The organism is Aeromonas sp. FL131 (assembly GCF_049860615.1).
GTDB lineage: Bacteria > Pseudomonadota > Gammaproteobacteria > Enterobacterales > Aeromonadaceae > Aeromonas > Aeromonas hydrophila.
In genome coordinates this window covers 109191-164286 of sequence record NZ_CP187595.1, presented here as the reverse complement: position 1 = coordinate 164286, position 55096 = coordinate 109191, and the positions used below count along the sequence as shown (strand labels likewise).

At 60.5% G+C, this 55096-nt stretch carries 57 protein-coding genes and 2 pseudogenes (2 of these 59 only partly in view); 28 read left to right on the top strand and 31 right to left on the bottom strand.

Annotation, left to right across the window (positions count from 1 at the left end):
- On the top strand, window positions 1-467 hold the 3' portion of the coding sequence (panC, locus tag ACPW75_RS00930; RefSeq protein WP_077096943.1) for a pantoate--beta-alanine ligase. It extends 391 nt beyond the left edge of the window; only the last 467 of its 858 coding nucleotides appear in the window; its start codon lies beyond the left edge, outside the window; its stop codon occupies window positions 465-467.
- A 64-nt stretch (window positions 468-531) separates the two neighbouring features.
- On the opposite strand, the gene ACPW75_RS00925 is transcribed toward panC, so the two are convergent.
- From ACPW75_RS00925 to hpt, 8 genes and pseudogenes are all read right to left on the bottom strand, one after another.
- Window positions 532-1059, bottom strand: coding sequence for a rhodanese-like domain-containing protein (locus tag ACPW75_RS00925; RefSeq protein ID WP_077096941.1), 528 nt, complete (start codon window positions 1057-1059; stop codon window positions 532-534).
- 102 nt (window positions 1060-1161) lie between these two features.
- A pseudogene (locus ACPW75_RS00920) lies at window positions 1162-1482 on the bottom strand (MauE/DoxX family redox-associated membrane protein); the annotation flags it as partial.
- Window positions 1483-1544: 62 nt separating this feature from the next.
- Window positions 1545-1805 (bottom strand): DUF3343 domain-containing protein, encoded by a 261-nt coding sequence (locus tag ACPW75_RS00915; protein WP_077096939.1) that lies wholly within the window; start codon window positions 1803-1805, stop codon window positions 1545-1547.
- Window positions 1802-2584, bottom strand: coding sequence for an acyl-CoA dehydratase activase (locus ACPW75_RS00910; protein ID WP_077096937.1), 783 nt, complete (start codon window positions 2582-2584; stop codon window positions 1802-1804). The genes ACPW75_RS00915 and ACPW75_RS00910 overlap by 4 nt, the downstream gene beginning before the upstream one ends.
- A 9-nt stretch (window positions 2585-2593) precedes the next feature.
- A complete protein-coding gene (locus tag ACPW75_RS00905; protein ID WP_143239010.1) occupies window positions 2594-3745 on the bottom strand; it encodes a double-cubane-cluster-containing anaerobic reductase in 1152 nt (383 codons plus the stop codon).
- 234 nt (window positions 3746-3979) lie between these two features.
- Window positions 3980-4753, bottom strand: coding sequence for an ABC transporter permease (locus tag ACPW75_RS00900; protein ID WP_005304632.1), 774 nt, complete (start codon window positions 4751-4753; stop codon window positions 3980-3982).
- The gene (locus ACPW75_RS00895) at window positions 4750-5667 is read right to left on the bottom strand and encodes an ABC transporter ATP-binding protein (RefSeq protein ID WP_016351893.1); all 918 of its coding nucleotides are present in this window, start codon (window positions 5665-5667) and stop codon (window positions 4750-4752) included. Before ACPW75_RS00895 ends, ACPW75_RS00900 begins: the two co-directional genes overlap by 4 nt.
- A gap of 111 nt (window positions 5668-5778) precedes the next feature.
- Window positions 5779-6309: a hypoxanthine phosphoribosyltransferase gene (gene hpt, locus ACPW75_RS00890; RefSeq protein WP_011707288.1), complete on the bottom strand. Its 531-nt coding sequence runs from the start codon at window positions 6307-6309 to the stop codon at window positions 5779-5781.
- Between the two features lie 200 nt (window positions 6310-6509).
- On the opposite strand from hpt, the gene ACPW75_RS00885 reads away from it, so the two are divergent.
- Window positions 6510-7124, top strand: a complete 615-nt coding sequence (locus ACPW75_RS00885) for a TetR/AcrR family transcriptional regulator (RefSeq protein WP_077096935.1) — start codon at window positions 6510-6512, stop codon at window positions 7122-7124.
- Window positions 7125-7198: 74 nt separating this feature from the next.
- Here the strand turns inward: ACPW75_RS00885 and ACPW75_RS00880 are convergent, their stop codons facing one another.
- Together ACPW75_RS00880 and mpl are read right to left on the bottom strand one after the other, a co-directional pair.
- On the bottom strand, window positions 7199-7810 hold the full coding sequence (locus ACPW75_RS00880; RefSeq protein WP_077096933.1) for a flavin prenyltransferase UbiX: 612 nt from the start codon (window positions 7808-7810) through the stop codon (window positions 7199-7201).
- Window positions 7807-9177 carry a UDP-N-acetylmuramate:L-alanyl-gamma-D-glutamyl-meso-diaminopimelate ligase gene (gene mpl, locus ACPW75_RS00875; RefSeq protein ID WP_077096931.1) on the bottom strand — a complete coding sequence of 457 codons (1371 nt, stop codon included), beginning with the start codon at window positions 9175-9177 and terminating at the stop codon, window positions 7807-7809. Before mpl ends, ACPW75_RS00880 begins: the two co-directional genes overlap by 4 nt.
- A gap of 178 nt (window positions 9178-9355) precedes the next feature.
- On the opposite strand from mpl, the gene ppa reads away from it, so the two are divergent.
- Window positions 9356-9886 (top strand): inorganic diphosphatase, encoded by a 531-nt coding sequence (gene ppa / locus ACPW75_RS00870; RefSeq protein ID WP_011707292.1) that lies wholly within the window; start codon window positions 9356-9358, stop codon window positions 9884-9886.
- Window positions 9887-9911: 25 nt separating this feature from the next.
- On the opposite strand, the gene ACPW75_RS00865 is transcribed toward ppa, so the two are convergent.
- The gene (locus ACPW75_RS00865; RefSeq protein WP_016351897.1) at window positions 9912-10274 is read right to left on the bottom strand and encodes a hypothetical protein; all 363 of its coding nucleotides are present in this window, start codon (window positions 10272-10274) and stop codon (window positions 9912-9914) included.
- Window positions 10275-10398: 124 nt separating this feature from the next.
- Here ACPW75_RS00865 and ACPW75_RS00860 point away from each other — a divergent pair, with 124 nt between their 5' ends.
- From ACPW75_RS00860 to ACPW75_RS00815, 10 genes are all read left to right on the top strand, one after another.
- A complete protein-coding gene (locus ACPW75_RS00860) occupies window positions 10399-11277 on the top strand; it encodes a hypothetical protein (protein ID WP_029302247.1) in 879 nt (292 codons plus the stop codon).
- A gap of 257 nt (window positions 11278-11534) precedes the next feature.
- Window positions 11535-12077 (top strand): YtfJ family protein, encoded by a 543-nt coding sequence (locus tag ACPW75_RS00855; protein ID WP_011707296.1) that lies wholly within the window; start codon window positions 11535-11537, stop codon window positions 12075-12077.
- Window positions 12078-12121: 44 nt separating this feature from the next.
- Window positions 12122-12412, top strand: a complete 291-nt coding sequence (locus ACPW75_RS00850; protein ID WP_077096929.1) for a hypothetical protein — start codon at window positions 12122-12124, stop codon at window positions 12410-12412.
- Window positions 12413-12447: 35 nt separating this feature from the next.
- Entirely contained in the window at window positions 12448-13086 is a 639-nt protein-coding gene (gene zrgA, locus ACPW75_RS00845) for a zinc uptake protein ZrgA (protein ID WP_425904404.1), read from the top strand.
- Window positions 13087-13090: 4 nt separating this feature from the next.
- Complete coding sequence (locus ACPW75_RS00840; protein ID WP_077096578.1) at window positions 13091-13780, top strand: ABC transporter ATP-binding protein; 690 nt, start codon at window positions 13091-13093, stop codon at window positions 13778-13780.
- Window positions 13781-13856: 76 nt separating this feature from the next.
- Window positions 13857-15104 (top strand): ABC transporter permease, encoded by a 1248-nt coding sequence (locus ACPW75_RS00835; protein WP_077096577.1) that lies wholly within the window; start codon window positions 13857-13859, stop codon window positions 15102-15104.
- Window positions 15105-15134: 30 nt separating this feature from the next.
- Complete coding sequence (locus tag ACPW75_RS00830) at window positions 15135-15614, top strand: DUF3299 domain-containing protein (protein ID WP_011707301.1); 480 nt, start codon at window positions 15135-15137, stop codon at window positions 15612-15614.
- 139 nt (window positions 15615-15753) lie between these two features.
- Window positions 15754-16620, top strand: coding sequence for a TIGR03899 family protein (locus ACPW75_RS00825; RefSeq protein ID WP_077096576.1), 867 nt, complete (start codon window positions 15754-15756; stop codon window positions 16618-16620).
- A 263-nt stretch (window positions 16621-16883) separates the two neighbouring features.
- A complete protein-coding gene (locus tag ACPW75_RS00820; RefSeq protein ID WP_077096575.1) occupies window positions 16884-18512 on the top strand; it encodes a methyl-accepting chemotaxis protein in 1629 nt (542 codons plus the stop codon).
- Window positions 18513-19113: 601 nt separating this feature from the next.
- Window positions 19114-20052 carry an alpha/beta hydrolase family protein gene (locus tag ACPW75_RS00815; RefSeq protein ID WP_081398609.1) on the top strand — a complete coding sequence of 313 codons (939 nt, stop codon included), beginning with the start codon at window positions 19114-19116 and terminating at the stop codon, window positions 20050-20052.
- 277 nt (window positions 20053-20329) lie between these two features.
- Here ACPW75_RS00815 and ACPW75_RS00810 read toward each other — a convergent pair whose 3' ends face one another.
- The 6 genes from ACPW75_RS00810 to cysG form a co-directional block, all read right to left on the bottom strand.
- Window positions 20330-21877, bottom strand: a complete 1548-nt coding sequence (locus ACPW75_RS00810; protein ID WP_425904403.1) for a hypothetical protein — start codon at window positions 21875-21877, stop codon at window positions 20330-20332.
- 559 nt (window positions 21878-22436) lie between these two features.
- The gene (gene cysC / locus ACPW75_RS00805) at window positions 22437-23027 is read right to left on the bottom strand and encodes an adenylyl-sulfate kinase (RefSeq protein WP_077096573.1); all 591 of its coding nucleotides are present in this window, start codon (window positions 23025-23027) and stop codon (window positions 22437-22439) included.
- Between the two features lie 148 nt (window positions 23028-23175).
- On the bottom strand, window positions 23176-24900 hold the full coding sequence (locus ACPW75_RS00800) for an SLC13 family permease (protein WP_029304865.1): 1725 nt from the start codon (window positions 24898-24900) through the stop codon (window positions 23176-23178).
- Between the two features lie 4 nt (window positions 24901-24904).
- The gene (gene cysN, locus ACPW75_RS00795; RefSeq protein WP_077096572.1) at window positions 24905-26332 is read right to left on the bottom strand and encodes a sulfate adenylyltransferase subunit CysN; all 1428 of its coding nucleotides are present in this window, start codon (window positions 26330-26332) and stop codon (window positions 24905-24907) included.
- A 24-nt stretch (window positions 26333-26356) separates the two neighbouring features.
- Complete coding sequence (gene cysD / locus ACPW75_RS00790) at window positions 26357-27325, bottom strand: sulfate adenylyltransferase subunit CysD (protein ID WP_077096571.1); 969 nt, start codon at window positions 27323-27325, stop codon at window positions 26357-26359.
- Window positions 27326-27433: 108 nt separating this feature from the next.
- The gene (gene cysG, locus ACPW75_RS00785; RefSeq protein ID WP_077096570.1) at window positions 27434-28846 is read right to left on the bottom strand and encodes a siroheme synthase CysG; all 1413 of its coding nucleotides are present in this window, start codon (window positions 28844-28846) and stop codon (window positions 27434-27436) included.
- Between the two features lie 197 nt (window positions 28847-29043).
- On the opposite strand from cysG, the gene ACPW75_RS00780 reads away from it, so the two are divergent.
- Together ACPW75_RS00780 and ACPW75_RS00775 are read left to right on the top strand one after the other, a co-directional pair.
- Window positions 29044-29964: an SPFH domain-containing protein gene (locus tag ACPW75_RS00780; RefSeq protein ID WP_011707311.1), complete on the top strand. Its 921-nt coding sequence runs from the start codon at window positions 29044-29046 to the stop codon at window positions 29962-29964.
- Window positions 29961-30416, top strand: coding sequence for an NfeD family protein (locus ACPW75_RS00775; RefSeq protein ID WP_041218350.1), 456 nt, complete (start codon window positions 29961-29963; stop codon window positions 30414-30416). The genes ACPW75_RS00780 and ACPW75_RS00775 overlap by 4 nt, the downstream gene beginning before the upstream one ends.
- A gap of 84 nt (window positions 30417-30500) precedes the next feature.
- Here ACPW75_RS00775 and ACPW75_RS00770 read toward each other — a convergent pair whose 3' ends face one another.
- Complete coding sequence (locus ACPW75_RS00770) at window positions 30501-30911, bottom strand: CBS domain-containing protein (protein WP_011707313.1); 411 nt, start codon at window positions 30909-30911, stop codon at window positions 30501-30503.
- A 153-nt stretch (window positions 30912-31064) separates the two neighbouring features.
- On the opposite strand from ACPW75_RS00770, the gene ACPW75_RS00765 reads away from it, so the two are divergent.
- The 3 genes from ACPW75_RS00765 to ACPW75_RS00755 are packed head-to-tail and all read left to right on the top strand — an operon-like array spanning window position 31065 to window position 34277.
- A complete protein-coding gene (locus ACPW75_RS00765) occupies window positions 31065-32975 on the top strand; it encodes an ABC transporter ATP-binding protein (RefSeq protein WP_077096569.1) in 1911 nt (636 codons plus the stop codon).
- Window positions 32968-33429, top strand: a complete 462-nt coding sequence (locus ACPW75_RS00760) for a DUF2390 domain-containing protein (RefSeq protein WP_179101443.1) — start codon at window positions 32968-32970, stop codon at window positions 33427-33429. Before ACPW75_RS00765 ends, ACPW75_RS00760 begins: the two co-directional genes overlap by 8 nt.
- A complete protein-coding gene (locus tag ACPW75_RS00755; protein ID WP_077096568.1) occupies window positions 33423-34277 on the top strand; it encodes a 23S rRNA (adenine(2030)-N(6))-methyltransferase RlmJ in 855 nt (284 codons plus the stop codon). The genes ACPW75_RS00760 and ACPW75_RS00755 overlap by 7 nt, the downstream gene beginning before the upstream one ends.
- Before the next feature lie 50 nt (window positions 34278-34327).
- On the opposite strand, the gene ACPW75_RS00750 is transcribed toward ACPW75_RS00755, so the two are convergent.
- Window positions 34328-35257, bottom strand: coding sequence for a LysR family transcriptional regulator (locus ACPW75_RS00750; RefSeq protein ID WP_077096567.1), 930 nt, complete (start codon window positions 35255-35257; stop codon window positions 34328-34330).
- 109 nt (window positions 35258-35366) lie between these two features.
- Here ACPW75_RS00750 and ACPW75_RS00745 point away from each other — a divergent pair, with 109 nt between their 5' ends.
- Complete coding sequence (locus tag ACPW75_RS00745) at window positions 35367-35966, top strand: FMN-dependent NADH-azoreductase (RefSeq protein ID WP_077096566.1); 600 nt, start codon at window positions 35367-35369, stop codon at window positions 35964-35966.
- A gap of 97 nt (window positions 35967-36063) precedes the next feature.
- On the opposite strand, the gene ACPW75_RS00740 is transcribed toward ACPW75_RS00745, so the two are convergent.
- The gene (locus ACPW75_RS00740) at window positions 36064-36270 is read right to left on the bottom strand and encodes a hypothetical protein (RefSeq protein ID WP_016351920.1); all 207 of its coding nucleotides are present in this window, start codon (window positions 36268-36270) and stop codon (window positions 36064-36066) included.
- Window positions 36271-36456: 186 nt separating this feature from the next.
- Between ACPW75_RS00740 and ACPW75_RS00735 the strand changes: the two genes are divergently transcribed.
- From ACPW75_RS00735 to ACPW75_RS00700, 8 genes and pseudogenes are all read left to right on the top strand, one after another.
- Window positions 36457-36819, top strand: a complete 363-nt coding sequence (locus ACPW75_RS00735) for a DUF2061 domain-containing protein (protein ID WP_045526198.1) — start codon at window positions 36457-36459, stop codon at window positions 36817-36819.
- Window positions 36820-37138: 319 nt separating this feature from the next.
- Entirely contained in the window at window positions 37139-37567 is a 429-nt protein-coding gene (locus tag ACPW75_RS00730) for a VOC family protein (protein WP_077096565.1), read from the top strand.
- Between the two features lie 253 nt (window positions 37568-37820).
- Window positions 37821-38228: a hypothetical protein gene (locus tag ACPW75_RS00725; protein ID WP_077096564.1), complete on the top strand. Its 408-nt coding sequence runs from the start codon at window positions 37821-37823 to the stop codon at window positions 38226-38228.
- Window positions 38229-38535: 307 nt separating this feature from the next.
- Complete coding sequence (locus tag ACPW75_RS00720) at window positions 38536-38994, top strand: hypothetical protein (protein ID WP_139391552.1); 459 nt, start codon at window positions 38536-38538, stop codon at window positions 38992-38994.
- A 90-nt stretch (window positions 38995-39084) separates the two neighbouring features.
- Window positions 39085-39219: pseudogene (locus ACPW75_RS00715) on the top strand (MerR family DNA-binding transcriptional regulator); the annotation flags it as partial.
- Window positions 39220-39255: 36 nt separating this feature from the next.
- Entirely contained in the window at window positions 39256-39438 is a 183-nt protein-coding gene (locus ACPW75_RS00710) for a hypothetical protein (RefSeq protein WP_256822029.1), read from the top strand.
- 54 nt (window positions 39439-39492) lie between these two features.
- Window positions 39493-39783, top strand: a complete 291-nt coding sequence (locus tag ACPW75_RS00705; protein WP_077096562.1) for a putative quinol monooxygenase — start codon at window positions 39493-39495, stop codon at window positions 39781-39783.
- A 248-nt stretch (window positions 39784-40031) separates the two neighbouring features.
- Window positions 40032-40853, top strand: coding sequence for an alpha/beta fold hydrolase (locus ACPW75_RS00700; protein ID WP_077096561.1), 822 nt, complete (start codon window positions 40032-40034; stop codon window positions 40851-40853).
- Between the two features lie 33 nt (window positions 40854-40886).
- Here the strand turns inward: ACPW75_RS00700 and ACPW75_RS00695 are convergent, their stop codons facing one another.
- The 11 genes from ACPW75_RS00695 to ACPW75_RS00645 all read right to left on the bottom strand — a co-directional run bounded on the left by ACPW75_RS00695 (window position 40887) and on the right by ACPW75_RS00645 (window position 53965).
- Window positions 40887-41996, bottom strand: a complete 1110-nt coding sequence (locus ACPW75_RS00695) for a hypothetical protein (RefSeq protein WP_077096560.1) — start codon at window positions 41994-41996, stop codon at window positions 40887-40889.
- Window positions 41997-42295: 299 nt separating this feature from the next.
- Window positions 42296-43813: a sodium/proline symporter PutP gene (putP, locus tag ACPW75_RS00690; protein WP_042066398.1), complete on the bottom strand. Its 1518-nt coding sequence runs from the start codon at window positions 43811-43813 to the stop codon at window positions 42296-42298.
- Between the two features lie 288 nt (window positions 43814-44101).
- On the bottom strand, window positions 44102-45028 hold the full coding sequence (locus ACPW75_RS00685) for a L,D-transpeptidase family protein (protein WP_016351926.1): 927 nt from the start codon (window positions 45026-45028) through the stop codon (window positions 44102-44104).
- Between the two features lie 187 nt (window positions 45029-45215).
- Window positions 45216-46457 (bottom strand): mechanosensitive ion channel family protein, encoded by a 1242-nt coding sequence (locus ACPW75_RS00680; RefSeq protein WP_011707327.1) that lies wholly within the window; start codon window positions 46455-46457, stop codon window positions 45216-45218.
- A 133-nt stretch (window positions 46458-46590) separates the two neighbouring features.
- A complete protein-coding gene (locus tag ACPW75_RS00675) occupies window positions 46591-47790 on the bottom strand; it encodes an acetate kinase (protein WP_043160403.1) in 1200 nt (399 codons plus the stop codon).
- 174 nt (window positions 47791-47964) lie between these two features.
- Window positions 47965-48435 carry a YhcH/YjgK/YiaL family protein gene (locus ACPW75_RS00670; RefSeq protein WP_041216553.1) on the bottom strand — a complete coding sequence of 157 codons (471 nt, stop codon included), beginning with the start codon at window positions 48433-48435 and terminating at the stop codon, window positions 47965-47967.
- A 310-nt stretch (window positions 48436-48745) separates the two neighbouring features.
- Window positions 48746-49852, bottom strand: coding sequence for a 1-acyl-sn-glycerol-3-phosphate acyltransferase (locus tag ACPW75_RS00665; protein WP_011707330.1), 1107 nt, complete (start codon window positions 49850-49852; stop codon window positions 48746-48748).
- Window positions 49853-50012: 160 nt separating this feature from the next.
- Complete coding sequence (gene cueO, locus ACPW75_RS00660; protein ID WP_077096558.1) at window positions 50013-51677, bottom strand: multicopper oxidase CueO; 1665 nt, start codon at window positions 51675-51677, stop codon at window positions 50013-50015.
- Between the two features lie 126 nt (window positions 51678-51803).
- A complete protein-coding gene (locus tag ACPW75_RS00655) occupies window positions 51804-52496 on the bottom strand; it encodes an aspartate/glutamate racemase family protein (protein WP_077096557.1) in 693 nt (230 codons plus the stop codon).
- A gap of 157 nt (window positions 52497-52653) precedes the next feature.
- The gene (locus ACPW75_RS00650) at window positions 52654-53244 is read right to left on the bottom strand and encodes a LysE family translocator (protein WP_017411093.1); all 591 of its coding nucleotides are present in this window, start codon (window positions 53242-53244) and stop codon (window positions 52654-52656) included.
- A 124-nt stretch (window positions 53245-53368) separates the two neighbouring features.
- Window positions 53369-53965: a LysE family translocator gene (locus ACPW75_RS00645; protein ID WP_016351932.1), complete on the bottom strand. Its 597-nt coding sequence runs from the start codon at window positions 53963-53965 to the stop codon at window positions 53369-53371.
- 117 nt (window positions 53966-54082) lie between these two features.
- Here ACPW75_RS00645 and ACPW75_RS00640 point away from each other — a divergent pair, with 117 nt between their 5' ends.
- Window positions 54083-55096, top strand: partial view of a PLP-dependent aminotransferase family protein gene (locus ACPW75_RS00640; RefSeq protein ID WP_077096556.1) — the 5' portion only. The gene runs 363 nt beyond the window's last position; only the first 1014 of its 1377 coding nucleotides appear in the window; the start codon lies at window positions 54083-54085; its stop codon lies beyond the right edge, outside the window.

The window sequence follows — 55096 nt, the reverse complement described above, 5'->3', positions numbered from 1 at the left end:
GCACAGTGGTGACCAAGCTGTTCAATCTGGTGCAACCGGATGTGGCCTGCTTCGGCCAGAAGGATTTCCAGCAGCTGGCACTCATTCGCAAGATGGTGGCCGACATGGCGATGCCCATCCAGATCGTCGGCGTACCCACCGTGCGGGCCGAGGACGGGCTGGCGCTCTCCTCGCGCAACGGCTACCTGACCGCGGCCGAGCGGGCCCTGGCCCCTGAGCTCGCGCGCACCATGAACTGGATCGCCGAGCAGATTGAAGCGGGTGACCATCACCTGCCCTCCCTGGTGGCCCAGGCCAGCCAGCGCCTCGACAAGACCGGTTTTCGGACCGACGCCATCGACATCGTCGATGCCGCCACCCTGGAAGCGGCCACCGACCAGAGCGAGCAGCTGGTGATCCTGATGGCGGCGTATCTCGGCAAGGCCCGCCTCATCGACAACCGGGTGGTGACGCTGGCCCGCTCCTGAGTCGCTGCGCCACTGACAACAAAGCCCGCATGTGCGGGCTTTGTTATTTCTGAGCACTTCCTGCCTACTCGGCGGTGACCGGGTAACCCGCCCCTTTCCAGGCGAAGATGCCGCCCGGCACCCGATAGACCTGCTGATAGCCCTGGGTGACCGCCCAGGCGGCCCCGTTGTGGCTGCGGCCGCACTTGACGAAGCCGCAGTAGAACACCACCGGGCGGGTCTTGTCGTCCCCCAGCAGGGCCAGCAGCTGCTCGGGTGTGCCGCTCCCCTCGACGATCTGGCTCCAGTCATCGCCGGACTTGGCCTCCTTCACGAAGGCAAAATTCTTGGCGCCCTGGATGTGCTCCTTCTTGTAGGAGTCCTCGAACGGCATGGTGTCGATGATCACCAGCGCCTCGCCTTTATCCATCCGGGTCTTCAGCTCCGCCACGGTCAGCAGCTGATAGCCCCCCTGCTGGGTCTCCTGGGAGAGCTGTACTGCCGCCTGCTCCAGCTTGGTCTCCTGCTCGAACTGGTTGTCGCCACAGCCACCGAGGGCAAAGCTGGCCGCAATCAGCGTGGCCATCAGGGGGCGGGATTGCAATCTCATCATGTCACTGCTCCTTTGGAACGGTAAAACGGGGCGGGAATGGTGCAGCAAGGCGCCCGCAAGCGTCAACAGCAGCAGATCCCGCACGAGCGCCTGTGGCAACGAGCTGAGATCCGCCCTGCCAAGACAGCCGCAAGAGATGTCGAGCCCGATGGCGATGCCATAGCCCAACACCGGAATAAACAGGGCGAGCAGCCCGATCACCAGCCAGAGTCCCCAGCGCCGGTTGGCAATCACCGCAAGCCCGGCACAGAGCTCCAGCCCGACAAGGCCCCAGACGGCAAGGGGAATGAACGGCGACCAGAGCAGGCCGAAGGCGCCGATCTGCTCGGCGAACAGATCCGGCGCCGCCAGCTTGAACCCGGCGGAGGCGACGAAGAATCCCCCCAGCGCCAACCTGGCCAACACCCGCAGATAAACGGCCATGGGATAGCTCTTTATCATCCATGCCCCCCACTGCCAACTCCCCGACCAGGAGTCACCATGCCCTAGCCGGCGGCTGGATAGCGGGCCAGCTCGCAATACTCACCGTCTTCGTCACAACGAAAAACGGCGGCGGTTTCGCCGCGTTGGCACCATTGCTGCCACTCCTCGGGCGGGCAGTGCAGGCGGATGGCGAGGCCGCAGCCGGCGCTGAGCCGGCGCGGTACGTCGCAGACCCGAAACGGATGAGGCTGCTGCTCCAGCCGCTTGCGCAGCCTGAGCGTGCCGAGGGTGGAGTGGAACAGGTAGAGGAACTCTGCATTCATGATTTGCCTCCCGAGCGGGCACGCGCACCGAACAGGGCCGCCCCCAGCGCACCGGCAAACTGGGCGTCCGGGTGGGTGGCCACGTCACAGCCCAATCCTTGCGCCAGATAGTGGCGGAAGGTGGCGCAGTGGCTGACGCCGCCAGTGAAGAGCACTGTGGGTCTGGCACCGAGGCGGCCGATGAAGTTGGCACTGCGCCGGGCCATGGAGCGGACGATGCCGGCCAGGATCGACTCGGCGGGAATGCCCGCCGAGCGCAGGCTGATCGCCTCCGACTCGGCAAACACGGTGCACATGCTGCTGATGTCGTGGGGATCGGCTCCTTGCAGCAGCTCGTCAAGCTGCTCGACCCGCGCCCCCAGGGTGCGGGTGATCACCTCGAGAAAGCGGCCGGTGCCGGCGGCGCACTTGTCGTTCATCAGAAAGTCGGTGAGGTTGCCCTCACCATCGAGCTGGATCACCTTGCTGTCCTGGCCGCCGATGTCGATGACGGTGTGTACCGACGGGCAGAGCAGACGCGCCCCCAGCCCATGGCAGGAGATCTCGGTGACCCGCCGATCGGCGAACGACGCCAGATCGCGGCCATAACCGGTCAGGGTCAGATGGGGGCGCTCTGGCAGCGCGGCCGAAAGCGTCTCCCAGCCTTGCTCGATGGCGGCCAGCGGACGAAAGGGGGTCGGCACCAGAAAACGGCGGACGATGCACCCGCCGTCCCTGTGGTCGAACAGGATCCCCTTGGTCGCGGTGGAGCCCGAGTCAATCCCGATGGTGAGTGACACGGCACCTCCTCACAGCATTTCGATAAAGGCGGCCAGCCGGGTAGCCAGCTGTCCCTTGTCGGCGCTGGAGTAGTCGGTCTCCACCGCCATGTAGGGGATGCCGTGGCGATCGCGCACGTGGCGTTTGATGGCGAGCGACTCCACTGCATAGGTGTGACAGGCCTGCAGGATCACGTCGATCACCCCGTCCGCCTGATACTCCTCCACCATCTGGCTCAGCAGCTTCATGCGCTGGTGGTTGGGGGAGATGCAGGAGCAGCCGATGGCCAGATACTTGTCGGTCAGCGCATCGAACAAGTCGCCCTCCTCGCTGACACACTGCTCGGTCGCCTTGGCGCCGGTGCAGTTCTCGTAACCCACCACCCAACCGCCGTGCTCCTCGATGAGACGCACCACCTTGTCTGCCGCGCCACCGATGGGGCAGCCGGTGATGAGGATGCGCGGTCGGGCATCGAGCCGCTTGCCGTCGGCGTACTCGGCCTTGATGCGGCGGGTCATCTCCTGCAGCTCGCTGATGAGCTGCTCCTTGTCGAAGCGGAAGGTGGCGCCATAGACCACCTTGAGGATGTCGGTGCCGCTCAGCGCCGGCGGATTGAGCTGACCCAGCCGGTAGAAGTCGGCCAGCGCGCGGCGCTCGCGGTTCTTCAGCACGATGGCGTCGCGCAGCGCCTGCTCGCCGATGGGCTGGCCAAACTGCTGCTCCAGCAACGCCTTGAAGCGGACGATTTCGCTGCGCCACAGGGTGCGGGAGGCCTCGTCATCGGCGCGGTTGGGCAGCTGCATCACGTGCACCGGTTTGAACTCGGCCATGTACTCGTACATCTTCTTCTTGCCGTCGCAGGTGGTTTCTCCCACCACCAGATCGGAGAAGTAGAAGTAGGGGCACTTGTCGGTCTTGCCGAACCCGTAGCTGCTCTTGATCAGCGGGCAGAGGTTGCGGGGCAGGTCTTTCTCCGCCTCCTCTATGGTCTCGTCACTGGTGGAGCAGAGCGATACCACCACGGCGCCAGCGGCCATCGCCACCTCTTGTGGCATGAAGGTGCAGTAGGTGCCGACCAGGGGGATCTGTCGCTCCTTGAGTGCCATCACGGCCAGAAAGCCCTGCCGGCGGGCATCTGAAAAACTGTCAAAAATGGCTGGCAACTCGGTGATCAGTGACATAGGCGATCCTGCCCTGGTGAGAAAAAGAAGAGACGGAGGGCCCCCATTGTGCAGACCTTCCAACCGCGGGAATTATACCTTTGGGGGTAAGTTGAAAAGTGCGGTGGATCACAAGGTGCCGGATAAAACCTTGATAAGAAGGAGGTTATTAACCCTGTTCGAGAGGGGGTCGGAGCAGGAGAGAAAACAGCGGCAACAAAAAAACGGGCACCCCAGGGTGCCCGTTGCATTGCATCAGTGGCGCAGCCCGGTGCCGCGGGAGATGAGCCACCAGGCCAGACCGTAGAGGGCCACGATGAAGCCAATGATGATGAGGTAGGCGGTGCCGAGCGGCACGTCGGAGATCCCGAGGAAGCCGTAACGGAACGCGTTCACCATGTAGATGATCGGGTTCACCTGGGAGACACCCTGCCAGAAGGGTGGCAGCAGGCTGATGGAGTAGAACACCCCGCCCAGGTAGGTAAGCGGCGTCAGCACGAAGGTGGGGATGATGCTGATGTCGTCGAAGGTCTTGGCAAACACCGCGTTGATGAGACCGCCCAGCGAGAAGAGGATGGCGGTCAGCAGCACGGTGAAGCAGACGCTGAACAGGTGGTGGATCTGCAGCGGCACGAAGAACAGCGACACCAGGGTGACGATGAGACCGACGCAGAGGCCGCGCGCCACGCCGCCGCCCACGTAGCCGGCGATGATGACGTAGTTGGGCACCGGCGCCACCAGCAGCTCCTCCACGTTGCGCTGGAACTTGGCACTGAAGAAGGAGGAGGCGACGTTGGAGTAGGAGTTGGTGATCACCGACATCATGATGAGACCGGGCACGATGAACTCCATGTAGCTGAAGCCCCCCATGTCACCGATGCGGCCGCCGATGAGGTTGCCGAAGATGACGAAGTAGAGGCTCATGGTGATGGCGGGCGGCACCAGGGTCTGGATCCAGATCCGGGTGAAGCGGCTGATCTCCTTGGCCAGAATGCTCTTGAAGGCGATGTAGTAAGTGGTCAGGTTCATGCTTTTCTTCCCTCCTCGACCAGGGTGACAAACAGCTCTTCCAGCCGGTTGGCCTTGTTGCGCATGCTCAGTACCTGCACCTGCTGGCTCGACAGTTGCTCGAACAGGCTGTTGAGGGACTGGCTCTTGTCCAGATCCACCTCCAGGGTGCGTTCGTCCTGCATGCGGCCGTTGAACTCGGGCACGTTCGGCACGGCGGAGCCCGGCGCCAGATCCAGCATGAAGGTCTCGCGGCCCAGCTTGCCCAGCAGATTCTTCATGCTGGTGTTCTCGATCAGGCGGCCCTTGTCGATGATGCCGATGTTGCGGCACAGCATCTCGGCCTCTTCCAGATAGTGGGTGGTGAGGATGATGGTGACCCCCTGCTCGTTGAGATCCTTGAGGAAACTCCACATGGAACGGCGGATCTCGATGTCCACCCCGGCGGTCGGTTCGTCGAGGATCAACAACCTGGGTTCGTGCATCAAGGCGCGGGCTATCATCAGGCGGCGCTTCATGCCACCGGAGAGAGTGCGGGCTGGCATGTCGCGCTTGTCCCACAGGTCGAGCTGGCGCAGGTACTTCTCGGCACGGATCTTGGCCTCGGCGCGCGGCACGCCATAGAAACCGGCCTGATGGGTGACGATCTGGATCACCTTCTCGAACTGGCTGAAGTTGAACTCCTGCGGCACCAGACCGAGCTGGGCCTTGGCCTCTTCCAGATGAGTGTCGATGTCGTAGCCGAACACCTTCACCTTGCCGGCGCTCTTGTTCACCAGCGAGCTGATGATGCCGATGGTGGTGGACTTGCCCGCCCCGTTGGGGCCGAGCAGCGCGAAGAAATCCCCCTGCTTGACGGTGAGATCGATGCCTTTAAGGGCTTCGACGCCCCCCTGATAGGTCTTTTTCAGGCCGCTGATTTCCAGTGCGTTCATTGCAACCCCTGTGATGGCGCATCCCATCTCGAGACAGAAAAGGCGGCCAAGGCCGCCTGCAGACAGGAAATGGCGCTCTGCCACCTCGCCCGTGATATTCCTGAACCTTGCTTACTCTTGCGGTACTACCTTGCCGATGAACTTCAGATTGCGGTACTTCTGGGCATAGTCGATGCCGCAGCCCACCACGAATTCATCGGGAATGGAGAAACCGATCCAGTCTACCGGCACCTGCACTTCGCGGCGGGACGGCTTGTCCAGCAGGGTACAGATGGCCAGGGATTTCGGCTCGCGCAGAGAGAGGATCTCGCGCACCTTGTTGAGGGTGTAGCCGGTATCGATGATGTCTTCGACGATCACCACGTCCTTCCCTTTGATGTCGTCATCCAGATCTTTGAGGATGCGCACGTCACGGGTGCTGTGCATGCCGGAGCCATAGCTGGAGGCGGTCATAAAATCCAGGGTGATGGGCAGCTGGGTCTGGCGGCACAGGTCGGCCAGGAAGATGCAGGAACCACGCAGCAGGCCGATCATGACCACTTCGTCAGAGCCCTGATAACGGGCGGTGATCTCTTCACCCAATTTGGCGATCCGGGCGGCGACTTCAGCCTCGGAGATCATCACCTCGACAGTGTGTTTCATCACTTACTCCATAATGGCCAAAGCGAATTTGGCCGTTCATTAACGTCAAAACCGATGATTCTACCATTCAAGCCGAAGGGCGTCAGGCATACGTGATGCTTTTATCGGCTTATTTTAATTGATAGAGTTAGCAGGCCCTCGGGCATTATCGGTGACAATACTATAAACACCATAATCAATAACTATTAGATGAAAAAACTATGGAACCACGCGCAGAAATAAGACGTCGAACCCGGCTTTCTCCGGAGGCCCGACGTAATCAATTGATGGAATGTGCCATCGAGGTGTTCTCCCGTCGCGGCATTGGCCGTGCGGGTCATGCCGAAATCGCAGAACAGGCCAAGGTCTCGGTTGCTACCGTGTTCAACTATTTCAACACCCGTGAAGAGCTGGTGGATGAAGTGTTGGCCGAGATCGAACGTTTCGTGCATCAGATGCTGGAACAGGCCTACACCGGCCAGGGTCCAGTCAGCGACAGCATTCGCCGCCACGTGAAGCTGTTTGTCGACGCCGCCTACGATCAGCCTGACCACGCCAGCATCTGGCTGGAGTGGAGCTCATCAGTGCGGGAAGAGGTCTGGCCCCGTTACGCCAAGCTGCTGGACAAGGCACTGGAGCGCATTGCCCCCCACCTGCAACGCGCCATGGATGCCGGCGAGATCCAGAGCGTGCTGTCCGCCCAGGACCTGGCTCGCTCCCTGACCGGTTTTGGTTACGTCATGATGCAGATGATCAATCAGCCACAACGCCCTGACCGGGAAGAAGTGACCGATTTTCTGTTCAAGTACGTGACGGCCCCGATCCAGACAGCCTAACCCGCTCCGTCAAAATAAAGCGGCGCCGAACTGTTCAGGTCGGCGCCGCTTTTGTTTGTCCGCTATTTCTCATCTCACCTTTTGGCGTAGCCCCAGCGGCGGGTCAGATCGTGCTCGATCCCCAGATGGTCGAGGATCCTCGCCACCATGAAGTCCACCAGATCCGCGATGCTTTTTGGCTCATGATAGAAGCCCGGTGCCGCCGGCATGATGGTCACCCCGAGCCGCGCCAGTTTCAGCATGTTCTCCAGATGGATCGCCGAGAAGGGGCTCTCGCGGGGCACCAGAATAAGCTGGCCACGCTCCTTGATCACCACGTCCGCCGCCCGCTCCAGCAGGTTGTCGGAGGTGCCGTTGGCAATGGCCGAGACGGTCCCCATGGAGCAGGGACAGACCACCATCTGTTTGGGCGCCGCCGAACCGGAAGCCACCGGCGAGAACCACTCCTCCTTGCCGCAGGCCACTATCTGCCCCTCGCTGGCGCCATATTGACGACAGAGATAGGCCGATAGCTCTTTCGGCGAGCCGGGCCACTCCTGCTGCTGTTCGGTCTTGAGCACCACACGAGCCGCCGAGGAGGCGAGCAGGTAGACCCGATAATCCGCCTGCACCAGGCATTCCAGCAGGCGCAGGGCATAGGGGGCGCCAGAGGCGCCGGTCAGCGCCAGGGTGATCGCTTTGTTCATAGCTGGCCGTGATAGTCCTTGAGGCGGGCGATCAGCTTGTCATGAATGCCGCCGAAGCCACCGTTGCTCATGATCAGAATATGGTCGCCATCGCGGCACTCGGCCACCAGCCGGTTGATCAGAGTCTCCAGATCGTTGAACACCTTGGCCGGTCGGGTCATGTGGGCGGTCACCTCGCCAAGATCCCAGCCGATGTTGGGCGGCTGGAAGAAGAACACCTCGTCGGCGCCATCGAAGCAGCCGGCCAGCTCCTCCTTGTGCACTCCCAGCTTCATGGTGTTGGAGCGGGGCTCCAGCACCGCCAGGATGCGGGCCTTGCCCACCTTGGCGCGCAGGCCGCCGAGGGTGGTCTCGATGGCGGTGGGGTGGTGGGCAAAATCGTCATAGACGCTGATGCCGGCTACCTCGCCTTTGAGCTCCATCCGCCGCTTGGGGGACTTGAACTGGCAGAGGGCCGCAATGCCGTGCTCCACCATCACGCCGGCATGGCGGGCGGCAGCGATGGCCATCAGGCCGTTGTTGACGTTGTGCTCGCCGATGCACTCCCAGTGCACCTCGCCCTGCTTCACGCCGTCCAACCACACCTCGAAGGCAGAGCCGTCGTCGGCCAGCTTGACCGCCTTCCACTGGGCGTCGTCCTGACCCACCAGCTCCACTTCGCTCCAGCAGCCCATCTTGCGCACGGCGGCGAGGTTTTCGTCCCCCTTGGGGAAGAGCACCCGGCCGTTGCTCGGCACGGTGCGCATCAGGTGGTGGAACTGACGCTGGATAGCGGCGAGATCCGGGAAGATATCCGCGTGGTCAAACTCCAGGTTGTTCATCACCAGGGTGCGCGGGTGGTAGTGGACGAACTTGGAGCGCTTGTCGAAGAAGGCGCAGTCATACTCGTCCGCCTCGATGACGAAGAAGGGGGCGGCGCCGAGACGGGCGGAGACCGGGAAGTTGCCGGGCACGCCGCCGATGAGAAAGCCGGGCTCCAGCTTGGCGTATTCGAGGACCCAGGCCAGCATGCTGGCGGTGGTGGTCTTGCCGTGGGTACCGGCAACGGCCAGCACCCAGCGATCCTGCAGCACGTGCTCCAGCAGCCACTGGGGGCCGGAGATGTAGGGCAGATTGCGGTCCAGCACATACTCCACACAGGGGTTGCCGCGGCTCATGGCATTGCCGACCACCACCAGATCCGGCGCCGGATCGAGCTGGGAGGGGTCATAGCCTTCGGTCAGTTCGATGCCCTGTTGCTCGAGCTGAGTACTCATGGGGGGATAGACGTTGGCATCCGAACCGGTCACCCGGTAACCAAGCTGTTTTGCCAACACCGCCAGACCACCCATGAAGGTGCCGCAGATCCCGAGGATGTGAATGTGCATACCGCTGCCTTTTCCAGTAAAGGGAGTGCGCATTCTAGCAAGGTGACGGCAATTTGGCAGACCCAAGCTGTGCGGTATCCACCAACTCTGTCGCAGTGGCCCTGAAATATGGTCATTTGACGCGACATCGCTATAATATCGGCCTGCAAACTTGACTCCAACACTCAAAGGAAACGTCATGAGCCTGAACCTGGTCCCGGCTGGCAAGAGCCTGCCAGACGACATCTACGTCATCATCGAAATCCCGCAGAATGCCGACCCGATCAAATACGAAGTCGACAAGGACAGCGGTGCCATCTTCGTTGATCGCTTCATGTCTACCCCGATGTTCTACCCGTGCAACTACGGTTACGTGAACGCCACCCTGTCTCTGGATGGTGATCCGGTCGACGTGCTGGTGCCGACTCCCTACCCGCTGCTGGCCGGCTCCGTCATTCGCTGCCGCCCGGTTGGCGTGCTGAAGATGACCGACGAATCCGGTGAAGATGCCAAGATCGTGGCCGTTCCGCACTCCAAGCTGACCAAGCAGTACGATCACATCAAGGATGTGAACGACCTGCCCGAGCTGCTGCGCGCCCAGATCCAGCACTTCTTCGAGCGCTACAAAGAGCTGGAAGCAGGTAAGTGGGTCAAGGTTGAAGGCTGGGGCGACAAGGCCGCCGCCGAAGCCGAGATCATCAGCTCTGCCGAGCGTTACGCAGCCAAGTAAGCGTATCCTTCGTGAAAAAGGCGCCTCAGGGCGCCTTTTTTATGGGCTGTTGCGGACGCTGACCCGGCGTCACACCGGCAGGATCCCCCTGGATATAGATGTCGCGCCCATCCTGTCGATAGGATCGGTAGTAGTCTCCCCCGCAGCGATAGCTGCCATCCTGATCGCTCATCAGCTCGCAGTTCACCGGCAGCACCTCCAGCCACTTGATGGCCTGCTGGAAACGCAACCACTCCTGCCACTCATGCTCCCGCGCCAACTTGTCCCGCAGGGCAAAGGTATCGGCGCTGGACATCCCCTGGTTGACGATGACCGGCCCCGCCGCGGCCGGCAAGGTGGCCAACAGCAGCAACAACGGTGTGATTCGCTTCATGACGGTTTCCTGCATGACTTATTTCCAGAATTAAATTAAAAGCCCGATCAATCTGTTATCAAAATCACAAATGCCAGACTCATCCAAAATCGGCCAGCTCACCTAGTTGTTTATTATCACCCCGAGCAGGATGCACATCATGAAACTGGCACAAGGTCTGTTGTTGAGTCTAGTGTTCGCGTCCATGGCCGGGGCCAACGAGGTCACCCTGAGCTGGCAGTGGCAATCGGCCGACGGCCAGCAGAAGCATCTGCTACTGAACACGGATGAGCGGGTCATCTCCGCCAGCCGCCACGAGATGAGCCTGCTCGATGCCTCCCTCAACTATCCGCTGGAGACCCTCTACTCCTACATCAGTCCGCGGCTCTACAACAGCATCAACCTGATCAATCAGACCAGCCCGGAGACCGCCACCAAGTTTCGCAATCTGGAGCAGGCCTTCACCCTGCACGACGACAGCATGGAGTCGACCCTGTTCTGGCAGGCCTACCAGCAATATCAGGACGATGCCTTCTATCAGATGCGGGTGGTGCCCTGCGTTCATCCCGCCAATCGCAAGCTGCCCTGCGTGCGTCCCAACTATTCGCAGCTGTTCTACCAGTTCAAAGGCGACCTGAGGCCCCTGGCAAAACAGTTCCTGGCCAAGGATCTGGCTACCAGCGTCGGCCTGCTGCAGGAGTGGCTGAGTGGCATTCCTACCCCGCCCGAGCAGATGGACCACTTCGCGCCCCCGCTGCAAGCCTTGCAGAGCAACAAGGCTGACAGCGACGAGAAAGCGCTGCTGATGGCAAGCCTATTGGCCGAGCTGGCCCCCCAGTACATGCTCAGCATCATCTACCCGAACATCAGCATCGGCAGCGTCTCGCCGGCCTGGCTCGCCATTACCGCCGACAGCGGCCTGAAAGGGGATACCGTGGTGATCGGCAACCAGCGCCACGTTCTGCTGACCGGCTCGCCCCTGCTGGCCCAACAGATGACCATGGCCAAGATCCCGCTGGTGAGCGAACCGCTCTACTGACCCCTCCCCCTCACCTCCTGTCTGGCTGCATGCCGCAGCCAGACTCCTCAAACCAGTTGATAAGTAATTGATTTTTATCGACTGCGTGCCATCCTAACCGCCTTTGTCAGCCAGGCCCCGTGCTGGCGGGCAGGCAAGCGGGCCAATCACACGTTTATTTAACACTTCTTAAACAGATCCGATCAGTTTAGGATGAGTACTGCCCCATTCCCTCAATGCAAAAATCGTTATAACATAACAAAAGGAGTGTCATCAGGATGAAACATCTCGTACTTACTCTGGCGCTGCTGCCAACCCTGGCCCTGGCTCACAACATCAAGGAGTCGGCCCAGGTGCCGCTGGTCAACATCAGCGACAAGGGTGAACTGGTTCTGAAAGAGAAAGAGATCAGCTATCAGCCCTGGCAAAGCAAGGTGCTGGCTGGCAAGGTCTTTCTGATCCAGCACATCGCCGGTCGTTCCAGCGCCAAGGAGCTCAACGCCCCCATGATCGAAGCGATCAAGGCGGCCAAGCTGCCCCACGACAAGTACCAGACCGTCACCATCATCAACAGCAATGACGCCATCTGGGGCACCTCGGGCTTTGTAAAGAGCAGTGCCGAGGACAGCAAGAAGGAATTCCCCTGGTCCGCCATGGTGCTGGATGCCAAGGGCATGGCCCGCAACGCCTGGGATCTGGCGCCGGAAAGCTCGGCCATCATCCTGCTGGACAAAGAGGGCAAGGTGCTGTTTGCCAAAGATGGCCAGCTCGATGCCAACAATATCGCTACCGTGATGGGGCTCATCAAGTCCCATCTCTAAGTCAGAGAGAAGGGGCGCTGATGGCGCCCCTTTGATAGGGGTCTATGGGTCGTACCAAGCTGAAAATCTGGTTGCTGCTGCTGGGCTGGTTGTGGCTGCAACCGGTGCTGGCACAACATCCGCTGGAAGCCGACCTGCCCGGCCACAACCACGCCTGCGTCCTCTGCGCCCTGCATCTGGATGGCAAGCTGGCACTCACCCCAACCCTGGTCATCCCGTCTTCACAAGTGGTCATCGGCACGCTCGTTGATGCCGCTTTGCCCACACCTCATGCTACCCCGTCAGGCCAGTGCCGCATTCGCGCGCCGCCACTGTTTCATCGCTTATCCGGCTAAATCCATTTTTCAATAAATTTTTCAAAGGATTAACGATGAAAGCAGTCACCCTGTTACTGGCGGCCGCCGCGTTTGGCGTGCAGGCAAACCACGATGAACACGACAGTCACGGCCACGGCGCCCACGAGCACGGCCACGGTCACCTCAACCTAGTGCTCGATGGCAACCAGCTGATGATCGAGCTGCAGGCTCCCGCCGCCGATCTGGTGGGCTTCGAGCACGCCGCCAAGAGCGACGAAGAGAAAGCGCAATACGCCAAGGCCATGGCTCAACTCAAGCAACCCGACGCCCTGTTTCGTTTCGACCCGGCCGCCGGCTGCAAGCTGACCCAACAGGAGCTGCAGGCCGCCAAGGAAGATCACGACCACGATCATGACCATGACCATGACCATGACCATGACCATGACCATGACCATGACCATGACCATGACCATGACCATGACCACCAGAAGTCTGACGGCAAGCACGACGAACACCAGCACGACGACGCCGGTCACGCCGACATGGGCGCCATGTACACCTACACCTGCGCTACCCCGGCCAAGCTGACCGGGCTGGAGGCTACCCTGTTCAGCGTCTATCCGAGCCTGGAGAAGCTGAGCGTGCAGGGCATCCTGCCCAGCGGCCAGACTGCTGCCGAGCTGACCCCCTCCGCCAACAAACTGAGCTGGTAACACCATGAAAAACGCCGTGGTTGAGATCCGCGATCTGGCCTTTGCCTGGCCGGGTCACGAGGTTGTACTCGATCTGCCCGCTCTCACCATCAGCGAGGGGGAGCGGGTGTTCATCAAGGGACCGTCGGGCTCCGGCAAGTCGACCCTGCTCGGCCTGCTGGCCGGGATCCAGACCGCCAACCACGGCACCCTGGAGGTGCTGGGCCAGCCGCTGGCCCGGCTCTCTGGCCGTGCCCGCGACCACTTCCGGGCGGCCAATCTGGGTTACATCTTCCAGCAGTTCAACCTGCTGCCGTTTTTATCCGTGCAGGACAACGTCACCAGCGCCCTCACCTTCTCCCCCGAGAAGCGGGCCCGGCTGCAGGGCAGCCCGGCCGACGAGGCGCGTCGCCTGCTGCGGGAGTTGCAGCTGCCCGAGGAGGCGCTGCACAGGCCCGTCCATGCCCTCAGCATCGGCCAGCAGCAACGGGTGGCCGCCGCCCGCGCGCTCATCGGCTCACCGCCGCTGGTGATCGCCGACGAGCCCACCTCGGCCCTCGATACCGACAACCGGGCCGCCTTTATCAAGCTGTTGTTCGAGGAGTGCGACAAGCAGGGCTCGACCCTGATCTTCGTCAGCCACGACCCCTACCTCGAACCGCTCTTCCCGCGGGTGGAGAACCTGCAACACCTGAACAGGAGGGCCGCATGCTGATCACTCTTCCTCACTGCATCGCCCCGCTCAACGACAGGCGCCTCCATGCGGCACGACCACAAAACCGGAGGGCATCATGCTGAGACTCGCCCTGCAAAGCCTCTGGGCCCGCCGCCTCACCGCCGGGCTCACCCTGCTGGCCGTCGCCATCAGCGTCACCCTGCTGCTCGGGGTGGAGCGAGTGCGCAACCAGGCGCGCGAAAGCTTCGCCAATACGGTGTCGGGCACGGATCTCATCGTCGGCGCCCGCTCCGGCCAGGTGAACCTGCTGCTCTACTCGGTGTTTCGCATCGGCAATCCCACCAACAACGTGGGCTGGGATGCCTATCAGGCCATCAAGAACCAGCGCGGCATCGCCTGGACCATCCCGCTTTCCCTTGGCGACTCCCACAGAGGGTTTCGCGTGCTTGGCACCAATGGCGACTACTTCACCCACCTGAAGTACGGCCAGCAGCAGGCGCTGGAGCTGCGTGAAGGGCGAGCGTTCGACACGCCGTTCGAGGCGGTGCTCGGCGCCCAGGTGGCCGAGAAGCTCGGTTATCACCTGGGGCAGTCCATCGTCATCGCCCACGGCGCCGGCAACACCTCGTTCAGCCAGCACGACAACCTGCCGTTCAAGGTGGTGGGGATCCTGGCACCGACCGGTACCCCCATCGATCGCACCATCCATGTGCCGCTGGCCGGCATCGAGGCGATCCATCTGGGCTGGGACACCGGCCGTCACAGCAAGAACGTGACTGCCGAGCAGGCGCTGGCGCAGGATCTCACCCCCAAGACCATCACCGCCTTCATGGTGGGGCTCAGCAACCGGATATTGGCGTTCCAGCTGCAGCGCAGCGTCAACACCTACCGGGGCGAGCCGCTGATGGCGATCCTGCCGGGGGCCGCCCTGCAGGAGCTGTGGAGCCTGATGAGCGTGGCGGAAACGGCGCTGTCGGTGATCGCCGGCTTCGTGGTGGTGGCGGGCCTCATCGGCATGCTGACCACCCTGCTGGCCGGTCTCAATGAGCGGCGCCGGGAGCTTGCCATCCTGCGATCCCTCGGCGCCGGCCCCGCTCACCTGTTCCTGCTGCTGGCGCTGGAGGCGATGGCCCTCACTACCGCCGGCATCGCGCTCGGGGTGGCGGTGCTCTACCTGGGGCAGGGGCTTGCCACCCCCTGGCTGCTCAGCCACTATGGCCTGCAATTGAGCCTGGGGCTGCCGAGCGCCCACGAGTGGCTGCTGCTGGGGCTGGTCTGGCTGGCCGGCATGGTGATCGGCCTGTTGCCCGCGGCCCGCGCTTATCGCTACAGCCTGAGCGACGGCATGAGCATTCGCGTCTAGCCAGACGCCCATAAAAAACGAGAAGGACAGATGATGAAGTGGAAAATTGTGGCGCTGCTGGCCGCCCTGCTGGCGCTGCCGGCCATGGCCGTGGAGTACAAGACCATCGACTGGGATGTGCTCATTCCCGCCGGTGAAAAACTGTTGCCGCCCCCCCAGGTGAGCCACGACGGCAACCTTGCCTCGGTGCCGCAGCCGGTGGGCGGGGTCAACCAGAAGCTGGACAACCAAGAGGTGCGCATTCCGGGCTTCGTGGTGCCGCTGGAGGGGGATGCCAAGAAGATCACCGCCTTCCTGCTGGTGCCCTACTTCGGCGCCTGCATCCATGTACCGCCTCCGCCCACCAACCAGGTGGTCTACGTGAGCTACCCCAAGGGGGCACCGGTGGACGACCTGTGGGACGCCATCTGGGTGAAGGGCAAGATGCGCACGGTCAGCTCCAGCCACGAGATGGCCACCGCCTCCTACTCCATGGAGGCGGTCGAGGTGAGCGTCTACGAAGAGCAGTAACCAGCCACACACGGCCTCCCGCGGGAGGCCGTTTTGTTATCCGCGACGACCGGATCCCGGCCAGCCCCTGCCTGAGGGATTGCCCACCATCCCGGTTGGAGTAACATTCAAGGCTAGACCTTGCGATCACGGAGCCAGCATGGCTGACCTGCCCCCGCCCAAGAAAGAGAGTTCCATCCTGAGCAGCCAGGAGCAGACCCTGCGCCTGGCCCGCAGCCGCGGTATCGATGGCATGCTCACCCGCAACAGCGACAGCACCTTCGAGCAGCGCGCCACCTTTCGCCAGCTGGCGGATCAGGCCGCCCGCCAGCGCAACCTGGAAGCCATCATGGTGATGGCCTCCCGCCACTGCGAGGAGACGGCCGCCGGCGGCGAGATGGACAGCGACTGGCTGACCCGTTTCCTGCAACTGGCGGAAGACATCAGCATGGTGCCCATGCAGCAGCTGTGGGGCCGCATCTTCGCCATCGAGATCGCCACCCCGGGCCGCTTCTCCATCCGCGCGCTCTCCACCCTCAAGGAGATGACCCAGCGCGAGGCCCAGCTGTTCCAGCGCATCTGCTCCCTCTCCTGCCACTACGTGGGCAGCGACGAGCAGCGGCTGCTGCTGGGGCTGCACAAGGGAGCCAGCCTGCTCAGCCGCGCCCGAGTAACCCGGCTCGGCCTTGGCAAGTACCGCATCCCCTACAACGCCCTGCTGCAGCTGTTCGAGCTCGGCCTGCTGCACCGGGGCGAGCTGGAATCCGGCCCGCTGCCCGCCGACGGGGTGGAGCTGGAGTTCGGCGATCAGCGCTGGCGCCTGCAGCGCAAGCAGGCCAACATCACCCTGCTCTACTACCGGCTGACCCCGGTCGGCAACGAGCTCGCCCAGCTGCTGCAGGAGCCTCCGCTGGAGGAGTACCTGCAGGATCTGAAAACCGTGCTGGTGCAAGGGCTGCAGATCGAGACCATGATGCTGGCCCCGCCCGCCGGGCTGGAGCCTGCTCCGGCCGACCCTGCCCCCTGATCCCCTGGAGCCCGCCCCCGGGCTCCGTCGTTTCGCGTACCGCCGCAGCATCTTGCGAAATAGTGGCCTGCCGTTGCCAAAACGGTTCTCGAAATGCGAATCCTTCTCCATACCGCTGCCGATGATGACCCTCCTGGCTGAACCTGGCTGACTCGTTTCATCTTCATCACCCGCTATTCACAAAACAATCATCAATCTCTGCGTGCTGGCTCATGACTTGCATTTGCCATACATCTTTCCAGCAACCCTGTTCCGGAGCCACCATGAGAATCAATCAACCCGTTACCCAGCGCGAACGCCTCTATCCGGAGCACCAGAGCCTGATCTCCACCACGGATCTGGAGAGCCGGATCACCTATGCCAACGACGAGTTTTGCCATATCGCCGGCTTCAATCTGGAGGAGCTGCAAGGGGAGCACCACAACCTGGTGCGCCACCCGGATATGCCCAAGCAGGCCTTCGCCGATCTCTGGCACCATATTCGGGCCGGCAAAAGCTGGATGGGGCCGGTGAAGAATCGCTGCAAGAATGGCGATCACTACTGGGTCAGCGCCTTCGTCACGCCGATCAAGGATGCCCACGGCAAGGTGGTGGAGTATCAATCGGTACGGACCGCCCCCAGTGAGGAGATCAAGCAGCGGGCCGAGCGCATCTATGCCGGGCTGCGCGCTGACAAGGCCCCGCTGGCGCTCAGGCTGCCGACCTTCTCCCACACCCTGGCGATCGGGCTCTGCCTGCTGCTGAGCCTGACGGCCATGGTGGCGCTGGGCTATCAGCAGGCTGCGCTCTGGCAGCTGGCCCTGGCGGCCATACCGCTGCTGCTGGCAGCCATGCTCACCCATGCCCTGGCCCGTCGCCTCGGCAAGCTCGACAAGATGGCCCGCAGCCGTTTCGACAACCCGCTGATGCAGTTGCTCTACACCAACAAGGTCGACAACATCGCCGCCATCGAGCTCGCCATGTTGATGAATCAGGCCGAGTTCAACGCCGTGCTGGCGCGCACCCAGCAGACCTGCAGCCGGATCCTGCGCTCGGCCGAAGGCGATCTGCGCAATGCCGAGTCCATCACCAGCAACCTGCAACAACAACAGGCCGAGACCAATCAGGTCGCCACCGCCATCACCCAGATGGCCGAGTCGATCCACGAGGTCTCCCACAGCTCCACCGCCGCCTCCGGCCTGCTCGATGAAACCGCCGAGCTGTTCCTGGAGGGCAACCGCAGCGTGCAGGAGACCATAGGGGCGGTCGAGGGGATGCACAGCGAGCTCACCACCTCAAAGACGGTGATCCACACTCTGGTAGCACAGTGCCGGGACATCGATGGCATTCTCGATGTCATCAACAGCATCGCCAATCAGACCAATCTGCTCGCCCTCAATGCAGCCATCGAGGCAGCCCGGGCCGGCGAGGCGGGCCGCGGCTTCTCGGTGGTAGCGGACGAGATCAGATCCTTGGCCATCAAGACCCAGTCCTCCACCGGCGAAATCCAGAAGATGATCACCCTGCTGCAGGCCAGTGCAGGCAATGCCGAACTGGCGATGGAGAAAGGGGGCGCGCTCTCCGCCAGCTGCCAGCAGAAGGCCTCCGCCACCGGCACCATACTGCAGCAGATCAACAGCATGTTGCAGCAGGTCGCCTCCGGCAGCAGCCAGATAGCCCAGGCCGTGCAGGAACAATCCCAGGTCACCGCCGATATCGACCGCAACGTGCTCAGCATCAAGACCCTGGCCGATGACTCAAGCCAAGGCAGCCAGCATGCCGTACAGGGCATCAACCAGCTGGTCCGGCAACTGAGCGAACTGGATCGGCTGGTACGCCAGTTCCAGCAACAGCCCGTCCCCCATCAATTCGACAACCCCAGACCCAGCGGCCAGGTAGTGCTGGCCCGCTGATCCCAAGAGCGTGCGCTAACAACAAAAAAAGGCCCCTGTCGTCACCGGCAGCGGGCCCATTTATCTCTTGTGACAAGTGCGGTTCTGATCGGATGGGTACGCCCATACCATCACTGCCCCAACCTTGATGCCCTCACTCTGGCATCTGTGCTGCGCCTCACCCAACAGAGTCACGGCCCCGCAGTTCATTCCCCCGTCCAAATGCGCAGCGAGCACTGAGCAAGCAAGGGCGCGGAGGTCCTCACATCGCCCGACCACCACACCATGGCAGCTCAATTTATTGATCTTGCCCGAGAAATCATCCACTCCCCCTTCCCTAAAAGGCTCCGTTCGGTAACATGACTATCAGACCCCTCTTGTCGGAGTCAGCCATGTACCAGACCAGAGCCACACCGCAGGGAAAGCGCAGCAGACTGGAGGCTGAAATTCAGGGGCGGTAGCCTTGCCCGATGAAATAGATAAACAAGTGGCAACACAAATACATTCTTATATCAGAGAGCGTGAGTTCTCAGAACTCCGCCATAAAAGTGATAAAAATTATTTAAACGGTTGGATTATCGGATAAGCAATACCCTTAGTCTCATCGCTATCAGGGGCCAAAATGAAAATCCGAGCGATATTTTTAATTTTGCTCTTGTTGACATTCACTAGTAATTCTGAAGATATCACCACTCGCACAGCCAGCAGGGATGATGGCTCGCCTATCTCCTATTATTTGGTCCAACACTCCCATGATGCAGGGACACTGCTGTTGATCCTGCAAGGCTCTGATTGCAACAGTGTGCTTAACATTGATTCGATACTTTCCGACTATAAAAATGTTTGGCCAGAAGCTGATGTTCTGCTGATCGAAAAGTACGGCATCAATCACAAATTAAATTACAGTACCGATCCGGCACGCAAGGATTGCCCTGCTCAGTACCTTGAAAAGGACAACCCTGCGCAGCGGGTAGCAGATATCAAGGCTGTTCTCGATATCATCCGCAAAGATAGGCAATACAAGAAGTTAATTCTCCTGGGCGGCAGTGAAGGGGCCGTTATCGCCAACCTGGTGACTGCAGATGTTGACTATATCGATGCCACCATCGCCTTTAATGGCGGTGGCCGCTGGTTTATCGATGACGTCTCACACAGCATCGCTGCAGAGCATAAAAAAACCGCAGCGGCGAGAAAAGATATCGACGATTTTAAAGGGTTTGCCGAGCATGTTCTCAACAGCAAACCATTTGAGCTTGAGGTGAGCGGACATGGTTATCATTGGTGGCAGCAGATGCTCTCTATCGATCAGCTTGATGCCCTTAAAAAGGTAAAGTCTCCTTTGCTGATCATTCAGGGAGGAATGGATACCTCGGTATCACCTCAGAAAACAGATGAAATGATGCTGCATCTTCAAGCACTCGGAAAGAGCAATATTGAGTATCGGCGCTACGAAGAACTTGATCATGGATTGAAAAACAGTGACGGGACAAGCCTGTGCAAAGAGGTTATCAACGATATGAACATCTGGTTAAAGTCGAAGCTAAGCAATCCTAACCAATAATCCCTGTGCCAACTGATTAAAGTGGGAATAAGCAGACTGAAGACTGGAATTCATAAGGGGAGCATGGTTTTTACAGGTTGCCGCAGATCGTAGCTAAGCCCAACAGACGAACATGGCCAATGAGCTGGGTCGATCAGTAACACAAATTTTCAGATACGTTTCGTGGTAAATGCTGGGCTTCATTTCGCTCAGCACCTACCTACGAATTTTAGCCCAATATACAAGATGATGACCCATGTTCATAAAAAGCCACCGTTTATCCGGTAGCCCCTTTAAGCTACTTTTTATCACTGAGTGCTTTTAGAACATCCATGATGAAGCTAGCCTTGTCTATCTCTGGCTCACTCTTAGAGAAAACTTGAGTTATAAGCCTGATTTTAGTGTCGCGTTTGAACTCTAGTTTCTCCCGCTCAGTCATATGCTCACACTCTATGGAATTAGTTATTTGCTCTGCCAAAATGGCAGCCTTAAGCATTGTCATTTTCTCAGTGTTAAGAGATACGATATGCTTAATCAAGAAAAAGAAAACACCCGATAAACCGCCAATAATTAGGGTGGTTGCTGTAATCAGTGGCAATCTACTGAGAAGGATATTCCAAGCACTAACATTACCCCAAAATGGCACCATATACATAAAGCTCTCACCATTTTGATATATATATCTTGCCATAAAAGCCAACGCAACAAATGTAGAAATAGCCAAGATATAATATGGCCTTAACTGTTTAGATGTTTCATTAGAGTGTCCCACCATATCTAGGGTGGTAAGATTTTTTTTTCGATTCGCAACAGCTAACTCTTGCTGTACCACCTTTAGCGCATCGCTCGCCTTCTCAGTATCGACAACCAACATTTTAAGCTTATTTTCTTCTTTCTTGTACGAATCAGTCTCAGCTTCAATTCTTTTCTCTATCGCGATTAATTTATCAGACTCATCGGCAATGGTTTTTGAAAGCTTATCATACTCCCGACTTGAATTATCAATGTCACTCCTGACTTTTTCCAGAGCATTCTGACTGTGAGCTAGACTGTTTTTTGCGTGGGATCGCTCTTGTTCCAATATACTGATATCATTAGATATAGAATCAAACAACACTCGCTTAGCATCGATAACACCATTAATGTTCTCAAGCTTACCTTTAATCTTTTGCATTTCGATAAGCGGTACTTCTCTAGCTCTGTTTAGAGCATTTTTAGCCCTATCAAACTTATCCGACTCAGTAAGCAGCGCAGAGGTACTCACAACCCCCACAGAGCAAAATGTACTGTGCTTTGGCAATATAAGCCCCAATGCAACATCATGTATTTTATATGTTGAAACAGGTACGCTATTTATGAAGTTTTGGGTTGTTCTTTTGGTTGCAAATCTCTTATCTACACCTCGATAAGAGATAAGCCTAACCGCCCCTTCATTCTCAGAACTAGATACATTTCCACAAGAAAGATCCGAGACAATCACTGGAGAAGAAAATAATACAACCACTTCACCTTGAAGGGCACTTTCATCATAATTGGCAAACTTTAAAGCGGTGTTTGCAAAAGCAGCTTCTTCCGGTCCAAACCTCTCAGGGTCGAAATTATCATATGTACGAATGAGAGCCCTACTAGTATTAGGCGTATAGCTCGTAAAAAATGAACTTAAGGCCAGAGTATATTCCTGAAAAGGCTTAACTATTTCATTAGTATCGACGTGACTAAACACCTCAGAAAAGTCAACGTCATCAGAAATGTCATTTTTGCTTACAGTCACCACCCCACCCCTCTGTTTTGGCTCACTCGCAACAATCCCTAGCCTACCACTTTTGTGATGATCGATGAATATCATGGATAATTGGGACACCCATCGTTCTGAGCGCCACATAGCAACCAACTGATTGACGAACTATCTCAATTGTTACAAACGGGCACTGTATTGGTCATTCGTTCCCCCCCTGATTCGTCGAGACGCGGTCACTGCGCTAGATCAAGAGATAGGGATGTCGAGCCCGTAGGTTCGAATAGCGCAGCGTATTCGGACAATCGCGAATAATCCCGCCACGGCATCAGCAGGGATCGGGAAATCCCCTTTCGGGGCTGATATCGGCTGCCTTGAGGTAGATCTTGGTTCACCGGTGCCACTATAAGCTGGAATTATGGGTTTTCCACTGATAACCCAACTTCTGCTTATAGTGACACAAATGCTTGTTGCGGCCCAGTTATCGGCCACAGGTCGCTTGCCAGATGTGCTGCCGATTCCATGACACCCTCAGACAAAAAGAGGGTCATTTTACCCTTGCAACCCCTGCCTGCACTCTATTTACTGCTTACTGCCCAGGTGATTACCCGGTTGCCGGAATAACAATCCGGCTTCCTTCATCTGACTATCAGACGGCACCACTCAACAACTACAGGTAGCTCCCCTGCCGCAGGGCGGTCAGCAACTCCTCCACCAACACAGCCACCGGCTTACCGGCGTTAAGCAGGTGGATCTCCGGCTGCTCGGGGGCCTCGTAAGCGGAATCGATGCCGGTGAAGTTGCGGATCTCCCCCGCCCGCGCCTTCTTGTAGAGCCCCTTGGGATCGCGCTCTTCACAGACGGCGAGCGGTGCATCGACAAACACCTCGACAAACTCCCCCTCGCCCAAGAGACTGCGCACCAGATCCCGCTCGGCACGAAACGGCGAGATAAAGGCGGTGAGCACGATAAGGCCCGCATCCACCATGAGTTTGGCCACCTCGCCGACCCGGCGGATATTCTCCTGCCGCGCGGCGTCATCGAAACCGAGATCGCCACAGAGGCCGTGGCGCACGTTGTCCCCATCCAGCAGATAGGTATGTTTTCCTTCGGCCGCCAGCGCCTGCTCCAGTGCACCCGCCAGGGTGGATTTGCCCGCCCCGGAGAGCCCGGTGAACCAGATCACCAGCGGCTTTTGTCCCTTCTGCTCGGCCCGGCTCTGTTTGTCGACGGCATGGGCATGCCACACGATATTGCTCATCCAAAACTCCTTGCTTGGCGCTCGCGCCTCAATGCTGAAACAGTCTGGCTCCCAGGAGCTCAGCCTCCGGCCACTCGCCACTGACGGGGGCCATGGTCGTCATGTATTCCTATTTCCTGCAAGGCACCAGGCTCCCAGTTGCGGCGCCTTAAAACGGAAACAACAGGGGTACCATGACGATCACCCCGAGGCTGTAGGCCAGGGAGACCGGCAGGGCTAATTTAAGGTAATCCGGCATCTTGTAGTTGCCCGCCGCATAGACCATCAGGTTGGTCTGGTAGCCGTAGGGCAGGATAAAGCTGGAGCTGGCCCCGAACAGCACCGCCAGAATGAACGGCATGGTGGAGACATCCATGCTGAGCGCCAGCTGGTAACCCATGGGGAAAGCCAGCGCCGCGGCGGCGTTGTTGCTCATCAGCTCGGTCAGCACCAGGGTAAACAGGTAGATGCCGATAAAGGCGATCAGGGGGCTGGCGCCGTTGAACTCCCCCATCAGCCAGTCGGCAATCACCCTGGCCAGACCGCTCTTCTCAAGCTGATCGGCGATGGCGAGCGCCCCGCCCACCACCAGCCAGATATCCAGCGGAAAACGGCGGCGGATCTCGTCCAGGGTCAGGATGCGGGAGAACAGCAGCACCACCAGCATCACCAGCAGCCCCTTGAACAGCGGCACCAGGTCGAACACCGACAGCGCCAATACCCCGAGAAAACCGCCCACCACGGCGGCGCTGCGCGTGGCATCGAGCCGGGTAGAGGCCTCCAGCCCGCTCACCACCACGAACTCGCGGGAGAGGGACTTGTTGCCCGCAAACTTGGGGCCGGGGGCCAGCAGCAAGGTGTCCCCTGCGTGCAGTTCAATCTGGCCGAGGCCGCCGGTGAGCTGGGTCTCGCCCCGGCGCACCGCCAGCACCACCGCATCGAAGTGGGTGCGAAACTCCGCATCCTTGATGGTCTGACCCACCAGCCGCGAGCTGTGGCTGACGATCACCTCCACCAGGTGCTGGCCGTTGAGCCGGTGCTGGCCATAGAGATCCAGCCCCTTGAGCTCCTGCAGCACGCCGACGCTCTCCACGTCGCCGCAAAACAGCAGCATGTCCCCCTCGTGCAGCTCGTGTTCCGGCTGCACCGGGCAGATCACCTGGTTGCCGCGAATGATCTCGGCAAGATAAAGGCTTTTCAGGCTGCGCAGGCCGTTCTCCTTGACGCTGCGTCCGGCCATGGGCGAGCCGGGGCCCACCTTGGCCTCGAGAAAGTAGCCGGATTCGCGGCTCATCTCGGTGTCCTGCTCCGGCAGGTGGCGGGCAAACAGCAGCACAGCCACCAGGCCAGTCAGCAGGGTCCCCGCCCCTACCATGAAGAAGTCGAACATGCCGAGCGGCTTGGCCCCCATCTTGATGAGGAAGCTGTTGACGATGAGGTTGGTGGAGGTACCGATCAGGGTCAGCACGCCGCCAAAGGTCGCCGCGAAGCACATGGGCAGCAGCAGCCGGGAGGGCGCATGGTTGGGATTGCGTTTGACCGCCCCCAGCATGGAGGCCACCACGGCGGTGTTGTTGACGAAGGCCGACAGGAAGGCGGTGGAGAACCACACCTTCACCAGCACCTTGTTGAAGGAGCCGGTGCCCACCAGATTGGCGAACCAGCTCATGACCCGGGTCTTCTCCACCGCGAGCGATACCAGCAGCAACAACACCAGGGTCAGCAGGGCGCTGTTGGTATAGCCCGCCACCACGGCATTGATGTCTGCCAGGCCGCTCAGATAGGTGATGAGCACGGCGCCCGAGAAGAGCAGCGCCGGCCGGAGTTTGCCCTGGATCAGCAGGGCGACGAGGGCAGCCAGCAGACCCAGCACCAGGGATTGTTGCCAGGTCATGGGCTTATTCCTTGCTTGCGTCGTTGCTGATGGTCAGCGCCTGCCAGTGAGGGAAGTGCTTGCGCACCAGGGCGTTGAGCTCGATTTCGAACTCGCTGTAGTGCCCTGTTGCCACTTTAGCGGCCAAGCCCTCCACTATCATGCCGGCACCGACGGTGACGTTGGTCAGCCGGTCGATCAGGATGAAGCTGCCGGTATCGCGGATCTCCTGATACGGGTCGAACGCCACCGGGTCGGTCAGGCTCAGCTCGCACAGGCCGATCTCGTTGAGCTTGAGTTCGCTCGCATCCAGCTCATCGAGCTTGTTGATCTCGATGCGGTGGCGGATGGCCTCCACCTGGCCACGACTCTTCTTGGTGGCCAGCTTGACGTCGTAGACCCGGCCCGGTTGCAGGGACTCCTCCCCCATCCAGACGATGTGGGCCAGCAGGTTCTGGGTCACCAGCGGCTTTCTGGCGGCATCCACCAGCAGGTCGCCACGGCTGATGTCGATCTCGTCGGCAAAGGTGACCGTGATGGCCTGACCCGGCAGGGCGTAGTCGAGATCGCCGTCGAAGGTGACGATGCGGGTCACCGTGCTCTCTTTGCCGGAGGGCAGCACCGCCAGCTTGTCGCCGACCCGCAGGATGCCGGAGGCCAGGGTGCCTGCGAAGCCGCGAAAATCGAGGTTGGGGCGGTTGACGTACTGCACCGGCAGCCGCACCGGGTGACGCTCCAGCTCGCGCTCCACTTCGGCAGACTCCAGCAGAGAGAGCAGGGTCTCGCCCTGATACCAGGCCAGCTTGTCGCTTGGGTTGACCACGTTGTCACCGTCCAGGGCCGAGACCGGCACGATGTGGATGGTGTCGACGCTGAGTTTCTTGGCGAATTCGCGATACTCCAAGCTGATGCGCTCGAACACCTCCTGGCTGAACTCCACCAGATCCATCTTGTTGACCGCCACCACGAACTGCTTGATGCCAAGGAGGCTAGCGATAAAGCTGTGGCGGCGGGTCTGATCCAGCACCCCCTTGCGAGCGTCGATCAGGATGATGGCCAGATCGCAGGTGGAGGCGCCGGTCGCCATGTTGCGGGTGTACTGCTCGTGGCCCGGGGTGTCCGAGATGATAAATTTGCGCTTGGCTGTGGAGAAATAGCGGTAGGCCACGTCGATGGTGATGCCCTGCTCACGCTCGGCCTGCAGGCCGTCTACCAAGAGCGCCAGATCCAGCTTCTCGCCGGTGGTGCCGAGCTTCTGGCTGTCGGACTCCAGCGCTTTGAGCTGATCTTCATAGATCTGCTGGGAGTCGTGCAGCAGGCGGCCGATGAGGGTGCTCTTGCCGTCGTCCACGCTGCCGCAGGTGAGAAAGCGCAGCAGGCTCTTGTGCTGCTGGGCGTGCAGGTAGGCTTCAATGCCCTGTTCGCTGATGGCGGTCTGAATGTGGTTGTTCATGTTGCGATTCCTTAGAACATTTTTTTAGAAATAGCCCTGACGCTTCTTCTGCTCCATGGAGCCGGCCTGATCGTGGTCAATGAGCCGCCCCTGCCGCTCGCTCGAGGTGGTGAGCAGCATCTCTTCGATGATCTCCGGCAGGGTGGTGGCAGCGGATTCGATGGCACCGGTCAGCGGGTAGCAGCCGAGGGTGCGGAAGCGCACCAGCTCCTGCTTCACCTCATCTTCAGGGCCGATGGGCATGCGCTCGTCATCCACCATGATCTTGATGCCATTGCGTTCCACCACCGGGCGATGGGCCGCAAAGTAGAGCGGCACTATGTCGATGTTCTCGAGGTAGATGTATTGCCAGATGTCGAGCTCGGTCCAGTTGGAGAGCGGGAATACCCGGATGCTCTCCCCCTTGTTGACCTGGCTGTTGTAGACGCGCCACAGCTCCGGGCGCTGGTTTTTCGGATCCCAGCGGTGGGACTTGTCGCGGAAGGAGTAGACCCGCTCCTTGGCGCGGGACTTCTCTTCGTCGCGGCGGGCACCACCGAAGGCGGCGTCAAAGCCGTATTTGTTGAGCGCCTGCTTGAGCCCCTCGGTCTTCATGATGTCGGTGTGCTTGCCGCTGCCGTGCACGAAGGGGTTGATGCCCATGGCAAGGCCGTCCGGGTTCTTGTGGACGATGAGATCCAGCCCGTACTTCTTGGCAGTCTCGTCACGAAACTTGATCATCTCCTTGAACTTCCAGTCGGTGTCGACGTGCAGCAGGGGGAACGGGATCTTGCCCGGATAGAAGGCCTTGCGGGCCAGGTGCAGCATGACGGAGGAGTCCTTGCCGATGGAGTACATCATCACCGGGTTTTCAAATTCGGCAGCCACCTCGCGGATGATGTGGATGCTCTCGGCTTCCAGCTGCTGCAGATGCGTCAGTCTTTCACGGGAGACACCTGCACGGATGCTCTCCACATCAGGTTGCTGCAAGTGGGTCAGTCTTTCACGGTCCATGTCTGGGTCCTCGGTTCATTGCTAACGCGCCTGGTCAGGGCGCGGTGTTGGTTCAGGTCGGTGCCGCCATGGCCGCACCGTCAAATCGATGGCTGTCACCGCCGGCACTCAGGCCAGACTCACCAGCTTGAGATCGCAGGCGCCCTGCTGTTGCCCCTCGCCAAACCAGGCGAGCCGTTCACGCAGGGCAACCACTTCGCCGATGACGATGAGGGACGGGCTCACTGCCTGGGCGGCCAGTTCGGCCAGCTCTGCCAAGGTGCCGGTCAGTACCCGCTGGCGGGCGGTAGTGCCGCGCTCGATGATGGCGATGGGAGTAGCCTGGCTACGGCCATGGCTCACCAGCTGCTGCTGGATGTGCTCGGAGCGCATCAGCCCCATGTAGATCACCAGGGTCTGGCTGGTAGCGGCGAGCTGCTGCCAGTCGGGCTCCTTGCCATCGATCTGACAGTGGCCGGTAATGAAGACGGCGCTCTGGGCATGGTCGCGGTGAGTGAGCGGAATACCGGCATAAGCGGTGGCACCGGCAGCCGCCGTGATGCCGGGCACCACCGAGAAGGGGATGCCTTCGTCAGCCAGCACTTCCAGCTCTTCGCCGCCACGGCCAAACATGAAGGGATCGCCCCCCTTGAGCCGCACAACCCGGTTGCCCGCCTTGGCGTATTCCACCAGCAGGCGATTGGTCTCCTCCTGCGGCACGCTGTGGGCACCCGCCTTCTTGCCGACCGACACCAGGGTGGCATCGCGGCGCACCAGGTCCAGGGTCTCGGGCGAGACCAGCTGGTCGTAGAGCACCACTTCGGCCTGCTGAATTTGTTGCAGCGCCTTGAGGGTCAACAGGCCCGGATCGCCGGGGCCCGCCCCCACCAACACCACTTCCCCCACTTCGCTTTTCGCATTATCTAGCCCCTCGTTCAGCCACTGCTCGGCCCCTTGCCAATCTTCTTTCTCAATCAGACCGGCCAGGGAGTTGGAGGCAAAGGCCCGCTCCCAGAAGCGACGACGATCGGAGATAGAAGAGAGCACCCGCTTGGCCTGGTCACGCACCCGGCCGGAGAGTTCGGCCAGAGCGCCGAGATGACGCGGCAGCAAGCTCTCCAGCCGCTCGCGCAGCAGACGCACCAGTACCGGCGCCTTGCCGCCGCTGGAGACAGCCACCATGATGGGGCTGCGATCGATGATGGAAGGGAAGATGAAGCTGGAGCGCTTGGGGTCGTCCACCACGTTGACGAACAGACCGAGCTGGTTGGCGCTCTGATAGACCAGCGCATTGACCTCGAGATCGTCGGTGGCGGCCACCACCAGGATCTGACCGGCCAGATGGGCCGGGGTGAAGCGCTCCGCCAGATGAGTGAAGCGACCGGCAAATTGGTGGAAGTCGGGTTCCAGCTCGGGGGAGACCAAAGTCAGCCTGGCACCGGCCGCCAGCAGCAGGCGCGCCTTGCGCAGGGCCACTTCGCCCCCTCCCACCAGCAGCACCGGGCGACCGTCCAATTTGGCAAACATCGGCAAATAATCCATTTCGGCCCATCCCTCGGAACACGACTAATATGGGGCGACTATAGGCAGGGCTGCTTATCCCTCAAAATAATAAAAAATGCTTTTTAATGCATTTTAGTAATTAACAAAGCCGTATGATGACAAAGGCGAAGCAAGGCGCTTGTGGTGCCAGGCGCAAGGCCATAGGCTAGTGAAAGTGTTTCATAAGGAGCTTAATAATGAATGAGTCATTGATTGTGCTGGGGATCTTCGTGTTTCTGGTGCTCGCGACCCTGAGCGCCGGCATCAAGATAGTGCCGCAGGGCTACAACTGGACCGTGGAGCGCTTCGGCCGCTACACCCGCACCCTGGTGCCGGGCCTCAACCTGCTGATCCCCTATGTGGACAGGGTCGGCCACAAGATCATCATGATGGAACAGGTGCTGGACATCCCGGCGCAGGAGGTGATCTCCCGCGACAACGCCAACGTCACCATCGATGCCATCAGCTTCGTGCAGGTGGTGGATGCCCGCAAGGCGGGCTATGAGGTCAACGATCTCACCAGCGCCATCCGCAATCTCACCATGACCAACATGCGGACCGTGCTCGGCGCCATGGAGCTGGACGAGATGCTCTCCCAGCGCGACACCATCAACGAGAAACTGCTGCGCACCATGGATGCCGCCACCGCCCCCTGGGGCATCAAGGTGACCCGGATCGAAATCAAGGATGTACGTCCGCCGCTGGCACTGGTGGAAGCCATGAACGCCCAGATGAAGGCCGAGCGCCAGAAACGGGCCGAGGTGCTGGAGGCCGAAGGGGTGCGCCAGTCCAAAATCCTGAAAGCGGAAGGGGAGAAGCAGTCCCAGATCCTCAAGGCCGAGGGTGAGCGTCAGGCCGCCTTCCTCGCCGCCGAAGCGCGCGAGCGGGCCGCCGAGGCGGAAGCCAAGGCAACCCACATGGTCTCCAAGGCCATCGCCGAAGGGGATCTGCAGGCCATCAACTACTTCGTGGCCCAGAAATACACCGAGGCGCTGGCCCGCATCGGCGAAGGCCCCAACAGCAAGGTGGTGATGATGCCGCTGGAGGCGGGCAGCCTGATCGGCGCCGTCGCCGGCATGGCCGAGCTGTTCAAGGATGGCAAGGGCGGCAAGTCATGACAGCCCTGTTCGAGGGGCTGACCCACTGGCACTGGCTGGGGCTCGGCTTCGCGCTGCTGGCCATCGAGGTGCTGGGCTCGGTGGGCTTTCTGCTCTGGACCGGCATCGCCGCGCTGGAAGTGGGCCTGCTGCTGCTGGTCTGGCCCTTCGGCTGGCAGGCGCAGCTGCTGCTGTTCGGCCTACAATCCCTGCTCACCACCTGGGCCTGGTGGCGCTGGCAACACCGCCGGGATCGCTCCAGCCGGGATGCCGCCGCCCCCATCAACGAGCGGATGCAGGGCTATCTTGGCCGCGAGCTGGTGCTGCTGGATGACGTGACTCAGGGGATGAGCCGGGTACACCTGGACGACACCGCCTGGACGGTGCGCTGCAGCCAGCCGCTGAGCGCCGGCAGCAAGGTGCGGGTGACGGGACATGACTCCCATATCCTGCTGGTGGAACCGCTGCCCTGACACAGGGGCAAGGCGCCATTGACCGCCAACGACAAAGGGCTCCTCGGAGCCCTTTTCGCTGTCTTGCAAACTGTGAGCGAGGGTCTAGAAGGCGTCGCTGTCGAGGGCGGCGCGCAGCAGATCCTTCCAGCTGATGATGCCGACCAGGGCGCCGTTTTCCAGCACCGGCAGGCAGGAGACGTTCTTCTCCAGCATCATCTTGACCCCGTCCCGCACCGTGAGCTGGGGGGCGATGGTGATGGGGTGGCGGCTCATGATCTGGTGGGCGCGCCGGTTGAGGGTCTCGGTGTCGCGGCTCATCTCGGCCTCGGAGTCCAGATAGGGGCTGATGGCGCGGAACAGATCCCGGTCCGAAATGACCCCTACCAGCTCCTCCTCTTCCAGCACCAGCAGGTGGCGAAAGTGAGCCTGCTCGAAGATCTCCTTGATGACATTGAGCCGGTCATCCATGGAAACGGTGGCGACCCGGGTCGTCATGATGTCCCTGATAAGCATGCTAACCTCCCCAACCCTGACTGATTGCTCTGTTATGGCATGTTTTTGCCCCCCCAGCCAGTGGTTGCCCCCCGCCTCAAGTGCAAATCTGCGCCGTTTCACGTAAGATCCGCGCCAGTTTTTCTCCTCCATTTGAGCCAAGCAGACCAATCCATGATAGTTGCCAGTCAAATCGAACTGATCCGCGGCGGCCGCAAGCTGCTGGACAACGCATCCGCCACCATTCATCCCGGCCACAAGGTGGGTCTGGTGGGCAAGAACGGCTGTGGCAAGTCCACCTTTTTTGCACTGGTACGGGGCGAGCTGGCCATCGACAGCGGCACCTTCAGCCTGCCCGCTGGCTGGCAGATTGCCGGCGTGGCACAGGAGACCCCGGCGCTGGACTGCTCCGCCCTCGACTACGTGATCGACGGCGACAAGGAGTTCCGCGCCCTGGAGGCCCAGCTGGTCCAGGCCGAGCAGGATGACAACGGCCTGCTGGTGGCCGAGCTGCACGGCAAGCTCGATACTATCGGCGCCTACAGCATTCGTGCCCGCGCCGCCGAACTGCTGCACGGCCTCGGTTTCAGCGACGAGCAGCTGAGTTCGCCGGTGCGCAGCTTCTCCGGTGGCTGGCGCATGCGCCTGAACCTCGCCCAGGCGCTGCTCTGCCGCTCCGATCTGCTGCTGCTGGATGAACCGACCAACCACCTGGATCTCGACGCCGTCATCTGGCTGGAGAAGTGGCTCAAGGCCTATCAGGGCACGCTGGTGCTGATCTCCCACGACCGCGACTTCCTCGATTCGGTCATCAGCCGCATCATCCACATCGAGAACGGCAAGCTCAACGAATACACCGGCGGTTACTCCGACTTCGAACTGCAGCGCGCCGAACACCTGGCCCAGCAGCAATCCATGTACGAGAAGCAGCAGCGCGAGATGTCCCACATGCAGGCGTATGTGGACCGCTTCCGCTACAAGGCCTCCAAGGCCCGTCAAGCTCAGAGCCGACTGAAAGCGATGGAGCGGATGGAGAAGATCCTGCCCGCCCACGCCGACTCCGAGTTCAGCTTCGAGTTTCGCGAGCCGTCGGCCCTGCCGACCCCGCTGATTGCCATGGAGAACCTCAGCGCCGGTTACGGCGACAAGGTGATCCTGGAGAAGATCAAACTCAACCTGGTGCCGGGTTCGCGCATCGGCCTGCTCGGTCGCAACGGCGCCGGCAAATCCACCTTCATCAAGATGCTGTCGGGCTCCAACCCGCCGCTCTCCGGCAAGCTCGAGGTGAGCGCCGGGGTCAGCATCGGCTACTTCGCCCAGCATCAGCTGGAGACCCTGCGTCTGGACGACTCACCCCTCGATCACCTGGTGCGCCTCGCGCCGGACAAGACCGAGCAGGAGCTGCGCAACTACCTCGGCAGCTTCGGCTTTCACGGTGACAAGGCGCTCGACAAGGTGGCCCCCTTCTCCGGCGGCGAGAAGGCGCGGCTGGTGCTGGCCCTCATCACCTGGCAAAAGCCCAACCTGCTGCTGCTGGATGAACCGACCAACCACCTGGATCTGGAGATGCGCCACGCCCTGACCATGGCGCTGCAAGGCTTCGAGGGCGCCATGGTGGTGGTCTCCCACGACCGGCACCTGTTGCGTACCACCACAGATGACTTCTATCTGGTGCACGGTGGCCGGGTCGAGCCGTTCGACGGCGATCTGGACGACTACCACAAGTGGCTCGGCGAGCAGGAGAAAGAGGCCAACGCCAAACCGGACGACGGCCCGGTCTCCGCCAACTCGGCGGTGGCGCGCAAGGATCAGAAGCGGCGCGAGGCGGAGTTCCGGCAAGCAACCCGGCCGCTGCGCCAGAAGCTGGAGAAGCTCGAAACCAGCATGGAGAAACTGCAGGCCAAGCTGGCCGCGGTGGAAGAACAGCTGGCCGACCCCGCCATCTATGAAGATAGCGCCAAGCAGAAGCTCTCCGAGCTGCTCAAGTCCCAGGGCCCCATCAAGGAGGAGCTGGAAGGGGTGGAGCTGGAGTGGATGAGCCTCTCCGAGGAGTTGGAAACCATGGAGCAGGCCTTCCTTGCGTGACGAACAGCTGATGGCGAGCGAGCGGATCGCCGCCCACGAACTGCCGGGCCCGCTCGACTTCTGGCAGTGGAGTGGCGAGGTCTACGGTGCGCGCAGCCAGGACTGGCTCAGCGTGCAGGTGCAGGGGGGCAACGTCAATCTGGCCCTGTTGCTGCATCGGCTGGATCAGTGCGGGATCCCGGTCGATCTGACCGACCTGCAACCGGCGCTGGTGCAGACCGAGGCGGTGCTCGGCCCCTGGCGCACCCTGCGTTCGAGCGCCAAGGCGCGGCTCGGCGAGCAGGAGTATCAGGCCATGCTGGCCCACGAGCTGGAGCTGGAGCGGCTGCAACAAGGGGTGCTGCTGCAGACCCTGCGCAGCCTCACCCTGTTTCGCGGCAACAGCCGCAACCTGTTGAACTATCTATTGTTACTGGGGGCCCAGCAGGGCCCCCTCAGAGACCTAATATGCTGAGTTATCGCCACGCCTTTCACGCCGGCAACCACGCCGACGTGCTGAAACACGCCGTTCAGGCCCTGATCATCGAGTCCCTCAAGAAGAAGGAGAAACCCTTCATCGTGCTGGATACCCATGCCGGCGGCGGTCTCTACGACCTGCGCGGCGACTGGTCCCAGAAGAAGGCGGAATATGCCGACGGCATTGGCCGGCTGTGGGATGAGCGGGCCCAGTGGTCCACCATGGTCCCCTATCTCGGCGTCATCGAGGAGATGAACAGCGATGGTCAGCTGCACTACTACCCCGGCTCGCCGGAGCTGTCCCGTCGCCTCGCCCGCGAGCAGGACAAGCTGGCGCTGATGGAGCTGCACAACAACGAGGTGGAAGACCTGCGCGCTAACATGGGTTACGACCCCCGCGTCGCCGTCCACCATCGTGATGGCTTCGAGGGGCTGGTGGCCCTGCTGCCGCCCACGCCGCGCCGCGGCCTGGTGCTGATCGACCCGCCCTATGAGCTCAAGGAAGATTACTTCGCGGTGGTCGATACCCTGAAAAAGGCGCAAAAACGCTGGGCCACCGGCATCTACGCCCTCTGGTATCCCATCCTCGGGGAAGAGGCGGACAAGTCCCGCGACATGCTGCGCGCCATCAAGCGCGAGAACTTCGGCAACGTCCTGGTGGCCGAGCTGGAAGTGGCCGGCCAGACCACCGATTGGGGCATGAACGGCTCAGGCATGCTGATAGTGAGCCCCCCCTGGCTGCTGGATGAGCAGATTGAAGCCTTCTTGAAACCCCTGTGCGCCAAGCTGGCGCAGGGCGCCGGCGCCCAGTACAAGGTCGAGTGGCTCAACAAGGTTGAAGCGTAACGCCTTCCATCACTGTTACACCGCCAAGGGCCTGCCACTGCAGGCCCTTTTTATTGGTCATGGCTGCCTGCCCCCGCCACGCTGGCAAGCCGCTCCGGCAGCCGGCTCGCCAACCAGTCGATGGCCATTCTGGTCTTGAGCGGCAGGTGCGGGCTGTGGGGCCAGAGGGCATTGATGGGATAACGCCTGCCCTTGAGGGAGCCCAGCACTTCGCACAGCTCGCCCCGCTCAAGGTGCGGGCGCGCCAGCCAGGTCGGCAACCAGGCCAGGCCAAAGCCAGCGATGGCCGCCTGGGTGATGGCGTGCAGATCGTCGAGCTGCAGGCGCCCCGTCGGTCGCACCGATTGCCACTGGCCATCCAGCTGCCACTGCCACGCCAGCACCCGCCCCTGCCGCAGATAGGCGATGCCCTCGTGCTCGGCCAGATCCGCCAGCGTCATCGGTTCGCCCCGCTCGGCCAGATAGGCGGGCGCAGCGCAGAGCGTCATGCCGTGCTCGCCGAGCCGGCGCGCCGCCAGATCCAGGCTGTCCGGCGGCTCCCCGTTGCGGATCACCAGATCGAGCCCCTCCTCCACCAGATCCACCTTGCGGTCACTGAACGACAGCGACAGCGCCAGCCCGGGATGAGCCTGCGCCAGCTCCAGCAGCAGGGGCGCCACGCACAGCTGACCGAACAGCACCGGCATGGAGACCTTGAGGCTGCCGTTGAGAGTGAGCTTGTTGCTGGCCAGCGCCGCCTCGCCGAGGCGCACCTCCTCCAGCGCCCGCAGGCAGTGGCGATGGAACAGCGCCCCCTCCTCGGTCAGGCTCTGGCTGCGGGTGGTGCGGTGAAACAGCTGGACGCCGAGACGCTGCTCGAGCCGGGCAATCCCCTTGCCCACCGCCGAGCGGGTGAGGTGGAGCCGCTCGGCGGCCTGGGCGAAACTGCCCGCCTCCACCACGCTGGCGAACAGATCGAGGCCATTGAGGCTGTTTGCCATCTATTGCATACCTTATGGAACCAATATGACGAAATAGTATCAGCACTGCGGAAAAAAATGACTGATAAGATCCCTCCATCCCCACACTTTGTCAGATGGAGTTCACCTCATGAGTCAGATCCTGCTGCTGCAATCCAGCCTCAACGGCCCCGCGTCCCGCACCAACCAGTTGATGGAGCGCTTTCTGCAAGCGCGCCGGGAGCAGGGCCACCAGGACCAGGTGGTGGTACGCGACCTGCCGGCCCTCACCCTGCCGCCACTGGACAGCGCACTGTTTCACGCCCTGCGGGGGGCAGAGTCAGCCAGCGAGGCCATCCGCCAAGGGGTGGCGCTGTCGGATCAACTGATTGCCGAGCTCAAGGCCGCCGACCTGCTGCTGATCGGCGCCCCCATGTACAACCTCAACGTGCCGACCCCGCTCAAGAACTGGTTCGATCTGGTGGCGCGAGCCAGGGTCACCTTTCGCTACACCGACAGCTACCCCATGGGGCTGGTGGAGGGGGTAAAAGCTCTGGTGTTCAGTAGCCGCGGCGGCGTGCATCAAGGACAGACAACGGATGCGGTCACCCCCTACCTCGAGTCCGTGCTCGGCCTGATGGGCATCGCGCAGGTGGAGTTCGTCTACGCGGAAGGGATGGACCTGTACCCCCACGGGGCGGAGCAGGGCATGCGCCAGGCCCATGAGCGGATCGCCGCCCTCAGCCGGTGAGCCCCTCGCCCGCCTCTTGCCGCCCCAACCGGCAGCTGCGCGGGAGACGCCCAAATAAAAAAGCCCCGTCACGGGGCTTTTAGCATGTCGGCCAACCTCACGTTTTGCCCGGGAGATCCCGCCAGAGCGCCAGAATAAGCAGCGCCAGCAGGGCGAAAGGCGGGGCCAGACTGAGCAGCATGCACAGCACGGTGATCAGCACCGGATGCTCACTCTTGCGGCGGGCCAGTCGCCAGGCCACGACGCCGACGATGATCATCAGCAACAGGATGAACTGCCCCATCAGGGTGGCGTTGATATTCATATGCATGAAAGCTCCTTTTTCATGGCAAAGGCTCACTCTAGCGCCGCTGTGGCCCCAGGCAACTCCCAATCCGGTGAGGGCGTTCTCACTTGATAGGTCGTCCCTATCCAACCATTAGATGAGAATAGTTTTCATTTGATGTGATTTCAGGGGATACTCTGCTCATCACCAGAGGGAGCCGCCATCATGAAAAAGACCATCAGCTTTGCCGTTCTGCACTTCACCGTGGCCTTCACCGTGGCTTACCTGCTGACCGGTGAACTGCTCACCGCCAGCCTGATCGCCCTGATAGAGCCCGCCGTCAACACGGTCGCCTTCTACTTCCATGATCTCGGCTGGCACAAGCTCAAGCCTCACCACAGCCTGCAGGCCAAGACCAGCAGCTTCGCCCTGGTGCACTTCTCGGTGGCCTTCGGCGTCGCCTACCTGCTGAGCGGCGAGCTGCTCACCGGCGGCGTGATGGCGATGATCGAGCCTGCCATCAACACTGTGGTGTTCTTCTTCCACGAGCGGCTGTGGCGCGCCCGTCAGCAGCTTGCACTGGCATGAGGGAGGGGCTGCGGCCCTTCCCCACGCTTGGACCAGCTTCTCTCCCCCGGCAAGGGGGCCAGCCCCTGCCGTACTGACCAATTTGTTGATCCCGCCCCAACATTTATCACCTAGCCCTTCCCCTGCGCCCCTCTCCCGCTACCATACCCGAATGGCAATCCAAGCCTCGTCGGAGTCACCCATGAGCCCTCTCCGCCATCCCCGTTGGTTACAAAGCAGCAGACTGGAGGCTGAAATTCAGGGGCGGTAGCCATGCCATCGGCTTCACAGCAAGGGGCCGGCCGGCGACTCATCCACAACATGCAAAGCAAGGTGGTGTATGGAAACACAAACATTGCATCGCGGTCGGCTGATCGACCATCTCCAGCTGGTGGTGAAAGACCTGGCCGCCAGCCAGCGCTTTTATACGGCCGCACTGGCCGTCCTCGATATTCCCATAGGCGGCACCGGTGAGGGTTACTTCTGGGCAGACGAGCTGTTTGTCACCGCCATCGACAGCCCGGCGGCGCTGGGGGCATTGACCGGCCGCCATCACCTCGCCTTTCAGGCGCAAGACCGCACCACAGTGGATCGCTTCTATCAGGCAGCGCTGGCCAATGGGGGCCAGGACAACGGCGCCCCCGGTGAGCGCCATTATCACCCCGGCTATTACGCCGCCTTTTTGCTCGATCCGGATGGCAATAATATCGAGGCGGTTTATCACGGTGAGGCAAAGCGGAGTGCGGAGTCGGTGGAGATTAGGTTTTAGCAATATGTGAATCACCAGTAATTTATACTCTCACTGTGAGGAGTCTCAAGCATACCCTATTAAAATGAAGAATTATTATTTCTGGCTTTGCTCTACACATCAACTCATGAGCAATTCAAATAAAAAACAATCCAACATGGAATAGTATTAACTTGATTTTTATCCATAAGTCTGGTGATGAAAGTTATCAAGATGACATATGAAATATCACGTTACTCTATTATCCCCATCTATCTACCATCAGGTTTAATTGATGCCATTCCGACTACGTATCATTGAAATTAATCCTTCTAGTAGTGACGCCGATGGAAATGTGCGAGCTAAATTAGATAGCGGATTGGAGATATGGTTTTACTATCAAGGCAGTAATCAACAGGGTTATCAATGGTTTCCAGTTAACGGTGTTGTGGAAGTAATGTTAGTTGGCCGCCTGTCCTCCGTATCAGCCATCGAGCAACCCTCAATATCCCTGTCGTTTCCTAATAGGAATTGCTGTTATCAGGCAACAGGACAAATAACCGGAACAGAGGAAATCGATGGGGAGTCACTACTAAAACTATCATCAACATTGTCGTTTCCGATAGATAATGAGCTGGGTAAAGAGCTGTTCGCTATCGGATCATGGGTAAGTATTCACGGGGAGCTATGGGCAGAAATATAAATCCTAATCCATCGTCAAATCAGACAATGCGACACCTATATTTTATGATAAATGCTATGAACAATGTAATACAAGAGCGTTGTAAATTTCAATGTGGTTGTGTTACTAAAATAATCATGTCACATTTCAATAGTGAAAAAGTTTATGTGTCGACCTGCAGCCTTGCATCTCCAATGTATCGCTATAATTTAGCCAGAAGGTTCGAATAGCACAGCGTATTCGGAAAATTGAGAATAACTCGTCTAAATAATCCGCCCCTCGTTATCTCGATAGCTGGTGTTATACTGCTATCGAACTGGAATAAATAATGAAATACTCATTAAATTGGAAGCAGCCATTACTCTCAATGAGCAAGCGGTTCCTTATATTTATCACATTGATGTTTGCAGGGGGGGTTGTACTCAGTGCATACAAAACGCAACTCAACATGGAGCTGGGCGCCTGGCTCTTTGACCAATATCTAAAAATACTGCTAGCAGCCTTTATTGTATTGTTCGTGATGGCTCAAGCTTCCAGATTGTTTTCTGTCGAATTGAGAAGTGAAGATGTGGTAGGTAGAAACCGATTTTTCCGAAAAGTATCCATACCATATACCAAGATGGTGGGGGTCAGCATGGGAAAAATGCTTATCGTCGATTGCATGGTCATTCGAACCAACAGCCTCAAGCGTATTTACGCTCCTTTTGATCTGGACGGTTTCCAAGACCTTTCGAATAAAATTGATACAAGGCTAACCAATAATAACGCATTCAAAAATGGGACATAACAGGTTCTATTTTCTATCTTTCATTATTTTCGTTAGAGATATATTTCGCCCTTCCCCTTAATCCTGCGAAAAATTTTTTATGGTGGTATCATGAAGATTTCTGAAGTCGCAAACAAAACAAATACCTCTATTTATACATTGCGATATTATGAGAAGGAAGGATTATTATTAGACATACGTAGAGATAAATCTGGATAACGTATTTTCGATAAAACAGATATTGAATGGCTGACCTGGATTAAACGTTTAAAATCTACTGGAATGCCATTAGCGGAAATAAAGTCATTTTCCAAGCTACGCCAAGCAGGATCCACAACCTTGGCAGAAAGGAAATCTTTGCTTGTAACTCATCAGATCAATCTTGAAGAAGAGATAGCAAGGCTCAATGGTGAGCTGGATATTGTGCTCTACAAGATAGATGCCTACGACAAAAAAAATGCTTGACCTAGAGTGAACTCGAGGGGTTAGCGTACAGACTCCACTGAGAAGGAGTCATTTATGTTTAATCCCGGTTATTACATTACCGCCGAGCTAAAGGTTAAAGAGTCTGCAAACATTAGTAAGGCTCGTCAACACCTGCAAGAACTTTGCGAAGAGACATTAAGGGAACCTGGCTGCTCTATTTTCACTCTTCATCAATGTGAAAAAGATGAGAGCCGCTTCTTGTTGTGGGAACGATTTAACAGTGAAGATGATTTCAAATTGCACTTTGAGCAACCTCATACCCAAGAGTATTTGGCGCATGATTTGACCGAGGTGGTGCAGTATTTTGTCACTGATGTGCCTTAACGTACTCATATCCAGTTTGTACCGAAGGAGCAGATCTAGTTATCACCTGACACCGGCCTCAAGCCGGTGCCTTGCTCCACGATTAGTTACAACCAACAAGGGGTTGACTCTACAGCCATCAAGGATAATCACGAAAACCATCTCTCTGGCGACCGCTAATCCATCCACGCCTGTTGCGGCCTATTACTGGCCGCAGGGTCCTTGCTATATATTCTCCCACTTCTACGACACGCCGAGGAGGCGTTGATATGCAGTCACAGACTCACACCTTTATCATCAATGGCAGCCCAATGCCCTGCCTGCAGGCCGGTTCCGGTGAGCCGCTGCTGCTGATCCACGGAGCGTTGGCCAACCATACCCTCTGGCTCGAACATATCGAGCAACTCTCACAGCACTACACCGTCTATGCCCCCACTCTGCGCCACTTCGGCGAGGCTGGCAAAGAGGGGTCTTTCGGCCTTGAGACCCATGCCAGCGATCTGCTCACACTGCTGGTACAGCTGGCGTGTGGGCCTGTCCATCTGGTCGGCTGGTCTTATGGGGCGGATGTAGCGCTGACAGCCGCCTTGCAGGCACCGGGGCGCGTCAGAAGCCTCTATCTGGTGGAGCCGGGCTGCCCGGGGGCGCTGGATGAGCAGGGGCTCGCCGCCTTTATGACCGATGCCGGCGCCATGTTCGGCCCGGTGTTTGGTCAGGTTGAAGCTGGGCAGTTGCAAGAGGCGGTGGCCACCCTGATCGATGGCTCGGGGGGCCGCCCAGGCTACTTTGCTGCGCAACCCCTCAAGTGGCAGCAAGCCCAACTGGCGGAGACCGCCAGCCTGCCCAAGCAACTGAGCCAGAGCGAGCGGCCGGATTGGTCGCCGTCGCGCCTTGCCGGGCTCAGCGTGCCCACCTGCATCGTGCGGGGCGCGCAGACCAGAGCGCTGTTTGCGCAAGTGTGCGAGGCACTTGGCAACGCCATCCCCGCCTGCCAGCGCCTGCAGGTGGCGGATGTCGGGCATCTCTACCCCATCGAGCAGCCCGCGCTGTTTGTGCAGCAGTTGCTGCGTTGGCTCAAACAGCAGGCATGAAAAAACCGGAACCCAAGGGTTCCGGTTTTTTCATCAAGGCATCAGCTGTGGTAATCGCCCCGGGTGCTGCTTGATAACCGACCAGGGTAGTATGCTCCACTCGGTCAGCTCGCAGTTACGCTCGACACGGGGAAAAGAAGGGTCCAACACTATCCCCTTCTCTGTCATATACCAAGAGGCATACTCCCAGACTGACGGATCTGCGTAATTGCACTCTTCCGCATCGGGAACCATATCATTGGGGTAGAGCCGCCGAAACTCGTTTACGAGCCAAGGGGCCAGATACTTCTCCTTGTACTCAGATGCTGCAGGGTCATACGACCGACTATCGAACTTTACTGGAGCTCCACTACCAACCCAGAGCAGGTCTTCGAGTGTCAGCATCTCTCCGGTGGCAAGATTAATGTTTAATGGCGAATCACCAAAGTCAGGGTGTGCACCACCGCAAAAATAGCCGGTAAAGATACTGGCGCTGAGCAAGTTCGGACTGATGAAACGGGGCGTAACCGTCTGGTCGAATTCCCCACCCATAGGGGTACTCATACACTGAAAATAACTGGCGACCTCGCTCCACTGACGCTCTGCCAGCACATGATTGAGTTTCCCAAGCTGCTCAGCAGGTAGCCCTGACGTAATGCGAAAATACGCAATTTTGCTTTGCGGCTCTTGCAGCCATTGCAAGCTATAACCCTGAAATGACTCTCGCTTGCCCGGTTTTAGTGAAAGTCCTTCAAGTCGCATGAGTTCATAAAGATCACGCTTACGCCAGCTGACAAGAACCGGATCCTGTATATCAATGGCGCTGCTATCGACCACCTTCAATGCCACAGAAATAGGCTTCTTCCCGGCCCATGTTCCCTGAAGGCCATTACCGGAGCGCTCGAGGAGCATGGCGATCTTTTCGGGTTCACTGTTATCCCACAATTCTGAGAGCTGCAGGGTCTTACCCTCCCACTTACCCGACAGGGGAATATCCTTTCGGTACTTGCGGTAGAAGTAACGCCCACTGACCGTACCATCTGATGACGTATCAAGGGTCATCACTACCGGCATTCGTCCTACCTTGCCCTGATACACCTCGCTGGCCTGCGTAACCATAGCTAGCAACAAACAACCCAACCCCAGCCAAAACCTTGCTATCACCCTTCTCTCCTGTGTTGTGGCTATTGTCCATCCTCACGCTGCCCACTCATCAGAGTGGGCATATTGAAATTTTCTCTCGCAGAAATGGGCAATCAACAGATGAAACAGGAACCATACGATTCCGGCTTTCATCATGCCAACTCAAACACGAGCAAGCCAAGCAATTAAGCCCAGTTTTTAACTTCTTTCAGACCGCAGAAAGGATCTTTGGCATCTAGAGCGTCTTCGATACGGATCTGTCGCTTGTTCTGGTAAAAAGCCCCGCATTGCGGAGCTTTTTGTTATCGGCAGTAGCCAACTCAGTTGACGGCAACCGGCTGACCCAGCGCATCCGGCGGGGTCTGGAACTCGCGCTCGGCGTCGTCGAAGCGCTCCAGCATGGCCTTGGAGGGGGCCTTGTCCAGCAGGCTGAACACCACAATGGCGAGTCCGGAGAAGAGGAAGCCAGGGATGATTTCATAGAGCCCCAGCCAGCCGAACTGCTTCCAGACGATGACGGTCAGGGCGCCTACCAGCATGCCCGCCAGGGCGCCGTTGCGGGTCATCCGCGACCAGAGCACGGAGAGCAGCACCACGGGGCCGAAGGCGGCACCAAAGCCGGCCCAGGCGTAGCTCACCAGCCCCAGCACCCGGTTTTCCGGGTTCATGGCAACGCTGATGGCAATCAGCGCGATCACCAGTACCATGGCACGACCGACCCACACCAGCTCCTGCTGGGAGGCGTTCTTGCGCAGGAACGGCTTGTAGAGATCCTCGGTGATGGCGCTGGAGCAGACCAGCAGCTGGCAACTGAGGGTACTCATTACCGCCGCCAGGATGGCGGAGAGCAGCACCCCGGCAATCCAGGGGTTGAACAGGATCTTGGAGAGCTCGATGAAGACCCGCTCCGGGTTGCCGGTGACGCCGGCCGCCTGCTCGGTGAAGGTGGAGAAGTAGGCCAGGCCGAAGAAGCCGATGGCGACGGCGCCGCCCAAGCACAGCACCATCCAGGTCATGCTGATACGGCGGGCATTGGCCATGGAGTGGTGGGAATCCGCCGCCATGAAGCGCGCCAGGATGTGGGGCTGGCCGAAGTAGCCCAGGCCCCAGGCCATCAGCGAGATGATGGCGATGAAGTCCAGGTTCTTGAACATGTCGAGGTTGCTGGCGTTCTGCGCCGCCACCTGCACCATGGCTGTGTCGATGCCGCCCACCGCGATGATGACGAACACCGGGGTGAGGATCAGGGCGAAGATCATCAGGGTGGCCTGCACCGTATCGGTCCAGCTCACCGCGAGGAAGCCGCCGAAGAAGGTGTAGGTGATGGTGGCCGCGGCACCGACCCAGAGGGCGGTGTCATAGCTCATGCCGAAGGTGCTCTCGAACAGGCGGGCACCGGCCACCACGCCGGAGGCGCAGTAGATGGTGAAGAACAGCAGGATCACCAGGGCAGAGAGGATGCGCAGCACCCGGCTCTTGTCCTCGAAGCGGTAGGTGAAGTAGTCCGGCAGGGTCAGGGCGTTGCGGTTCTTCTCGGTATGCACCCGCAGCCGACCGGCGACCCAGCGCCAGTTGAGATAGGCCCCCAGGGTGAGGCCGATAGCGATCCAGCTCTCGGAGATGCCGCCGATGAAGACGGCGCCCGGCAGGCCCATCAGGAGCCAACCGCTCATGTCGGAGGCACCGGCGGAGAGGGCGGTCACCCAGCTCCCCATCCGGCGGCCGCCGAGAATGTAGTCGTCAAAGTTGCGGGTGGCGCGATAGGCGATAAAGCCGATCAGAACCATCCCGAGGATGTACACCAGAAAGGTGATGAGCATGGGTGTGCTGGCTGTCATTCAAAACTCCGTTATGTGACGTGTGTACCCGTTCTGACGACGGGCTCTTCCTTAAAAAAACCGCCCTAGCTTAATCAGCAGATCCCATGACCTCAACCTTTTTTAACAAACAGAAAACACAATATAAACGTTTCATCTTTAACCAACAGACCAGCTTTGCCCCGTTCCACCAGATTTTATCCTGACGCAGCAACTGCTTATCCGCCGGGCACGATCCGCGGCACAACCCCGCCACGGCCGTAAAAAAAAGCCCCGACCAGCGGTCGGGGCCATGTCGGCAAGCACCAATCAGCGATTGATCGCGATCGGCATGCCGCTGCGCTGCTCCAGCGCCTGCTTGACCAGCTGGGAGTCGCTGTCGGCGTGGGCGATGAAGCGGGTCACCGCCGGGGTCATCGGCAGCGGCGCAGGCAGGCTGGAGTTGAACTCCTCCTGATTGCGGGAGAGCGGCTGATGCACTTCCAGGTAGCGGCGACCATCCGGCTCGACACTGGCCTTGATCGGCTGGTTGACGAACTGGACGCGGGTACCGACCGGTACCTTCTTGAACAGGTACTCGATGTCGTCGTTGCGCAGGCGCACGCAGCCGTGGCTCACCCGCAGGCCGATGCCGAACTGGGCGTTGGTGCCGTGGATGGCGTACATCTTGCCGATGTAGAGCGCGAACAGCCCCATGGGGTTGTCCGGGCCGGCCGGCCATACTGCCGGCAGGCTTTCACCACGGGCGGCATATTCGGCATGCATCTTGGCGGTCGGGGTCCAGGTCGGGCCCGCCTTCTTGCGCTGCACGCTGGTCACCCAGTTTTCCGGGGTGTCGGTGCCGAGCTGGCCGATGCCGATGGGCAGTACTTCCACCACCTTCTTGCCTTTCGGGTAGTAGTAGAGGCGCATCTCGGCCACGTTCAGCACGATGCCTTCACGGGGCGCATCCGGCAGGATCAGCTGGTGCGGCACGATCAGCTTCTCGCCGGTCTGCAGCAGCAGGGGATCCGCCTTGGGGTTGGCCTCCAGCATGTTGGTCAGCCCCAGCTGGAATTTGGCGGCAGCGGCCTCCAGCGGCTGACCGTTTTCTTCGGCCGGGACCACGTATTCCAGATTTTCACCCACCAGGCGGCTGTTGGCCGCAGGCAGGGCGTATTCAACCGCGAGCGCAGGCGCGGCGCCCAAGAGGAGGCTGCAGCACAGCGCGGCCGCAGTAGTGTGGAGGAGCTTCATAACTTTCCTGTAATGGATGACGTGGTTCAAGACTCTGGGCTGACCCGGAAACGGCGGGCGATCCGGGGGGCGAAGAGAAGGCCGCCATTTTTCTCCTCTGCCGGACAAATTTCAACTGACAAGTGGCGGCGGGTCAGCGATTAATATCGCTTTTTTTAGCCGCCGCCAGCCCCTGCCTATCGGTGGTTTACCCCTTTTGCCAGGCGCGCATATCGTAACCTGTGGGAGATTGGTGCAACCGCAGATGAAATTGCTCAATGATGGCAAAGATGTGGTCGAAAATGTCGGCCTGGATCCCTTCGTAATCGGCCCAGGCGGTGGTCGCCGTGAAGCAGTAGATCTCCAGCGGCAGGCCGTCCGAGGTCGGTGCCAGCTGGCGCACCATCAGGGTCATGTCCTTGCGGATGCCGGGGTGAGCGCGCAGGTAGGCGTCCAGATAGGCGCGCAGGGTGCCGAGGTTGGTGAGGTGACGACCGTTGATGGGGCAGCTGATGGCGTCGCTCAACTGCTGGTTGTAGGCGCTCAGCTCCTGCTCCTTGCGGCTCAGATAGGGCGCCAGCAGCTGGGCCTGCTTGAGCTGCAACTGCTCGTCCGCCGTCAGGAAGCGCACGCTGGTCATGTCGATGTTGACGCTGCGCTTGATGCGCCGACCACCCGACTCCGTCATCCCCTGCCAGTTCTTGAAGGAGTCGGAGATGAGGGCATAGGTGGGGATGGTGGTGATGGTCTTGTCCCAGTTCGACACCTTGACCGTGGTGAGACCAATGTCGGTCACCTCGCCGTCGGCGCCGTACTTGTCCATCTGCAGCCAGTCACCGACGCTCAGCATGCGGTTGGCAGAGAGCTGGATCCCCGCCACCAGCCCGAGGATGGGGTCCTTGAACACCAACATCAGCACTGCGGTCATGGCACCCAGACCGCTGAACAGGAACAGCGGCGACTTGCCGAGCAGCAGGGCGATCATCAGGATGCCCACCAGGATGCTGCCCACCAGCTTCACCCCCTGGAAGATACCGCGCAGGGGCAGATCCCGCCCGAGCCGGGTATAGCGACTCACCGACAGCATGCAGTCGAGCAGGGCAAACAGGGAGAGCAGCAGGAACAGCAGGATCCAGAGCTGGGCCACCATCTCGATCAGTTGCAGGCTATCGGAGTTGCGCGGCAGCCAGATCTCGGCCTGACCGAGCAGCACAGCCCCCTGCAGCACGAAGGCAAGCCGGTAGAACAATCGCTGCTGCAACTGGGGCGGCAGCCACACCTGCTTGGTCTTGCCGAGCACCCCCACCAGCCGCACCAGCAGTACCCGGTGCAGCAGCATGTGCAGCAGCAGCGAGGTGAGCACGATAAAGCCGAGGGCAATCACCAGCCCCATCATGCCGGTTACCTCCAGCCCGAGCCCGGCCAGCCAGCGAAAAAACATCTCCTTCATCCCATCCTCCTGTGCGTGAAACTGCGGTCAGGGTACGTATCTGCCACCCCATGTCAAATGACAGCCGGCACCACGGCCGCCACAAACGACAACGCCCGGCAGAGGCCGGGCGTTGTCTGGGGGCGAGGGGGCGTTAGCCGACCAGGCTCAGGGCATCGCGGGCGATGACCAGCTCTTCGTTGGTGGGCATCACCAGCGCCAGGCGGCTGCCTTCGGCCGTGATGGGGCCTTCACCGCCCAGCACCGCGGCGTTGTTGGCTTCCTTGTCGATCTTGAAGCCGAACAGGGCCAGACGGGCCAGCACCATCTCGCGCACCATGGCGGCGTTTTCACCGATACCACCGGTGAACACCAGGGCGTCCAGACGACCATCCATGGCGGCAGCGTAGGCACCGACATACTTGGCCACCCGGTAGGTGAACACGTCCAGCGCGCGCTTGGCACCGGCGTCGGTGGCGTAGTTGGTGGTGACGTAGCGGCAGTCGCTGCTCGCCTCGGTCATGCCCAGCAGGCCGGACTCGCGAGTCAGGGTGTGGTTGATCTGCTCCACGCTGTAACCGAGCTGGTCGTGCATGAAGAAGACTACAGCGGGGTCTATGTCGCCGGAGCGGGTACCCATCGCCAGCCCTTCCAGCGGGGTCAGGCCCATGGAGGTGTCGACGGATTCACCGCCACGGATGGCACAGACGGAGGCGCCGTTACCCAGGTGGCAGTTGATGATGTTGAGCTCGGAGAGCGGCTTGCCCAGCGCCTTGGCGGTCTCTTCCGCGATGAAGCGGTGGGAGGTGCCATGGGCGCCGTAACGACGGATGCCGTTCTCTTTGTAGAGCTTGTAGGGCAGCGCGTAGAGGTAGGCTTCCTCAGGCAGGGTCTGGTGGAAGGCGGTGTCGAACACGGCCACGTTCTTCTCTGCCAGCGCCGGGAACACCTTCAGCGCGGCACGGATGCCGATCAGGTGCGCCGGGTTGTGCAGGGGGGCGAACGGAATGGCGGCTTCGATACCGGCAATCACGCCGTCATCGATGCGAACGGAACGGGAGAACTGCTCGCCACCGTGCACGATGCGGTGACCGATGGCCACCAGCTGCTCGGCCAGGGTCGGATCCTGCGGCAGGATGTGACCCACGATGTGGTCGAGGGCCTCCTGGTGCGCGGCGCCCGCGCCCAGCATGGCTTCGCCCTTGACCCCGTGGAGTTTCCATTTGATACGTGCATCATCCAGATTGAAGCATTCGGCCAGGCCGGACAGCATGTCCTCACCTGTTTCGGCGTCCATTACGGCAAATTTCAGGGAAGAGCTACCGCAGTTAAGGATCAATACCAACTTGCTCATGTTCTACATCTTCCTGTGCTTCGGCTTTATGCCGACAGTGTCGTGTCATCCAAAGTGGATGGGATTCCCCTGCCGGGGGCTTATGGTCGCAGGAAAGTGCGCCCAATTTTTCAATATGTTAAGTGCAAATCCGGATGATTCCGGGCACTCGTCTCAGCCAGGCTGCGCCAGCGATCACAGGCCGGCCAGCAGATCCCGGTGCACCTTGACCACCAGCTTCTTCACCTGAGCCGGCTGGTTGGGGGTACAGAGGGGGCGATGCAGTTCTCCCGGCCAGAAGATGGCGAAGTCGCCGGGCTGCAACGCCAGATAACTGGTCTGTTCGTCCTCGACGAACCAGAGGTCGGGATGGGGATGATCGGCGCCTTCGGCAACATAGCCATGGGGCCCGACCCCGATCCACTCTTCGCCACGCAGCAGCAGCTGGATGTCCAGGTACTGCTGATGGAACTCGCCACGGCGATCCACGGCCGGCTCGGTCAGCTCTTCGCTCACCAGGCAGAACAGCGTGAGGCCGTCGATCTCCTGTTTGCCGAGCGGCGCCTGCAGCCACTGTTCGACGCTTTGCACCACCTCGACCATGATGCGGTCCAGCGGGGCGGGCAGCGGCGTACGCTGCAGGGTGTTCAGACTGCCGGTGATCATGGCGCTTCCTTAGGTGTATTCAGGCGACATCTTAGCCGCAAAATGAAAAAGGACCCTGTTGAGGTCCTTGTGTCACACCGTCTGCAATCCGTGCAGACAGAGATAGAGCATTTGCTCATATCAAGCGGGATGAGTGCACTGTTACACACTCATCTGCGGCTTGCCAAGAGGCGCAAGCGCGTTCGCCCAGTGATCGTACCAGCTGAAACAATATTATTCACTACTCCAGCACCGTCGACTTTGACCAGACGCAAAAACGGGAGCATCTGCTCCCGTTTTTTTCGCATCACCCGGTGATAACCGGTGCCATTCAAGCCTTGCCGGCGTTCTCCACCGGCTTGGCATACATGGCGCGCCAGATGGCCTTGTGCTCTTCCGGCACCTCCGACTGACGGCTCAGGAAGGCAGCCTGCTCGATGGTATTGGCCTTGCCGGACACATCTGCAGCCAGGTAGTTGCCCGGGAAGAGGCGGTAGTTGCCCCAGATCGCCTTGTCGATCAGCGCGGCCAGCTCATCCGGATCGCTGAAACCCTCGGTGATGGGGGCGCCGAAGGAGACATGCACCCGCCCCTTCTGGCCGACGATGCCGGCGACGATGCTCTCGATGTCCTCGAACTCGCCCTTCTCGTAGCTGCCGTTGACCGACTTCTCGTACAGCTCGCGCGCCTTGGCCTTGTCGGTGGGATCCAGCTCGTAGCTGATGCTGACCGGCACGATATTGAGGCTGCGCATGTAGTCGACGAACTCGATCTTCTGCTTCTTGCCATCCACGTAGAACATCTTGAGGATGGCCGGATCTGTCTTGTCATCGCCGTTCTTGGCGCGCCCTTCCTTCTGGGCGATCCAGATGGAGTGGCCTTCGTGCACCGACTGGCCGATGTAGGCCGACAGCTCGCCGAGCGCCTTCATCATCTCCCGCGGCCCCTTGGCGGAGCGCTTGACGATGAAGCTCTTGTTGAGCTTCATCAGCTCGGTGGCGCAGGGTTTGCGCAGCAGGTTGTCGCCGATGGCAATGCGCACGGTATCGAACCCGTGGGTGTGCAGCCCCCAGTTAACGAACGCCGGATCCATGGCGATGTCCCTGTGGTTGGAGACGAACAGGTAGCCCTGCTCCTTCTTCAGATGCTCGAGCCCGGAGAAGGTCACCCCCTGGGTGGAGGTGGCGATCATCCGGCTCATGTAGCGGGTCACTCCCATCTGCACCTGATGGATGGTGGTCACCTTGGACCACTTGTAGCGCAGGAACTGGCGGATCAGCGGGCGGATGGCCCAGCCCAGCCAGCTCATCAGGGAGCCGAAACGATACTTGGCGATGGCGCCGACAAATTCATCATCCCGGATCAGCCGTTCGATGGCTGCCGGCACTTCCTCATCGCGGTAGGGGCGAATGTCCGCGAATCTATCTACTTCAGTCACAGTGTCAGCCTTGCAGGTAAGGAGTCGCGGCCAGCGCGCGCTGGCCGGAAAATTCAGGGCGCAATTTTACACGCTTTTATGCCGAGGGGTATGTGGCGTGCGTAGATAGTGAGATCTGACCAGTGAAATGAACAAATGGCCCCGTTCGGGCCATTCTTTTTTACTCTTCCACCGTGAACGAGAGCATCATGCCGGTATCCTCGTGCTCCAGCAGATGGCAGTGGGCCATGTAGGCCCGCTCCTTGGGCGCCGTGTGATCGAAACGCACCAGCACCTCGCTGCGCCCGCCCTCCACCTTGACGATGTCCTTCCAGCCGGCGCGATGCGGTGCCACCGGCTGACCGTTCTCGCTCAGGATCCGGAAGCGGGAGCCGTGAATATGGAAGGGGTGCAGCATCATGTCCCCCTCCCCCGAGATGATCCAGCGCTCGGTACGGCCGCGCTTGACCGCAAACTGCGGGTCGTTCATGGCGAAGGCCTGGCCGTTGATGCGGTTGCCGCCGTGCAGATCCAGCGGCTTGGCACTGCCCTTGTCCTCCTGCATCCCCGCCATGGTGTCGTGCTGCATCTCGCCCGCTGGCATGGCCATGGCGCCATGATCCATCCCCGCCATCGACATACCGGCCATCCCCTCGCCCTGCCCGTCCATCTTCATCCCGGCCATGGTGCCCGTATCGCCGTGGGCCATGCTCATGCCCGCCATGGCGCCGTGGCCGTAGCGGCTCATTAGCGCCTGCATCCCCTGCCGGTCCAGCTCGGGATCCATCGACAGGGTCAGGGTGCGGCTCGGCAAGCCTTGGGTGGCCGGCAGCGCCGGCAGCCGGGCCAGGCTGTCCGGCAAGCGTCCCTTGCCCTCGATGAGGGAGGGCCGGATCCGCAGCAGCGGCAGGGCCGCATCGAACGGCGCCAGGGTCATCCCCATCTGGCGTACCGGCAGGGTGAGCAGGTCGAACGCCTTGCCGTTGCGGGCATCCACCATCACCTCGAAGCGCTCCCCCGGCAGCAGCGCCAGCTCGCTCAGCGCCACCGGCTCCGCCAGCAGGCCGCCATCACTGCCGATCACATACAAGGGGCGGCCGTCACTGGTCGCCAGCGTGAGGGAGCGGGCATTGCAGCCGTTGAGCAGCCGCAAGCGCAGCCAGCCGCGAGGCGCATCGTGGGCCGGATAGACGGCGCCGTTGGTCAGCATCAGATCGCCGAACCAGCCGACCGCCGCGCTCATCACATCCAGCTGGTAGTCCACCTGATCCCGCCCATCGAGGCGCTTGTCCTGCAGTACCAGCGGGATGTCGTCCACACCCCAGCGCTGGGGCAGCGGCAGCCGCAGGCTCTCCTCGTCGTCGAGGATGAAGAGCCCGGCCAGCCCCATGGCCACCTGATGGCCGGTCTGTCCGTGGGTGTGGGGGTGATACCAGCAGGTGGCCGCCGGCTGCTCGATGCGAAACGCCGCCTGCCACTCTTTGCCGGACGGGATGCTGGCCTGCGGGCCGCCATCGGCGGTGCCGGGCACCTCCAGCCCGTGCCAGTGCACAGTGGTGGTCTCCGCCAGCTGGTTGGCGACCCGGACTCGCACCGCCTGCCCCTGACGGGCACGCAAAGTGGGGCCGAGCAGGTTGCCGTTGTAGCCCCAGCTATGGGTCGGCTGGCGTCGCCACTGCATCTGGCCCGGCTGGGCCCTGAGCTGGAACACGCCGCTGGTATCCGCCTCCAGCAACGCGGGAATCGGCAGGGCTGGCCGCTCGGCGGCAACCGCCCGACCCCACCGGGGCAGGGCGCCGGCGATACCGACGGCAGTGGAGAATTTGAGAAAATCGCGACGCTGCATGAGTCGTTCCTCGTTGGCCAAAGCGGACCTTCAGCCTAAGCAGCAACCCTGCGTCAAGGTCAAGCCCTGCCAAGCCGGCGGCCGGACAATTTCTGGCTTATCCGCTTGCCAGCAGTGCCATGGTCGTCAAGCCAACGCCAGGCTCACCGCCGCCTCGGCGTGGATGGCAGTGGTATCGTAGAGCAGCACCGCAGCATTGGCCTCCCCCACCAGCAGGGCTATCTCGGTGCAGCCGAGGATCACCGCCTGGGCTCCCGTGTCGGCCAGCGCCCTGATGATGGCCAGGTACTCGGCCCGCGATGCATCGCGAATGTCGCCGAGGCACAGCTCGTCATAGATGATGCGGTGCACCCGCTCCCGCTGCGCCTCGCCGGGCACCAGCACCTCCAGCCCGAACTTCTCCTGCAAGCGCCCCTTGTAAAAATCCTGCTCCATGGTGAAACGGGTGCCGAGCAGGCCGACCCTTTGGATCCCGTCCGCTTGCAGCTGACGCGCGGTGGCATCGGCGATATGGAGCAACGGGATGTCGATGGCAGCCTCGATCTCGGGCGCCACCTTGTGCATGGTGTTGGTGCCGATCAGCAGAAAATCGGCGCCGCCGGCCTGGATGGCCCGCGCCTCGGCCGCCAGCAGGCGGGCGGTGGCGGGCCAGTCCCCGATATGCTGCAGCCGCTCTATCTCGGCAAAGTCGACGCTGCTCAGCAGCACCCGCGCCGAGTGCAGGCCGCCGAGCCGCTCGCGCACGCCCCGGTTGAGCGCCTGATAGTAGCTGACGGTGGACTCCCAGCTCATGCCACCCAGCAGACCGATACATTTCATGGGACCTCCTTGTGTAAAACGATCATGCAAACCGAGTGTGTGAATCGATCGCGCAAACCGAGCAGAGGGCGGCGCGCATCATCGCACCGCCCCGTGAATAAAAAAGGCCCCGCAGGGCCAACAAGACAGCCGGTAAAGGCCCGGGCACAGGCCCGGACTAAATCCAGATCATCAGCACGCAGGCCGCCGTGGCGACCCCCATGCCGAGATTGAAACGACGCCAGCCTCTGGCGGTGCGGATGAGGCGGCGCACCTGGGCACCGAACAGCACCCAGAAGGCCCCGGTATAGAGGCCGGTCACGAAGAAGATGCCGAGCACCCAGATGGCGGAGGGCCAGTAGGCCTCCCCCGCCAGGGTGAAGCCGCTGATGGCGGAGAGCGCCATCATCCACGCCTTGGGGTTGAGCAACTGCAGCATGGCCCCCTGATGGGCCGGGATCAGCGGCCGGTTGCCCTCGGCCGGGCCGCTGGCGGTCGCCACCTTCCAGGCCAGCCAGAGCAGGTAGGCCGAGCCGATGAGCTTGAGCCCGTCGTGCAGCAGCGGCAGCTGCTCGAACATCACCCCCAGCCCCAGCGCCGTGGCTAGGATCATCAGGTTGATCCCCCCCACCACGCCCACCAGCAGGGGCACGCTGCGGCGAAAGCCCTGGGCCGCACCGGCGCTGGTGAGCAGCATGTTGTTGGGGCCCGGCGTGCCACAGGTGATGAGGGCAAAGCCCGCCAGGGGAAGCAACCAGTTCAGATCCATCTCAACCTCTTGATGATGCAGGGCGCCGACTCGGCGACAAGCCTTCTAATATGCAGAGCCGGTGCCCGTCAGACAAGGCCGCAAATGCACTTTCTTCGCATCTTTATGCGGCCCCTGGCAGCACTCAGTACCAGAGCATCACCACGCAGAGCGCGGTCAGCGCCCCCAGGCTGCCGTTGAGCCGGCGCCAGCCTCTGTCAGAGTTGATCCAGCGGCTGAGCTGATGACCGAACAGCACCCAGGCAAAACAGACTGGCAATCCCGCCATGGGGAAGACGGCCATGATGCCCCACAGACTCGGCCAGTAAGCGCTGCCCGGCAGACTGAACAGACTGATGGCGGAGATCCCCATCATCCAGGCCTTGGGGTTGAGGAACTGAAAGCCCAGCCCCTCCAGCAGGGTCAGCGGGCGTGAACGTCGTTCCGGATCGCCGGGGGCACCGGCCACCGCGATGCGCCATGCCAGCCACAGTAAATAGAGGCTGCCCAGCACCTGCAAGCTCAGCTTGAGCAGCGGCCAACGCTCGAACAGGGGGTAGAGCCCCAGCGCCAGCACCAGTTGCAGGACCGGTTGTCCCACCACCACCCCGATCAGATGGGGCAGGGTGCGACGCACCCCGAAGTTGGCGCCGGAGGCGGTCAGCATGAGGTTGTTGGGGCCCGGCGTGCCACAGGTGAGCAACGCAAAGCCAAACAGAGTGGCATACCATTCGATCGTCATCTTTGTACTCCTGAACTGCGCACATTGTATCGATACAATGTGCCACTTTTGGTTGTTATCGGGTTCAAAATCACGCTATATTGCCGATACATTTCGATCAATGGATTTATTGTCACCATGACAATCTGGACCCCGGACCTCACCCCCTTCGCCGGCCCCCTCTACCTCAAGCTGGTGAAGGCCATCGAGCAGGCCATTCAGGACGGCACCCTGCCGCCCGAGACCCGGCTGCCCACCCACAGGGCGCTGGCGGACAAGCTGGGGGTTACCGTCGGCACCGTCACCCGCGCCTATGGCGAGGCGGAGCGGCGCGGGCTGCTGGCCGCCCGGGTGGGGCACGGCACCTGGGTCAAGGGGGAGCATGAGGATCCGGCCAACGCCTGGGTGATCCGCAAGGAGGAGGGACACCGCATCGAGTTGTGGCAGAACCTGCCGGTGCAGCTGGATCGAGCCGCCATCATCCGCCCCATGCTGGCGGAAGTGGCGGACGGGGATCTCAACACCCTGCTCGGTTATGACAAGGAGGCGGGCCAGCCGAGCCAGCGCCAGCTGTTCATCGACTGGCTGGCCGAACAGGGGGTGGCGGGCAGCGAGGAGTATCTGCTGTTCAGCCACGGCGCCCAGCACGGCATCATGCTTTCCCTGCTGGCCACCGGCTGCGTGGGGGAGACCCTGTTCTGCGAAGGGCTCAGCTACCCCGGCATGCTGGGCAACGCCCGTCAGCTGAAGAATCAGGTGGTGGGGCTGGCGATGGACGCAGAGGGGCTGCTGCCCGACGCGCTGGAGGCGGCCTGCCGCACCCGCCGCGCCAAGCTGCTCTACCTCACCCCCACCCTGCAAAATCCCACCACCGCCACCATGAGCCTGGCGCGGCGCGAGGCCATCGTCGCCATCGCCCGTCGCCACGACCTGCTGATCATCGAGGATGACGTCAACGGCCTGCTGCCCCAGCAACCGGTGACGCCGCTGGTCAACCTGGCACCGGAGCGGGTCATCTATCTGGGCAGCCTGGCCAAGATCGCCTGCGGCGGCCTGCGGGTCGGCTTCGTGCTGACCCCGCCGGCCCTGCGCGGCGCCTTCGCCCAGGCGATGCGGCTGTCGAGCTGGATGGTGAGCCCGCTGCTCATCGAG

What these genes read in the sequence shown, in the direction of transcription:
- cueO (WP_077096558.1), bottom strand. Translation starts at nt 51,677, where the DNA reads ATGCAGCGTCGCGATTTTCTCAAATTCTCCACTGCCGTCGGTATCGCC.
- cysN (WP_077096572.1), bottom strand. Translation starts at nt 26,332, where the DNA reads ATGAACAACCACATTCAGACCGCCATCAGCGAACAGGGCATTGAAGCC.
- ACPW75_RS00835 (WP_077096577.1), top strand. Translation starts at nt 13,857, where the DNA reads ATGCTGAGACTCGCCCTGCAAAGCCTCTGGGCCCGCCGCCTCACCGCC.
- ACPW75_RS00685 (WP_016351926.1), bottom strand. Translation starts at nt 45,028, where the DNA reads ATGAAGCTCCTCCACACTACTGCGGCCGCGCTGTGCTGCAGCCTCCTC.
- ACPW75_RS00855 (WP_011707296.1), top strand. Translation starts at nt 11,535, where the DNA reads ATGAAACATCTCGTACTTACTCTGGCGCTGCTGCCAACCCTGGCCCTG.
- ACPW75_RS00925 (WP_077096941.1), bottom strand. Translation starts at nt 1,059, where the DNA reads ATGATGAGATTGCAATCCCGCCCCCTGATGGCCACGCTGATTGCGGCC.
- ACPW75_RS00895 (WP_016351893.1), bottom strand. Translation starts at nt 5,667, where the DNA reads ATGAACGCACTGGAAATCAGCGGCCTGAAAAAGACCTATCAGGGGGGC.
- ACPW75_RS00850 (WP_077096929.1), top strand. Translation starts at nt 12,122, where the DNA reads ATGGGTCGTACCAAGCTGAAAATCTGGTTGCTGCTGCTGGGCTGGTTG.
- ACPW75_RS00905 (WP_143239010.1), bottom strand. Translation starts at nt 3,745, where the DNA reads ATGTCACTGATCACCGAGTTGCCAGCCATTTTTGACAGTTTTTCAGAT.
- ACPW75_RS00820 (WP_077096575.1), top strand. Translation starts at nt 16,884, where the DNA reads ATGAGAATCAATCAACCCGTTACCCAGCGCGAACGCCTCTATCCGGAG.
- ACPW75_RS00865 (WP_016351897.1), bottom strand. Translation starts at nt 10,274, where the DNA reads ATGCAGGAAACCGTCATGAAGCGAATCACACCGTTGTTGCTGCTGTTG.
- ACPW75_RS00740 (WP_016351920.1), bottom strand. Translation starts at nt 36,270, where the DNA reads ATGAATATCAACGCCACCCTGATGGGGCAGTTCATCCTGTTGCTGATG.
- ACPW75_RS00900 (WP_005304632.1), bottom strand. Translation starts at nt 4,753, where the DNA reads ATGAACCTGACCACTTACTACATCGCCTTCAAGAGCATTCTGGCCAAG.
- ACPW75_RS00840 (WP_077096578.1), top strand. Translation starts at nt 13,091, where the DNA reads ATGAAAAACGCCGTGGTTGAGATCCGCGATCTGGCCTTTGCCTGGCCG.
- cysC (WP_077096573.1), bottom strand. Translation starts at nt 23,027, where the DNA reads ATGAGCAATATCGTGTGGCATGCCCATGCCGTCGACAAACAGAGCCGG.
- ACPW75_RS00650 (WP_017411093.1), bottom strand. Translation starts at nt 53,244, where the DNA reads ATGGATCTGAACTGGTTGCTTCCCCTGGCGGGCTTTGCCCTCATCACC.
- ACPW75_RS00725 (WP_077096564.1), top strand. Translation starts at nt 37,821, where the DNA reads ATGCCATTCCGACTACGTATCATTGAAATTAATCCTTCTAGTAGTGAC.
- ACPW75_RS00700 (WP_077096561.1), top strand. Translation starts at nt 40,032, where the DNA reads ATGCAGTCACAGACTCACACCTTTATCATCAATGGCAGCCCAATGCCC.
- ACPW75_RS00655 (WP_077096557.1), bottom strand. Translation starts at nt 52,496, where the DNA reads ATGAAATGTATCGGTCTGCTGGGTGGCATGAGCTGGGAGTCCACCGTC.
- ACPW75_RS00860 (WP_029302247.1), top strand. Translation starts at nt 10,399, where the DNA reads ATGAAACTGGCACAAGGTCTGTTGTTGAGTCTAGTGTTCGCGTCCATG.
- ACPW75_RS00755 (WP_077096568.1), top strand. Translation starts at nt 33,423, where the DNA reads ATGCTGAGTTATCGCCACGCCTTTCACGCCGGCAACCACGCCGACGTG.
- ACPW75_RS00810 (WP_425904403.1), bottom strand. Translation starts at nt 21,877, where the DNA reads ATGATATTCATCGATCATCACAAAAGTGGTAGGCTAGGGATTGTTGCG.
- ACPW75_RS00750 (WP_077096567.1), bottom strand. Translation starts at nt 35,257, where the DNA reads ATGGCAAACAGCCTCAATGGCCTCGATCTGTTCGCCAGCGTGGTGGAG.
- ACPW75_RS00780 (WP_011707311.1), top strand. Translation starts at nt 29,044, where the DNA reads ATGAATGAGTCATTGATTGTGCTGGGGATCTTCGTGTTTCTGGTGCTC.
- ACPW75_RS00680 (WP_011707327.1), bottom strand. Translation starts at nt 46,457, where the DNA reads ATGAAGGAGATGTTTTTTCGCTGGCTGGCCGGGCTCGGGCTGGAGGTA.
- ACPW75_RS00815 (WP_081398609.1), top strand. Translation starts at nt 19,114, where the DNA reads ATGAAAATCCGAGCGATATTTTTAATTTTGCTCTTGTTGACATTCACT.
- zrgA (WP_425904404.1), top strand. Translation starts at nt 12,448, where the DNA reads ATGAAAGCAGTCACCCTGTTACTGGCGGCCGCCGCGTTTGGCGTGCAG.
- cysD (WP_077096571.1), bottom strand. Translation starts at nt 27,325, where the DNA reads ATGGACCGTGAAAGACTGACCCACTTGCAGCAACCTGATGTGGAGAGC.
- ACPW75_RS00880 (WP_077096933.1), bottom strand. Translation starts at nt 7,810, where the DNA reads ATGAACAAAGCGATCACCCTGGCGCTGACCGGCGCCTCTGGCGCCCCC.
- ACPW75_RS00670 (WP_041216553.1), bottom strand. Translation starts at nt 48,435, where the DNA reads ATGATCACCGGCAGTCTGAACACCCTGCAGCGTACGCCGCTGCCCGCC.
- mpl (WP_077096931.1), bottom strand. Translation starts at nt 9,177, where the DNA reads ATGCACATTCACATCCTCGGGATCTGCGGCACCTTCATGGGTGGTCTG.
- ACPW75_RS00825 (WP_077096576.1), top strand. Translation starts at nt 15,754, where the DNA reads ATGGCTGACCTGCCCCCGCCCAAGAAAGAGAGTTCCATCCTGAGCAGC.
- ACPW75_RS00775 (WP_041218350.1), top strand. Translation starts at nt 29,961, where the DNA reads ATGACAGCCCTGTTCGAGGGGCTGACCCACTGGCACTGGCTGGGGCTC.
- ACPW75_RS00770 (WP_011707313.1), bottom strand. Translation starts at nt 30,911, where the DNA reads ATGCTTATCAGGGACATCATGACGACCCGGGTCGCCACCGTTTCCATG.
- ACPW75_RS00885 (WP_077096935.1), top strand. Translation starts at nt 6,510, where the DNA reads ATGGAACCACGCGCAGAAATAAGACGTCGAACCCGGCTTTCTCCGGAG.
- ACPW75_RS00765 (WP_077096569.1), top strand. Translation starts at nt 31,065, where the DNA reads ATGATAGTTGCCAGTCAAATCGAACTGATCCGCGGCGGCCGCAAGCTG.
- ACPW75_RS00830 (WP_011707301.1), top strand. Translation starts at nt 15,135, where the DNA reads ATGATGAAGTGGAAAATTGTGGCGCTGCTGGCCGCCCTGCTGGCGCTG.
- ACPW75_RS00800 (WP_029304865.1), bottom strand. Translation starts at nt 24,900, where the DNA reads ATGACCTGGCAACAATCCCTGGTGCTGGGTCTGCTGGCTGCCCTCGTC.
- hpt (WP_011707288.1), bottom strand. Translation starts at nt 6,309, where the DNA reads ATGAAACACACTGTCGAGGTGATGATCTCCGAGGCTGAAGTCGCCGCC.
- ACPW75_RS00730 (WP_077096565.1), top strand. Translation starts at nt 37,139, where the DNA reads ATGGAAACACAAACATTGCATCGCGGTCGGCTGATCGACCATCTCCAG.
- cysG (WP_077096570.1), bottom strand. Translation starts at nt 28,846, where the DNA reads ATGGATTATTTGCCGATGTTTGCCAAATTGGACGGTCGCCCGGTGCTG.
- ACPW75_RS00745 (WP_077096566.1), top strand. Translation starts at nt 35,367, where the DNA reads ATGAGTCAGATCCTGCTGCTGCAATCCAGCCTCAACGGCCCCGCGTCC.
- ACPW75_RS00705 (WP_077096562.1), top strand. Translation starts at nt 39,493, where the DNA reads ATGTTTAATCCCGGTTATTACATTACCGCCGAGCTAAAGGTTAAAGAG.
- ppa (WP_011707292.1), top strand. Translation starts at nt 9,356, where the DNA reads ATGAGCCTGAACCTGGTCCCGGCTGGCAAGAGCCTGCCAGACGACATC.
- ACPW75_RS00735 (WP_045526198.1), top strand. Translation starts at nt 36,457, where the DNA reads ATGAAAAAGACCATCAGCTTTGCCGTTCTGCACTTCACCGTGGCCTTC.
- ACPW75_RS00720 (WP_139391552.1), top strand. Translation starts at nt 38,536, where the DNA reads ATGAAATACTCATTAAATTGGAAGCAGCCATTACTCTCAATGAGCAAG.
- ACPW75_RS00710 (WP_256822029.1), top strand. Translation starts at nt 39,256, where the DNA reads ATGCCATTAGCGGAAATAAAGTCATTTTCCAAGCTACGCCAAGCAGGA.
- ACPW75_RS00645 (WP_016351932.1), bottom strand. Translation starts at nt 53,965, where the DNA reads ATGACGATCGAATGGTATGCCACTCTGTTTGGCTTTGCGTTGCTCACC.
- putP (WP_042066398.1), bottom strand. Translation starts at nt 43,813, where the DNA reads ATGACAGCCAGCACACCCATGCTCATCACCTTTCTGGTGTACATCCTC.
- ACPW75_RS00675 (WP_043160403.1), bottom strand. Translation starts at nt 47,790, where the DNA reads ATGAGCAAGTTGGTATTGATCCTTAACTGCGGTAGCTCTTCCCTGAAA.
- ACPW75_RS00915 (WP_077096939.1), bottom strand. Translation starts at nt 1,805, where the DNA reads ATGAATGCAGAGTTCCTCTACCTGTTCCACTCCACCCTCGGCACGCTC.